The sequence below is a fragment of the Nostoc sp. genome, from assembly GCF_036917535.1.
Lineage (GTDB): Bacteria > Cyanobacteriota > Cyanobacteriia > Cyanobacteriales > Nostocaceae > Nostoc.
In genome coordinates, this window is sequence record NZ_JBALDA010000017.1 from 1 (window position 1) to 57,671 (window position 57,671).

A 57,671-nucleotide genomic window follows, 5' to 3' on the forward strand; every position below is an offset into this window, starting at 1 on the left:
AGGTGCAACTTTCGAGTTCAAAGGTTCAACGTTCAAGCAAAAAGGTGCAACTTTCGAGTTCAAAGGTTCAACGTTCAAGCAAAAAGGTGCAACTTTCGAGTTCAAAGGTTCAACGTTCAAGCAAAAAGGTGCAACTTCCGAGTTTTAAGCTTGAAACAATAATATTTCTTCCTAACTCCTAACTCCTAACTCTTAACTCAGCACTCCCCAATGCCCAATGCCCAATGCCCAATGACAAATATATATGATTCCTATCAGTGATAATATTCGTTGTCGAAGTAAGCCAATTATTAATTACTGGTTGATTGGCATTAACCTGGCTGTATTTTTATGGGAACTTAAACTAGAGTTTAGTGATGAATTAGGCTATTTTGTCAATACTTGGGGTGTGATACCAGCACAGATTAGTGGAGCAGTTACCAACGCTCTTTTTTTCAACTCTGCTGCTTGGATAGTTGTCATTTGGCGGGTATTTACCCTATTTTTTGGAATATTTCTGCACGGCAGTTTTAGTCAAATATTAGGAAATCTCCTGTTTTTGTGGGTTTTTGGGAGAACTGTAGAAAATCTTCTAGGACACAGACGCTATCTAGGATTTTATCTGGCTGCTGGTGCGATCGCAGGTATAATACAAATTTTGGCCGAACCGAGTTTGACGGTTCCATTGATTGGAGCAAATAGTGCGATCACAGCTATTTTAGGAGCTTATGTTATGAAGTTTCCTAAAGCTAAAATTGACACTGTTTTGCCGCTAATAATCTTGTATATTCCCATTCAACTTCCAGCCTTTTTCTATATATTTTGGTGGTTTGTGCAACAATTATTTTATGGTATAGGTAGTTTAAATATTCCTCCTGTCGGCGTAAATCAATCGGGTGTTGTCTTCTTAGGGCAGGTTGTGGGATTATTAGTAGGTGGAACTTTCATCCGATTGAAAAGATAAATTTTCTCTAGCCATTGAGTTATTTTGTAGACTGATGTCAAAAAGCTCAATTTTGATTTTCATATTTTTAGCAATACTCACCATACAGTCATTAAAACTCTTATATACCTTTTGGCTGAAATTCATAAATTGTTTATACATAATCAAGTAGACAAATAAGCAAAAGGATTACTGCGATATTTTTGGAATTTTATCTACCTTTTGATAGATTACATTTGATAGTTGAAAAATTCATAGATCAAACTAGGGATACCTACTCTTCAAGTCGATATTATTAAAGATTAGCGGTGTATAAGATGCAAAATGTTAATAAGATTAACTTTAAACTCACTGATGAATTAGCAGTTTTGCGGCAGCGTGTAGCTGAGTTAGAGCAATCAGAGATATTTTATCAACGAAGGCAAACAGCGCTTGAGAAACAATTAACAGAACTAAAAAGAAAGCTGCCAGTAGAAGCAGAAAACCCTCATGTTGTTGATTGGCAGATTGACAAGGATGCATCTGTATATCTCAATCTACCAACAGAGGTAGCAGTAATTTTACAACAACTCCAACAAGAAATTGCAGCGCGACAGCAGGTAGAAGTAGTTCTCAAAGAGAGTGAAGAACGGCTGAGACTAGCTCTAGATGTATCCCAAATGGGCTTGTGGGATTGGAATATTGTTACCAATCAAGTCATCTGGTCGGAAAACTACGAACAGCTTTTTGGTTTACTTCCAAGTAGTTTTGACAGCCCTTATGAGACGTTTAAAAAATGCGTTCATCCTGAAGATAGCCAATCTGTAATGCAAGCGATCGCCCACGCTTTGGCCCAAAAGACTGACTATAATGATGAATTTCGCATAGTTCGTTCAGACCAAAGCACGCATTGGATTTCTGCCAAGGGAAAATTTATCTATAACGCTCAAGGGCAAGCGGTGCGAATGATCGGCGTTTGTATTGAAACTACTGTGTGTAAGCAGGCAAAAGAAAGTACTCGCGAACTCACGACACAAGTCCAAGAACAGGCAAATATTTTAAATGCCATCCTAACCGCCTCAGTCGATCATATTTACATCTTTAATGGTCAAGGTTGCTATAAGTATGTCAGCCGGGATGGAGCAAGTATACTAGGTTTAAATCCCGAAGATATTATCGGCAAAACTTTGCCAGAACTGGATTTACCCGCAGACCTAATAACGCAGGTAGATAATCAACGACAAGCTGTGATGAGAAGTGGGCAGCCACTCAAGGATGAGTGTAAATATGTTACCGCTGATGGGTTGCATTATTATGAATACATCCTCACACCATTACGAAATTATCACCAAAGTATTGAAGGCGTAATCACTGTTGCTCGTGATATTACTGCACACAAACGGGCAGAAAAATCATTACGTGAAAGTGAAGCACGATTTCGGCGTTTGTTTGAATCTAACCTGATTGGAGTCGCTTTTTGGACTGTAGATGGTTTTATCATTGATGCCAATGATGCCTTTCTTCAACTAGCTGGCTACACTCGCGATGAGTTTGCTATTTTAGGTCCAATTGATTGGAGAGAACTTACTCCTGTTGAGTATCAACATTTAGACGATCGCGCCCTTTTGGAGGTGCAAACTAGTGGAGTTTCCAAAATTTACGAGAAAGAATACATCCACCGCAACGGCAAGCGAGTAGCAATTGTTTTGGGAATGGCCCTGCTGAATAACTCCCAAGACAACGGTGTTGCTTTTGTACTCGATATTACCGATCGCAAATTGGCTGAGAAAGAATGCGATCGCCTACTCGACTGCGAAAAGATAGCACGACAACAAGCAGAAATCGCCAACAAAATTAAAGATGAATTTCTGGCGGTTCTCTCCCATGAACTGCGAACCCCACTCAACTCCATTCTCGGATGGTCGAAAATGCTGCGGACTCGCAAGTTTGATGAAAAAACTACTCACCACGCCTTAGAAACCATTGAACGCAACGCTAAGTTACAAACTCAGCTAATTGAAGATTTGTTGGATGTGTCGCGCATCCTGCAAGGAAAATTAAACTTAAATATCTGTCCAGTCAGCTTGGTAATGGTAGTTGAAGCAGCACTAGAAACAGTAAAACTAGCGGCACAAGCCAAGTCAATTCAAATTCAAACCGTATTTGATGCCAATTTGGGACAAGTTATGGGCGACCCAAATCGGCTGCAACAAGTTGTGTGGAACTTGCTTTCTAATGCGGTAAAATTTACACCAACAGGAGGACGGGTAGAAATTCGACTCATGGAAGCTGGTAATCAGGTTCAAATTCAAGTTAGCGATACAGGTAAGGGAATTAGCCTAGACTTTTTGCCTTATGTGTTCGATTACTTTCGCCAAGCTGATGGTACAACTACACGGACATTTGGTGGACTAGGTTTAGGACTAGCGATCGTGCGTAAAGTTGTAGAAATGCATGGGGGAAATGTTCAAGCCGAAAGTCTTGGAGAAGGATTAGGTGCAACCTTCAGTGTCGAGTTACCACTTTTGCTTAGAAGCGAACAGTTTTGGGGTGAAGAAAATCAGTCTTCATATTCAGAGCCGGAATCTTTGCTGCTTGCGGACACTCAAGTTTTGGTAGTGGACGATGAACCAGATATTCGCGATTTACTTACCTTTATTTTGCAAGACTACGGCGTGCAAGTAACTGCCGTATCATCAGCACAAGAAGCACTACAAGCCCTGTCTGAGTCGATACCAGATGTTTTAATTAGCGATATTGGAATGCCAAAAACAGACGGTTATATGCTGATGCGTGAAGTGCGATCGCGATCGCCCCAACAAGGAGGAAACGTACCAGCGATCGCTCTGACAGCCTATGCAGGGGAAATGAACCAGCAGCAAGCATTAGCCGCAGGATTTCAAATGCATATTTCTAAACCAGTAGATCCAGATGCATTGGTACAAGCGATCGCTGATTTGATTGAACCAAGTTAATACTAGATTGGCGTCCGTCGGCTATCTATCACTTTAGTGTTGTACGATGTCTACTGCTTTCCTGCTAGACTCTGAATAGCCCTTATGCTTTCAGAAATTATGGCATCTTTTGAGCAGATTATGAAAGAAGCCTTAACTTTGCCCAGTGCAGCGAGAGCATTGTTGGCAGAAAAGCTGGTTGAAAGTCTTGAATTTGATGTAGACGAAACACTTCAAACACTATGGACAGATGAAGCCAAGAAGCGTAGAGATCAAGTTCGTAGCGGTGCAGTTTCACCCATTCCTGGAGAGGAAGCGTTAGCTAGAATAAGACAACTTTTGGAATAATGAAATATGTCTCCTAACAAACAAGGCAGGAGGCAGAAGGCAGAAGGAAAGAGGATTTGACTTGTTTCTTCTATCCATAACGGAAGCGAGCGCGTCCGTAAACAGCTTTCATCCAGCAGCATTAACTGAATACGGTGAAGCTAGTCAAGTTTGACGCAGAGCGCCGGGTTGAATTAGCACAAGCATTTATTATGCAATACAGTTCAGTTAAGCTTTTTTCTCTCCCCCTGCTTCCCCTGCCTCCCCTGCCTGCCTTAACAAATAAATTTCCTGGGAGACACGGTGAGTAACCAGTGTCTTCTTCTCAAGTTTATTTAGTAAGGTAATCAAAAAACGCGATCGCTCAGGAACACTACTAAAGGTACTAGTTATCCCTTTAAAAATCGCTATAAGATCACTAAGAGGGTCTTCTATGTTTGGATGCAAATGACTGAGCAACGTGATGCTGACTCACTGTCAACTGATTCTCAGCAATTGAATGAACCGACCGATAGAGCCACTACCAAGTCGGTCGATAATTCCTGGACAAACCGCATTGCTGGTGTCTGGAACAACGCAACAACCCGCTTAACACAACTCTTACCCGTAGAACAACTGGCACAGACAGTTGTTGAATGGTTTAGTGTGAGCGATACTCAGGTTGCAGAGATTTTAGAGAAAATCCGAGCCGAACTGCCAACCACAGAAGCCCTCTTAATTGGTAAACCCCAAGCTGGAAAAAGTTCCATTGTCCGAGGATTGACGGGAGTTTCTGCTGAAATTGTCGGTCAAGGATTTCGCCCACACACGCAACACACCCAGCGCTATGCCTATCCTTCCAATGACCTGCCGTTACTGATTTTTACTGATACAGTAGGACTGGGTGATGTCAAACAAGATACTCAAAAAATTATTCAAGAGTTAGTTGGCGATTTACAACAGGAAACTCGTTCCGCCAGAATCCTGCTTTTGACGGTCAAAATCAATGATTTTGCAACTGACACGCTACGACAAATTGCTCAACAGCTGCGCCAGAAGTATCCAGATATTCCCTGTCTGTTGGTAGTGACTTGCTTGCACGAAGTTTATCCTGGCGATACCGTCGATCATCCCACCTATCCGCCAGATTATCAGGAAGTCAACCGCGCATTTGCCGCCATGCAACAAGCCTTCGCAGGAATAACAGATCGCTCTGTACTAATTGACTTTACCCTAGAAGAAGATGGCTACACTCCGGTATTTTATGGCTTAGAAGCACTGCGAGATTCCTTAGCAGAACTACTCCCACAAGCAGAAGCCCAGGCGATTTATCAGCTATTGGATCGAGAAGAAGCTGGGAAGCAACTTGGCAATGTTTACCGAGATGCTGCCCGCCGTTATATTTTGCCATTTGCGATTATGTCTGCAACTCTAGCGGCTGTACCTCTGCCATTTACCACAATGCCGGTACTCACTGCCTTGCAAGTATCAATGGTGGGTCTATTGGGTAAATTATATGGGCAGACAGTTACGCCATCTCAGGCGGGAGGCGTTGTCAGTGCGATTGCAGGTGGTTTTTTAGCACAGGCCATTGCCCGAGAGTTAATTAAATTTATCCCAGGTTTTGGGAGTGCGATCGCCGCCTCTTGGGCAGCCGCCTACACCTGGGCGCTAGGGGAAGCAGCCTGCGTTTACTTTGGTGATTTAATGGGAGGTAAGAAACCCGATCAACAGAAAATTCAGTTGGTGATGCAAGAAGCATTTCAGACGGCGCAAGAACGCTTTAAGGGAATCAAACATTAAGACTCAAGAATCCCTTTCTCAAAGCAAACGCTTAGTTGTTGCCCACATAGTGCCCATAGAAACATATCTTTAATATAAGCTTATATGTCTGTGGAAAAGCAATAAAATCATGCAACACCAAACTTGGCAGCCACCAGAATTTCTTCAACTCAACGGTCAATTTGTCACACTCAGACCTCTGGTTACAGAAAGGGATATAGATGCTTTGTATGCAGCTTCACATGGCACTCCAGAAAAGGAAGCCGTATGGAATTATCTATTTTATGGCCCATTTGATCGCTCTTCTACGATGAAAGACTGGATGGAAAAAAATATAGTAAGTAAATCCGATCCTCTGACTTGGACAGTCTTTGAAAACTCAGCAAATACTCAGGTTGGCATTGTGGCATTACTTGCAATTGTTCCAAATCATGGTCGTGCTGAAATTGGTCATGTATGGTTTACTCCCGCAGTACATAAAAGTAAAATCAATACAGAATCACAGTTTTTGCTACTTCAGCATCTTTTTGATCGTCATTCTTATCGTCGAGTTGAGTGGAAATGTAATTCCCTCAACCATGCAAGTCGAACCACCGCTACAAGGATGGGATTTATTTATGAAGGTCGTTTTCGACAACACATGTTTGTTCGTGGAAAAAACAGAGATACTGATTGGTTTGCAATGACAGATAAAGAATGGTCGCGTTGTAAAAGCAATTTTGAAAAATGGCTTTATTCCCACGAAAATGTTTCATTAATGGAACTAAACAACAACTAGTTTTGCATTCTTTAACACAGCAGTTAGCAAAAATTATTCTACACTTTCTCTTTTGGTGCTGGCACAATGCCAAACTTATTTAAACCTGCATCGATTTCTCTAAGTGTTTTAAAATCCTCCTCTGGTAAAGCATAACTGCTACTACTTAATAAACCCCCACTAATAACAGGCTGCTTTTCCAAAAAAGAGAAAGCTTGGCGAAACTGATGCGCTTGAGCTTTAATCGGTGAATCAAAGTGGCAAGAAATAATCCACTCGAAGTCCCAACTTGCAACTTTATTAGCCCAGTCAATGGTTTCCTTCGGGGCGCGATTGAGAATCAACGTCTGTAAAATTGGTGCGACAAACAAACGCCCATCACCTCGTAAGGCATCAAACGATCGCTGCCAATCTGACTGCCATTTAAAGGGATACAATCCAAAATAAGCTTTTCTTGAGCGTTCTGGGGCTTTCAAGGAATCTTGCAATACCTGACTCCATTGGCGTATATCTAATGTGCTTGGTTGAAAGTACAAAGCAAACAGACAGATGCGCTGCCAACCCTTACGGCGATTTACCTGACTATCTGCAACAATATCAAAAGCATAATCCTTGGCATGGAATAATAAAGGATATGGATCTAAGAGAACGATCGCAGGTGGATCTTCTGGGATCGAAAGCACAGAATCTGTGACTAAAAGAGTATGCGATCGCTTGTGGAAAAAAGCAACTTCCGCAAACCTACCAGGGCCAAGACCGATGGGCCCTAGCATTGCATAATCAAACTCGTTAGCAAAGGGTGTTTTGCTGCTATCTTCTGGAAGTACTTGAGTTCTTTTTGGGGGTAAGCCAAGCCAGCTAAGGGGGAGATTTAGCGGGAAACTCCACTGATGGGGAGCCACAAACACCTGTGCAGTCGGAAAGTATCTGGCGAAGGGGCCAACGAAGACTTTGTGTTCTATACCAGAGATTGTTGGCAGGATGATGTACTTAATGTTGCCATGCTCTACCACTAATTCATTCACAAGTCTGATGCACTCTGGCGTTGGTGCAACAGGCGCATAGACGAGAAGACCCCCGGTTTCCAGCTTAATAACAGTCATGCGAATCGGTACAACAACGTAGAAAATGCCCTGAATCTGGTCAAAATTCCAGATTGTGTCCTTAAGCACTTCTTGACGAATTGTTTGCCGCCTACCAAAGGGGTAGAGTGGCACAACAGGCCATAGTCCCCAGGAAAAATCCTTTGGATAAATCTGTTGTGTATTGACTATGCGTTCATTAGCCACTCTGCAACCCCCTCCAAATTCCCAATACTCAAATTGTTTTTATTTGCTCTCCACGAAGCTGGAGTTTAGCAAATTGTTGAGATAATAATACCAATTTATAATTTGTAATACCCGCCAAAGGTAAGAAGTAAGCTACGTAATTAGTAATTCGTAATTAAGAGGGGTTAGATTTCATCGGGATTTTCAGCTTTGAATCTGTAGGTTTTTTTGCAAATTGTATAACCTAGCTTTTAACGAAACTAATAATAGACGTTGTAAAGGTGTACTACTAACTTCCCCAAATTTATTGCCTATACTGTTGACAAAATCCCTAATATAGAAGCAATATTTTATTTTTGAAATACACGTAGGGTATATTAGCGCATAAAGTACCGCACCATTCCAAGCTTTTGGTGGGTTACGCTCCACTAACACACCCTACAAGACTACTTAGATTTTTCAAAAATAATTTACGATTCCTATAGAAGCCGTTTGGGATCTTTAATCCCAAACAGCATAGATCCGAGTATTTATTCACCACAACAAATAGCTTTTCTTAGCTATTCGATAATGTAAATTACGTTTAATGTGAATTAAGTCTTGAAACCCTTGTCATTTCATAGATAGTTCTAAAACAATGATTTTGGGCGAATCTAGAAATCCTTATGGAATAAGAGGCGTTTTTAATTCACATCAGGCGTAAATTATCATTTAACTTCGACAACTACATTTGCATTATTCCCACTAATGTCACCGTATGATGCGGTGAATGGATTAGACGCATTTGCATCGAAACTGTTACTTCCAATATATGGATTATCCCAGGCAATGTGAAGAATACTTCCTAGTGCATTCTGGTAATCGACAAATCCCTGAGCGCCTGTTGCAAACCCATCTGATTCATTTCCAAAAGTAACAGGAGTATAACTAAGATGTCCAAACACATCAAAACTAGCACCAGGAATGTTTTCCGGTGGAACAGATCCCCCATTGTTCGACCACTCACCATGATCCAGTCCTAAACCTATTCGATGCCAAGGCAGACCTGTTAAATTGTCAATAGTTATAGTAAAAGAACGTGCAGCCATAAAATCACCTCAAACTATTTCAAAGTAAAAATTGGTAAACATCTAGTGAGAACAGAGGATGAAAGCCTTTTATAGCAAAGGCTGATCAGGATAAAATGATTAACTCTATCTCACTAACTTTTATTCGTGCACATCCTAACTTTTATGCAAATTACGAAATTATTTTTTTTGGCGTTCCTGAAACTGTAATGAACTAGACAATGTAAAGTAGTGCCACTTATTGCTTAATTTGTCAACTCACATCTTGCACTTGCAACAATTTCAAATTCTCACGAATGATTTAGGACTGCTATATATTATTTGGCTAAAAAATTAATTATAAATACAGTTAACAAAAAATACAGAAGTATTTACGTAAGGTGAATAACTGAAGTTGAGATTAGTTCTCTGACATCCTCTACCGAATCTTGTTGTAATGCTGATGCGACGATCGCTTCACTTTCAACTATACTTAACCGAGCGATCGCCTGCTTCACTCTAGCTATACTTTGGGGATTCACGCTCAACTCATCCAGTCCTAAACCCAATAAAATTGGTGTTGCTAAAGTATCTGCTGCCAATTCTCCACATAATCCCACCGAAATCCCCGCCCTATGGGCAGCTTGGATAGTTTGCTGCACCATTCGCAATACAGCTGGATGTAGCGCATCAACCAAATTTGCCACACGTGGATTAGTGCGATCGCTAGCCATGACGTACTGACTCAGATCGTTTGTCCCGATACTAAAGAAGTCTACTTCCGCAGCTAACCGATCGGCGATCGCTACTGCTGACGGAACCTCTACCATAATTCCTACTTTTATCGCCGCATCAAAGGAAATACCAGCTTGATTTAGTTCAGCCTGCACTTCACCCAAAATTACCTTCGCTGCACGTACCTCAGTTACCGTAGCAATCATCGGCAACATAATCTTAATTTGGTGTCCGACACTGGCTCTCAAAATTGCCCGTAACTGAGTTTTGAAGAGTTCTGGATGATCTAAACAAAAACGAATTCCCCGCCAACCTAAAAAAGGGTTGGCTTCTGGGAATCCTACTCTCAGGTAGGGAAGTGGCTTATCACCACCGACATCGAGAGTACGAATAATTAGCGGACGATTATCTAAAACTTGAGCGATCGCCTGATACACTGCTAATTGTTCTTCTTCAGTCGGGGCGCTTGTCCGGTCTAAATACAGAAACTCAGTACGGAGTAGTCCCACGCCTTCTGCACCGCTAGCCACAGCAACTTGCACATCATTTATACTACCAATATTGGCGAAGACGCTAACTTGCCGACCATCACGAGTAATCGCTGGCTGATGTGCCGTAGCTCGTGCTTCCTGTTGGGCAGTTTGCCAAGCTGACTGCTTTGCTGTCAGTAAATCCAGGATGTCTGATTCTGGTTCTACCCAAGCTTTGCCACTTTCACCATCAAGTGCCATTAATGTACCATCTGGCAAGTGCAACACCTGAGCATCCACTCCCAAAACTGCGGGAATACCCAACGTCCGGGCGATAATTGCACTGTGGGAAGTGGCGCTCCCAGAAGTAGTACAAATACCTAATACCTTTGTCTGATCTAGTCTAGCGGTATCTGAGGGGGTTAAATCAGTCGCCACTAAAATTGCAGGTGACTCAAGATGCAGGTTTGCAGGGGCATTCCCAGCCAGTAATCGCAGCACTCTTTGCCCGACATCCACAACATCGTCAACTCGCTCTTGCAGATAAGAATCCTCAAGTGCGCGGTAGGAAGTTACTACTTCATCAACTACAGCTTGCCAAGCTGCTTCAGCATTTATATGGTTGTCTAAAATGCGCTGATGAGCCGCTGACAACAGTACTGGATCTTCTAAAAATAGTAGTTGGGCATCGAAGATGGCGGCTTCAGTATCACCAATTTGCAGAGATGCTTGTGAGAAAACTGCTTGAATTTCTTGTCGGGCAGTGTGGATTGCTGTTTGTAATCGTTGCCACTCTACATCTGGTTCGTCTACGTGGTATTCTGTAATAGCAATGTGAGTGGGTTGATAATGAACAACAGGTGCGATCGCTACTCCAGCAGAAGCTGCAATTCCCGAAAGTTCGCCGTGAGTTACTGGAGTGACTTCATGGTGAAAAGCTGGTGGAGAATTCAAGGCAACATTATCTTCACCAAAGTTATTGGCAAATAATGCCTGTAATGCTGCCAGCGCTTCATCTGCATCAGAACCAGTGGCAGTAATCAGCATTTCGTGTCCTTGACGCACCCCTAAAGTTGTGACTTGGTTAATACTGTCACCCCTGACTAGATCGGTATTTCTCGTTAAATTCCGCACCAGAATTTTGGATTGAAACCGAGCTGCGGTTGCCACAAACTGGGCTGCGGGACGAGCGTGTAATCCTAAGCGATTGCTCACAATCAGCCGAATTTCTCGCGTTGGCGATTCTATATTGGTTGTTATTGGGCTGACAACTGACAACGAACTACTAACACCCAATTGAGTTGCTTTTGCTAGAAGTGCGCCACGTGCTTCCGCCAGAACTTGGTGAATATCTCTACCAGCCGCCGCCGCCACTACAGCAGCGATCGCGCCTTCTACTAGAGGTGCTTCACACAAATACACTTTCTCCTGCTGTGCTTCTGGCAGAAACTCGATTGCCATTTCCGCACTCAGCAAAGCACTACCCAAATCCATTAATACTAAGACACCATCATCAGAAAAAACAGAAGTGATCGCCTCATAAACCTGAATTGGATCGGTACCCAATGGATTTTCAGAATCTTCAATACCTGCTGCAACAGCAATGGTAACTTGGTCTTGAACCATCTGCGCGGCGAGTTCCCGCACACTTAAAGCTAGTTGTTTACTGTGAGAAACGATAACAATTGCGATCGCGGCCACACTCGTCAACCTTGTTGAGAGGTTTGCGTTTAGCTAGTTATCCATTCATTTTCCCATTTTGCACCGCTAAATAAGAGGAGGCAGAGGGCACGAGGTGAGGCAGCCCCCGTCTTGGACGCCACTTGCTTCAAGCCGGGCAACCCGTCCAACGCAGTGGCTCCGCTTCCCGTCGATAGCGCAGCGTTAGCGAGTCTTCTCCCAAGGGGAGACGCTAAGAGCGAACGAGCGTCTGGGGGACTGCCGAACCCGAAGGGCAGGAGGAAAGAATTATGAATCAAAAATTCAGTTTTGGATCTAGAGCCGTAGTTTAAAAAGAAGAATTGTATCTAGCGGAGAATGCCGATACATATAAAGCATCCTTGCTTCAATCCCACGCAGTTGCGCTTAGGATTATTCCTACCTCCTGCCTACTGCCTCCTGCCTCCTTCAATACAATTGCAACTGCCCGAAAATATTCCGGTCTTTCCAGCTAGAAATGCGAATAAAATAGCCTTCTTTTATGGAAATACGTGGTGTCCACTCATAAACTCCATCGCTAGCAGTACGGGAAGAAATGTTTTGGATAAGTTTGTTCCCATCGTACAACTTAATCGAGACATCACCATCAAAATTATCCTGCCACAATATTAAAAAAGGTTGATCCTTTTTTAGAAGTACTTTCCCAACTGGCTGACCGATCAAGATTTTTGGCGCAATCTGATTTTTGCTTTTCTTACGGAATCCTAGATAATGAGGTATATGTCGGAAAGTAGGATTTTCTTGCAGATTAGATACTTGGGGAACAATAATGTTTCCCTTAATGCGATCGCTGTACGCTTGTGCAAATAATTTCTTTGCTCCTGCTTGGTCAGATTCGGATACTAGTGTCACCAAAACAGTGCTGAGTGCTAAGTAACGAGTGCTGAGTAAAAAGTAAAATTCAACGGACTAGGCAAATAGGGTTTGAAGCCGAGTCGGAAGGGCGACCTTCCGGTTTATGTCAAAAATTATACTCAGTACTCAGTACTCAGCACTACTGAACATAACCATTAACACCAATCCAAGAGTGTCTACTAGGACTTACGCAAAAAACCTCTCTAACTCTTATTCCTCTGTGTTCTCTGCGTTCTCTGTGGTTTGATATTCCGTTACCTGTGCATAAGTCCTGTCTATAAAGAAATGGCGTTTATGTCCTTTTAACAACTTACCTGAATTCTAGATAAGACTTTTTGTGACTAAACAATACAAAACACTTGGAATTTAATTTCAAACACCTAACTATTGAAGTCTTTTTCATGCTGTGTTTCTTGAAAAAACAGCTTAATTTAAATTCATGGTTAAACAAAAGGTTCTGAGCACGGCAAGTACAAAATCAAACGGCTAAGGCTCTATTGAAAATAATAAAGAATATTTATTTTCATCAAATTCTAAGCCACCACATTCTAGTAAATGTCGATTTCAATCTGAATTTATATCTGTGCAAACCATAACTTAATCTGAACTTGACTAGTTCACAATCAACATCTAAAGGACAAAAAAATGACACTTTCCAATCTTGGTACACTCAGTAGCACTCCTGTTGTTAAAAATAACTCCAGTTTAACTACAACAGACCCAACGGATGTCTTTCAGTTCAAAATCACCAATGCCAGCAACATCAACCTGTCTTTGACAAATATCAGCGCTGGTGATGATGCCGACATCGCATTGTTTCGAGATGCTAACGATAACGGTGTACTAGATAGTTTTGATAGACAAGCTGGACTTTTTTCCACTCGGGCAAGCAACCAAGATGACGCAATTAACTTTAAAACTAGCTCAGGTACTTTTTTTGCCGAAGTATCTCGCTTTAGCACTAGTGTGGGCGATGTCAGTTACGATTTAGCCTTGTCTGCGACTAAACCCTCTGGAACTTTACCGATTTCAGCTAGTTCCAGCAACCTTCTACCTAAGGAGTTTGTAGAAGGTGACTTGTCAAATAACGTCACTCGTACAGGTAACGTCAGTAACACTAACACTACCGATGTTTATAGCTTCTCTTTGGGAATTCGTCAGAGGGTTGACATTATATTAGACGGATTAAGCAGCGATGCTGATATTCGGGTGATTCGAGACTCTAACAACAATCGCATCGTCGATGCAGGTGAGGTAATTGCCAGCTCTAATAATGCAGGTATTACTTCAGAACTGATTTCCAACATTGATGGACGTGGTGACTACTTCTTGCAGGTCACTGAATTCACTGGTAGCACTAACTACAATGTGACTTTTAGCCCGTTCTCTATCCCTGCTTAAGTTTAGGCATTGCTAGTAATCAGTAATACTTGAAAGTATTGTATAGCAGTGCTTTCAAGGGTATGCAAATGATGCAAGCGGCAGAGAATCATACCTGAACTTTGCTGCTTTTATTCCACACTTTAGGCAACATAATTACATCATACGAGCGATCGCCTAAAGACTGCTAAAAACATCAACTTAACCATCAGAAACCTCTGGTAACTCAGAGGTTTTTTTGTATTCAATTACAACAACTTTTTAAATGTTAGCAAAGTTTGCCAAAACTATTGCCTGACGCCAGCTTTCACCTACTTCTTCATACATTCTTTATTTGATTGAACTCATTCTCGATGACGCCAATGGTGAGTTATAAGACTTTTTACGACTAAACAATACAAAGCACCTGGAATTGAATTTCAAACACCTAACTATTGAGGTCTTTTTCATGCTGTGTTTCTTGAAAAAACAGTTTAATTTAGATTCATGGTTAAACAACAGGTTATGAACACGGCAAATACAAAAGGAAACAGCTAAAGGTTGAATGTAAACAATACAATTTATTCCCTTGTTTGCATAAAACCTTCAGTAATTCCAGTTTAATAAATGTCAGTTCAAGTTAAAGGTTTACATCTTTAAAGCCCACAACTTACCTGAATTTAATCGGAACACAATCAATTTATTAAGGAGAAAAAAATGAGTCTTATTCCTGTTGGAAAACTAGATAGCACCCCTGTTGTTGAAAAGAATCAGTCATTAAGTAAATTTGACCCAACTGATGTCTTCAAATTCTCAATTGACGGCACTAGAAACATCAACCTGTCTCTGACAAACATTAGTGCTGGTGATGATGCCGATTTAAAACTGTATCGTGATACTAACAACAACGGTATATTTGACGGCGGCGATCGCTTCGTTACCCAGTCTGCCCTCGCAAGTTTCCTTGCAGGCAACAAAGATGAAGCTATTAACTATAAAGCCGACGCAGGTACTTACTTTGCTCAAGTCTCTCGTTCTGCTCAGGATAGTGTAGGCGATGTAAGTTATAACTTAGCCTTATCTGCAACTACACCTGCTTCGACATCCGATTACAGTAACCTTCTACCTGTTGAATTTGAAGTAGGTCATGTGCCAGTTCATACAGTCCTTGCTGGTGCTATCAACATCAGCGATGGTAACACTGCTGAAGTTTACCACTTCTCTCTCAATGACTTTGAGGGTGTGAATATTAAGATGAACGTAGTTAGTGCTGATGCTGACATTCGGTTGATTCGGGATATTGACGGCGATCGCATTGTCGATCCTGGTGAAGAAGTTAAGCTCTCAGCTAAGGGTGGTACTACCTCAGAGTCTATTCCTAACATTACTGACTCTGGTGATTACTACTTACAGGTTAATCAATTCACTGGTAACACTAGCTATGCCGTGTTTCTTGACCGCTTCACTACCACCTTTGCTTAAGTTTAGGCTTCGGCAGTGATCAGCGGTACTTGAAAGTGTTGTATGGCAATGCTTTCAAGAGTATGCAAATGATGCAAGCGGCAGAGAATCATACCTAAACTTTGCTGCTTTTATTCCATACTTTAGGCAACATAATTATACCAATTCAAAATTCAAAATTCAAAATTAAGAATCCAGACACGACAAGGTTTTGGAGATGTGTATCTGTCGCATTCTTTTATCAAATTGGTATTAGATCGTACGAGCGATCGCCTAAAGCACTGCTAAAAACATCAAGTTAACCATAAGAAACCTCTGGTAATTCAGAGGTTTTTTTGTATCAATTGCAACAAGTTTTTGGTTATTACCAAGGTTTGCCAAAACTATCGCCTGACGCCAGCTTTTGCCTACTTCTTCATACATCCTTTATTTGACCAAACTCATTCTTGATGACGCTAATGGTGAGTTATGAGACTTTTTATGACTAAACAATACAAAGCACTTGGAATTTAATTTCAAACACCTAACTATTGAAGTCTTTTTCATGCTGTGTTTCTTGAAAAAACAGCTTAATTTAGATTCATGGTTAAACAAAAGGTTCTGAACACGCCAAGCACAAAACCAAACGGCTAAGGCTCTATTGAAAATAATAAAGAATATTTATTTTCATCAAATTCTAAGCCACCACATTCTAGTAAATGTCGATTTCAATTGAAATTTACATCTGTGCAAACCATAACTCAATCTGAACTTGACTTGATCACAATCAACACATAAAGGACAAAAAAATGGCACTTTCCGATCTTGGTATACTCGGTAGCACTCCTGTTGTTAAAAATAACTCCAGTTTAACTACAACAGATCCAACAGATGTCTTTGAGTTCAAAATCACTGATGCCAGCAACATCAACCTGTCTTTGACAAATATCAGCGCTGGTGATGATGCCGATATCGCATTGTTTCGAGATGCGAACAATAACGGTGTACTAGATAGTTTTGACCGAAATGTTGGACTTTTTTCCGCTCGGGCACTCAACCAAGATGACGCAATTAACTTTAAAACTAGCTCAGGTACTTTTTTTGCGGAAGTATCTCGCTTTGCTAGTAGTTCAGGCGATGTCAGTTACGATTTAGCCTTGTCTGCAACTAAACCTTCTGGAACTATTCCAGTTTCAGACAGTTCCAGCAACCTTCTACCTAAGGAATTTATAATTGATAACTTGTTAGCGGTAGGTAACGTCACTCGTACAGGTAACGTCAGTAACACTAACACTACCGATGTTTATAGCTTCTCTTTGGCAAGACTTGAGAGGGTTGACATTAGATTAGACGGATTAAGCAGCGATGCTGATATCCGAGTGATTCGAGACTCTAACAACAATCGTATCGTCGATGCAGGTGAGGTAATTGCCAGCTCTAGTAGGGGAGGTATTACTCCAGAACAGCTCGTCGTTGATGGACGTGGTGACTACTTCTTGCAGGTCACTGAATTCACTGGTAGCACTAACTACAATGTGAATTTTAACTCGACGATCATCCCTACTTAAGTTTAGGCATTGCCAGTAATCAGTAGTACTTGAAAGTATTGTATAGCAGTGCTTTCAAGGGTATGCAAATGATGCAAGCGGCAGAGAATCATACCTGAACTTTGCTGCTTTTATTCCACACTTTAGGCAACATAATTATACCAATTCAAAATTCAAAATTAAGAATCCAGACACGACAAGGTTTTGGAGATGTGTATCTGTCGCATTCTTTTTTCAAATTGGTATTAGATCGTACGAGCGATCGCCTAAAGACTGCTAAAAACATCAACTTAACCATCAGAAACCTCTGGTAACTCAGAGGTTTTTTGTATCAATTATAACAATTTTTTAAGTATGGCCAAAGTTTGTCAAAACTATCGCCTGACGCAAGCTTTCGCCTACTTCTTCATACATCTTCTATTTGATTAAACTCATTCTCGATGATGCAAATGGTGAGTTATAAGACTTTTTATGACTAAACAATACAAAGCACCTGGAATTTACTTTAACAAACACCTAACTATTGAAGTCTTTTTCATGCTGTGTTTCTTAAAAAAACAGTTTAATTTAGATTCATGGTTAAACAACAGGTTCTGAACACGGCAAGCACCAAACCAAACAGCTAAGGCTGTGTTGAAAATTTCTAAATTTTATGGTTGCACGGCTCAAATATTTGCACAAGTAAATATGAATAAAACATTACAACTAGGCGATAGCGGTCTCTTACCGCCAGAAATAATCCCCTTCTTAGCTAGTTACAACTTAATCCCGCAATTGTTATCTCAGAGCATTATCGAATCTGCGATCGCACCCATCACCTGCACAGAAGCCGAAACATCCCATGCTCTAGAGCAATTTTATCAGCAGTGGGATTTGACAACCAAGCAAAAAATCCAAGATTGGTGTTTGCGTTACGGTTTGACTCAAGAACAATTAGAACTTTTTACCACCCGCAAGCTCAGAGTCGAAAAATTCAAACAACAAACTTGGAGACATCAACTAGAATCTTACTTCCTCAAATACAAAAGGCATTTTGATCAAGTCATTTATTCTTTAATTCGGATTGAAAACAGAGGAACTGCCAACGAACTATTCTTCCGAATTACAGAAGGAGAACAGTCATTTGCTGAACTAGCGCGTGAATATTCTCAAGGGCCGGAAGCTGATACAAATGGCATCATCGGCCCAGTAGAACTTGGTGCGATCGCTCCTAATTTTGCTCAGTTACTCTGTACAAATCAAGTAGGTATAGTTCAAGCACCCATACCCTTTGGAGAATCATGGGTGATTATACGTGTGGAAAAGTTTATAACTGCCCAGTTGGACGATTTTATGCGCCAACGATTGCTACAAGAAAATTTTGAAAATTGGTTTAAACAACAACTGAATCAACTTTCTCCAGAAGAAAAAACTTGGATGGGAATCAATACTAAACCAGCACAGCTTCAAGAAGCCATCACAGCCTAAAACTCATGAAAATAGGATGTCCAAGATGATGACAAATACAATCGTTGATATTCAAAAATTTCTTGCCAATCTATTTCCTTTCAATTATCTGCCACAAAGTTCTTTAGAAAATTTGCTCGACAAGGTACAATTTTGTCGTTATCGCATCGGGCAAGTAATAGTAACCAGGGAAGCTATGCCCAATTGGATTAGCATTATCTACCAAGGACAAGCGCGTTTATTAGGTTACAATTCCCAAGCGCAAAATCCGGCGACATTGAAGTTACTCTCACCAGGAGAGGTTTTGGGTTGGGTAAGTCATGTGCGGGGTGTTGCTTGTGAAACTGCGATCGCTTCTACTGAAGTAATTGCTATTAATCTACCTATTGCTGGTTTTCTAACCTTACTCAAGCAGGAAGAGGCTTTTGTCCAAGCGTTGCAAAATGAAATCACTCTTCTAGAAGTGCATGAACTACTTACCGAAGAACTCAGCCGTCGCGCAGATGGTAGCAGAAATTTAGTTAAACTTGCCCAGGTTGCAACTGAAGTTGCGATCGTCCAAACAATTCCTGCACGCAAATTTCATCAGCAGTTAGACTCAGAATTTTTGTGGTTAGTCAGCAGTAATTTTGATGCTGAGTTCCCCGTGGGTAGTCGCCTAGAGTTAGATGAACTTAACCCCAAGCTGAAATTTAATTTAAATATGCGTCTGGTGGGATTGCCTAAGTCAATAATTGGAGAAAATCTCGCCCCCGCACCAAAAACATTTTTACCCGCAGAAATTCCTTACGCCTCAGAAATTACTGTCATAGAAGAACCGACAGCGAAGGGGAAACCAAAAAAGTATCCTTATATCAAGGGTAGAGGCCCGTTGGATGCTTCCCTAGCTTGCTTCCAAATGTTGAGCCAATACTTTAATATTCCCTTGCGTCGAGATACACTGCACCGGGTGTTGACAAAGCAGCATGAACAAAAAGGTAGTATATCTCTACAATTTTGCGCCGCCGCCGCCGAGTTAATGGGGTTGACAACACAGATGGTGAAAGTTCCCGCCGCCGCAGTCAGCCGCTTGCAACTACCAGTAATGATTTGTTGGCAAGATAGTTTTGCGATCGTTTATAAAAATAGCAATCAAGAGTTACTCATTGCTGTTCCAGAAATGGGACTACTGCGCTACAAATTGCGAGACTTTGCGGAAAATTGGGGGGCTGAAGGTGAAGTACTGCTGCTACAAACTAACAAAAACACTCCCAAGTCACGGTTTAATTTAAGCTGGTTTGTACCTTCACTGCGACGCTATCGCAAAGTATTAGTTGAAGTACTCATCGCTTCTATTGTTATTCAAGTGTTTGGGCTAGTAAATCCCCTCGCCACCCAGGTGATTATTGACAAAGTATTGGTTGGTAACAGTCCTGATACCCTAGAAGTTTTTGGCATCTTTTTACTAGTAGTTGCAGTCATCGAAGCAATACTTACCAGCGTCCGCACTCATTTATTTACAGATACCACTAACCGAATTGACCTCACCCTTGGTTCTGAGGTGATTAATCACCTGTTACGTCTGCCATTATCTTACTTTGAACGCCGTCCTGTAGGGGAATTGGCAACGCGCATTCACGAATTGGAAAACATTCGCTCTTTCCTAACTGGTACAGCTTTAACTGTGGTGATGGATGCAGTATTTTCTGTAGTTTATATCGTGGTAATGGCGGTTTACAGCCCAGTACTGACCTTAGTTGCTTTAGCAACAGTGCCGTTGTTTGGTTTGCTCAACTTACTGGTATCACCTCTGATGCGGCGACAATTGCAACACAAAGCCGAATGCAATGCCGAGACGCAATCTTATTTAGTGGAAGTGATGGGGGGAATGCAGACAGTCAAGGCGCAAAATTTAGAAATGCGATCGCGTTGGCAATGGCAAGAACGCTATGCTCGTTACATTAGCGCTGGTTTCAAAACAGTCTCTACCCAAACTACCGCCAGTTCTGTTAGCAGCTTCCTCAACAAGTTTTCTAGTATGTTAGTGCTGTGGGTGGGAGCTTTTCTCGTCCTCAATCAGCAACTTACTTTAGGACAACTCATCGCCTTTCGCATTCTGGCTGGTTATGTCACCAGTCCCCTGTTACGCTTGATGCAACTTTGGCAGAACTTTCAAGAAACCGCTTTATCTCTGCAACGCCTTGCTGATATTTTAGACACTCCTCAAGAAGTAGAAATCGGTGACTGTCAAAATATTCTCATGCCCAGTGTTCAAGGTAATGTCCGCTTTGAAAATCTCAGCTTCAGTTTCCGTGAACACGGGCCATTGCAACTGTGCAATATTAACTTAGATTTTCCTGCTGGCTCCTTTGTGGGAATTGTTGGTCAAAGTGGTTCCGGTAAAAGCACACTGCTAAAATTATTACCCCGACTTTACGAACCCAAGTCCGGCAAAATCTTGATTGATGGCTACGATATCAGTAAAGTAGAACTCTATTCCTTACGCCGTCAAATTGGTATGGTGTTACAAGATACCCTATTATTCGATGGTACAGTCCGCGAAAACATTGCCTTGGGATATCCTGATGCTAGCGATGAAGAAATTATTACTGCTGCCAAGATAGCTTATGCCCACGACTTTATTATGTCTCTGCCCAGTGGCTATAATACCCGTGTCGGCGAGCGAGGTTCGGGATTGTCAGGAGGACAACGCCAACGAGTAGCGATCGCTCGTACTGTTCTGCAAAATCCGCAATTGCTTATCCTTGATGAAGCTACCAGCGCCTTAGATTACAATGCTGAAGCCCAAGTTTGCCGTAACTTAGCGACAGCCTTCCGAAATAAAACAGTATTTTTCATTACTCATCGCCTCAGCACAATTCGCAACGCCGATGTCATTCTCATGATGGATAAAGGTGCTGTGGTAGAACAGGGAACTCATGAAGAATTGATGGCGCTCAAAGGTTATTACTACTGTCTGTATCAGCAACAGGAAGCGAAAGTGTAGGCAGGAGGCAGGAGGCAAGGGGCAGGAGGCAGGAGGCAGGAGAAAATATTGTTGGATTTGACCTCTGAACTCGGAACTTTGACCTCTGAACTCGGAACTTCAACCTTTGAACTCGGAAGTTGAGCCTTTTTGCTGGAACGTTGAGCCTTTGAACTCGGAAGTTGCACCTTTTTGCTGGAACGTTGAGCCTTTGAACTCGGAAGTTGCACCTTTTTGCTGGAACGTTGAGCCTTTGAACTCGGAAGCTGCACCTTTTTGCTGGAACGTTGAGCCTTTGAACTCGAAACTTTAACCTTAGTACTCCTAATTCAGCACTCAATAGGGTTCGGTTAAGAATATTTGTAGGTTGGGTTTCACTAAAGTTCAACCCAACCAACCCCGCAAAATGTTGGGTTTCGTTCCTCAAACGCCACTTGCTTCAAGCCGATGGCACTTCCTTCAAGTCGGCAAAGCCGCCCAACGGAGTGCCTTGGGAACCCGTCCAACGCAGTGGCTCCCCAACCTACACATTTTTATTTTTTGGGCTTAACCGAACCATATTGATTCAGCACTCCCCAATGCCCAATGCCCAATGCCCAATGCCCCATTCCCCATTCCCCATTTATTATGAATATTCAATATAAATTCGATCAACCAGTACTTTTACAACAAACTCCTACTTGGTCACGAGCGATCGCCTGGACTATTGTTGGAGTTAGTACCTTCGCAGTAATTTGGGCCTCGGTGTTCCAAATTGATGAATCAATTCATGCGACTGGCAAGTTAGAACCACAGGGTGCAGTCAAAGAAATTCAGGCTCCGGTTAATGGTGTTGTCAAAGAGATTCTAGTCAAAGATGGTCAGCGAGTCAAAAAAGGTGAAACACTCGTTAGCCTAGAAAAAACTACTTCTGAGGCTGAGTTAATTTCGTTAAAGCAAAGTCGTGCTGCTCAATTGCTTGCTAAACAGGCGCTAGAGCAAGAAAATGATTTCTATCGCCGTCAGCTTCAAGAGAACATATCACTACAAGAAGTAGCACAGCAAACCGCTCTGTTGAAAATTAAACCAGAACTAGCCTTTTTAACCAAAAGCCGAGCCGCAATTATTGCTGAAAACCAGTTGTACCGCACACAGTTAAATGGTGCGACTGCTGGAAATACTCTCACAAAAGAGCAACAGTTACGCTTGCGAAATCGCCAAATAGAATTAGAATCGCGTTTAGCCACAGCTAATTTAGAAACGGGACAGACGCAACAGCAATTTTTTCAGACTCAAGCGGAATTAACTAGTGCTAAAGAGTTGCTGACAATTAATCAACAAATTCTTCACAAATTTGAACCTTTAGCGCAACAGGGGGCTATCTCCCAGGTGCAATACTTGAAACAGCAGCAGGATGTCAGCAGTAAACAATCTGAAGTGATCCGATTGAATCGGGAACAGCAGCGATTACAATTAGCGATCGCTCAATCAAATCAAAAATTTCGTAACACTGCGGCTGTGTCTCAAGAAGACTTACTCGCCAAAATTACAGATAATGACAAGAACATTGCCGAAATAGACAGCCAATTAACCAAGATAATTGTAGATAATCAAAAACGCATCTATGAAATTAATGGTCAAATTGGTGAAATTGATAGTAAATGGGTTCAGGCACAACAAACCCTGAAATATCAAAAAATTACTGCACCCGTAGATGGAACCATCTTTGAACTCAAAGCCAAAACAGCAGGGTTTGTAGTTAATTCCAGCGAACCGCTTTTAAAACTCGTTCCTAGCGATAACTTAATTGCTAACGTATACATCACCAACCGCGACATTGGCTTTGTCCAAGAAGGGCAACAAGTTGATGTGAGAATTGATTCCTTTCCTTTCCAAGAGTATGGTGATATCAAAGGCGAATTAGTTGAAATTGGCTCTGACGCTCTACCTCCAGACCAAGTTTATAATTTCTGGCGTTTTTCTGCAAAAGTCCGCCTACATGGGCAGAAGTTACTGATTAATCAGCGTCAAATTCCATTGCAATCAGGGATGTCCATTAATGCGAATGTGAAATTACGTCAGCGCACGATTATGAGTATCTTCACTGATTTCTTAGTGCAAAAAACTGAAAGTTTAAAGTCTCTCCGCTGAACAAAATAGTTTTTCACAGCAGTTTTCAACGCCCCTCCTTGGACGCCAAGGAGAATTTCTGACTTTTTACAAAATCTGGAAAACTTCTCTCCAAACCTCTCTCCTATAAAGCTATCCATTATTCCTCTTTTGTCAGAGTGGGAAAACCCAATTGCTGATATCAAATTCGGTTGATTGCACATATAGGAATCCGATTTGATTCCTGAACTACTCGTAGAGACAGGGAACAGGGAACAGGTAAAAAGGAATAAAAGTGTACTGATGTTTTTTTAGAAATCAAATATGAGTCCATAATCGTCTATTAGATAACGAAGTATATGCCAAGACGCATTTGTATAGAACCTCACCTAAGTATTGAGGAACTAGAAAATCGTTATCGCCAATCAAAAGACGTGATCGCGCTTCGTGTCCTTTGATTCTTTAGATCACTTAGAAGAGGCTTTATTTCAACGTTGCAAAGTGATATCTGATGACCAAGACCTAATCCGTGGTCTAACTTATTACCATTGGTGGCTAGCCTTTTTTTGCCCGTCGTGCGAAGGCAAGCTAAATTAATACGCTTTCCTTACAATTTTTGTCTCAAGTTAAATAAGTAATATCACCAGAAGATATAGGTTTTATATGACTTTATCTACTGTAGTCTCTGACTAGTAGGATCAGCAGATTTGATATAAGAGATAAAAACTGATAAACAAGATTAATTATTCGTTTGATTCGGGTCTACGATTATATCATATTATTTAATTACAGCAATAGTACAGCATTGTCACGCTGGCCTATTGTTACGGTGTAACCGATTTACAGAGGAAAATCAGAAAATCATATGAAACGATTTAGCAAGTTTGTGAATTTGACAATTCTGGCTGTTCTGGCCCTGGCTTTAAGTCTGGCCATGACTTTGAGTCTGAGACCTACAGTGGTACTAGCTGGGAGCGGCCCGACCTACTGCTGGAACGAGGCCAACAACCCTGGCGGACCAAACAGGTGCTCCAACAACGAGCAGTGTGATGGGGCGCGGACCTGCAGCAGCGCCGGTTTTTGCCAGGGGACGGCGCGAGAGCCAAATCCTGGTCCCAAGGGACCGACCTACTGCTGGGACGAGGCCACCAACCCTGGCGGACCGAACAGATGCTCCAACGACACGCAGTGTGATGGGGCGCGAACCTGTAGCAGTTCCGGTTTTTGCCAGGGCACAGCTGGTCATGCTCCTAGCTAGCGCTTTTTTAGAACTCTCTGAGGATTCTTACAGAATTTAAACTCTAACTCTCTTGTAGAGTAGGCATTTGATTGATTGCGTGCCTAACATAAACTACAATCATACCAATTTAGTATGAAGTTGCATAGGATAAGAGCCATAAAATGCACTATTTGGACACCCCTCTATTCTATGCAACTTCAGATAAAATTGACATTGCACCGAGATGCCTGTAAAAACCTGTAATATGCCCTCAAAAGGCTAGATTTTACGTTGTAAATAACGACTTTTTGACTCTAATATAGCAATTTTTCAAACCCAGACAGGATAAACTTACCAAGAAGCAGTCATCAATAACTCCAGAAAAAAACTCTTGCTTTAAGTTTTGAGCTTGTTCTTCAGCCCGAAGCAAATATGATTTCTTAGAAGAGATATAGATCGGTGCTCAAAAAATTTAGAAATTGACCACTGGTATCGTATTTTACGGCAATTTTTAGGTAAAGGAATCACATTGTTTTTATTTAACGCAGATGTGTAAAAGCGCAAAGGATGAAACAAAATTGTGGTTTAAATACATAAAAATTGTTGTAAATCACTTAAATTAAACGTTTTACCATTATTCAGTGTTCCAAATTGATGAATATGATAAATATGCAGTGCAAGTTAATAAACTTCCAAATAAAAAAATATCCAAATTATTTCTTGTGGGATGGGCTTCCAGCCCGTCTTTATATAGTGCGGGCTGGAAACCGATTCCACAGAATTGGAGAATTTTTTTCTTGGAAGTCTCTAATTGCTTGCTTGAGGCGCTCAGTCCAGTTAGCAGGAGTTTTATTTATTTGCGTTACATTAGTTATTTGGTCAACGCCTGTGCAAGCCGATACCATTGTCAATCAAGCAGACAATAGTAATCTGATTAATCCAAAGTTAGAAACTGAAGTTTTGCAGATTATTCGCAATCATCCAGAAGTAGTTAGGGAAGCTTTACAAGCTGAATCTCTGCAAAAACAACAGCAGCAGCAACAAGCTCAATACTACATCAAGCAGCAAATTAGAGAAAATCCCAGCAGTGTAATTGGTGAATCTCCTGTGACTGGTGCAACACAACAAAAGATTGTGTTGATCGAGTTCTCAGATTTTCAATGCCCTTACTGTGCCAAGGCTCATCAAACATTGAAGCAGTTCATGGCTCGTCATCAAGATGAAGTTACATTAGTGTACAAGCATTATCCCTTGACCTCAATTCATCCTGAAGCCATACCTGCTGCCAAAGCTGCTTGGGCTGCTAATAAACAAGGAAAGTTTTGGCAATATCAAGATGCTTTATTTGCCCAGCAAAATAAATTGGGTGAGAAACTATATGTTGCACTTGCTAAAAAACTCAAACTAGATTTGTCAGAGTTTAATCAACAACGTAATTCACAGGAAGTAAGTGCTGTGATTGAAAAAGATCAACAGATAGCTGAAAAGTTAGGAATTAAAGGTACTCCTTTCTTTTTCATTAATGGTGAGACTTTTGCTGGTGCAGTGACGTTATCAGAAATGGAAAGTATACTGTCTCGTGTCAAAGTCGATTATAAAACAGTGTTAGACAATCCGAAAGATTTTGATCGTTCGGATTAAATGCTCAATGTAGATCCGCTTTTGTTGAAAAGTATTTTTGATAACATCAAAGCCTCCCAAACTAACCCCCCTAGCACCCCTTCCCTACTACTTGTTTTGTCTTCATATTTCTAGCTTCCGGCCAACCATATACCACAAACCCACGGCATAGCGGATGTAATTGAGTTCTGTAAAACCTGCTTTCGCAAACTCGTACTCGAAGTTGAAATGGATAAAGTCATCCAACCACGGTTCTTGAAAAGAAGCGTTCAGGGCGTATTCACCCCGATAGGTGTCAGCGTATAGTACCCAACCACCGGGTTTGGTAATCCGGTACATTTCTTTAAGAATCTTAGGCGTCCATTCTTTAGGTGTCTCGTGGAAGAGTAGTGATGACGTGACAAGATCGAAGGAGTTGTTAGGGTAGCCAGTGTTACGAGCGTCCACCTGCTCGAAGTCAGCTCGCTCGCTCAATCCAGCCTTGTTAAACTTGTGCTGACTAATCACCAGCATATAAGGTGAAACATCAGTAATGCGAAAAGTGGCCTGGGGAAACCGCCGTGCCAAAGTCAGCGCTCCACCCGCCGTACCTGCACCAAGCTCTAGCACCGTCTCAATTTGAGCGTCTTGAGGAATTAGTTCAGCCATTTTCTCGCGCAACTGCTGGCAACTAACATTGTGGCTAAGGGGAATAATCGCATCCATAGCAGCATCCCAACTTAAGCACGATTGAGGGTTGGTGTAGGAATCAGTTGCCCCATGAATGGGAGCGTGGATGTAGTTAGGGTAATATTCATGCTCAGTATGGTAGCCTTTGAGTTCCTCCGCCCAATTAATTGAGGCATATTCCTGCATTACTGAAGGCATCGCTGCGGTGATGCGTTGAATTACCTCCGTTCGATACGCTTGTTTTTTCTCTGCGTTCCATCTCGGCATAAATCATCTCCTACTTACACTTGTTACTGGCGTTCTTATACTCCAACTTGGGAACGAAAAATAAACTGCAAATACAATATAGTCTAGTCTCTTTTTTATATAAGATGCATAGGATGCTAGGCAGATTGTTAGTCGTGAAGATGATGCCACGTATAAGTTGCCTGTTGTTTTGTTCAGCTTGGAAATGTCAAAATTTCAAGTTGCTGTGCGATCGCTTTCATCGGAAGCAGGAATAGAAAGCGGGTATTTGAAAACAGGTCGCAGCCAATGGCAACTTCTAAATTGAGGCATGGGCGTTGTACAACAGTGGAATGAATTCGGGCAAGCTTGAAGCAGGGGGGTATTTTAGGGAACTCCAAAAAATAAATTATTCCGTTTAAAGCGTTGATTGTTGAGAGCAATAGCAATGGAATATTTTTTTACAATATTTGAGCCAAATCTGGAATGCCACAGATTAATATTGTAGCCCTATACAGCTAAACTCACTAAACCAAAAAGTTTTCTACCAAAAGAGATGCCTACGGAGGGCTACGCCTACGTTAGGATACTTTGTATTCTGTGAAACTTTTACTTGAGCAAATCTTGAACCAAAAAAATTCTTAGACAAAAAGGCTCTAGAAAAGTTATAGCAAATCTTCTGTTCTAATAAAGACAAAATGAAACAACAACGACATATATTGACGGTTTTCAGTCTGGCTACCGCATTGGGCATGGCAACGCTGCCGCCTGCATTAGCTATTACCGATGACTATCTGATTATTCCAGGTCAAAGCATTGGGCAGACACACCTCGGTAGGAATGGCGCTTTCTACCTAAACAAACTACCCGAAGCTGCTGCTAGTGATACATCAATGCAACAAACCAAACTCGTCTGGGTTTCAAAAAAGAAAGGCCAGCGAAGCGATACGCTTTACATTCATACAGTTGCCAACGCAGCACGGCTAAATGCACCGACTCATGGTGTTTTCATTAATCAAATTGAAATTACGTCTCCCTCGTTTCATACGTCTGACGGGATCTCCACTGGAAGTACCAAAGCGCAAATCCTCCGTCACTTCCCCAACGCGCGCCCGTTAAAAGGCAGTAAAACAATGTATTCTGACAAGGGCATCGCTTTTGAATTCACTAACAGCGCAGCCGATTCGCCCTGCATCTCGATTGCAGTTTATCCTCCTAGTTTCGATCCGAGGATAGAGGGACGGGAGCAAGTCAACAACTACTTGCACAGCTACTGCATAAAAGATGACAAGTGCTGATAAAACTAACAAGACCATGGTAGAGTTTCTCGAACTAATGGAATGATACTTAAAACCCAAATGCAAGTTGTGTAGTCATTGAAATTCTATATACAGCATAATTGGTGAATTTAGAGAATAGGCTCTGTGCATAGCTTTGAAACCTAGATAGTGTACTTAACGCTTCTTGAAATCTGCTGTATCTATATGCAACAGTTAGATTCGTAAACTTCAAGCTTTAACCAATCTTCAGGTTACAGTTCTTGAGGTAGTTGAATTTATAACCCTCTTGAGTAACTCTGGGGTAAAACCTTAATTTTTCCTTAGCTGAAACGTCGAAAATGCGTTAATTTTTTCAAGACTGATAAAAGAGGGATAAGCAAGGATATTATGACTCGATATGACTATATAGTGATTGGTGCGGGTTCGGCAGGCTGCGTTGTTGCCAACCGGATGACAGAAGACGGTGAAACAACCGTGTTATTACTAGAAGCTGGCAAAGAAGATACTAAACCAGAGATTCAAATCCCGTTGTCATATCCCAAGCTATACGGCTCGGAGGTAGACTGGGGATATTTCTCCGAACCAGAACCGTACCTGAATAACCGCAAAATCTTTTGTCCCCGTGGCAAAGTCTTGGGTGGTAGCAGTTCGATTAATTCCATGATTTATATCCGGGGGAATCATCACGATTATGACCACTGGCAGTCATTAGGGAATCCTGGTTGGTCGTACCAAGATGTATTGCCCTATTTCAAGAAATCTGAGAACCAGCAACACGGTGCCGACGCATACCACGGGGTTGATGGTGAGTTGAGCGTGACCGATATTCAAGACCCTGCTGTAGATTTACAGTTTTTCTTCGGTTCAATTCTATGGGGAGTTCCTACCTATACCGATTATGGTGTGGGATTCACGGTGACGGTGAGTTTGACTCATCCTCAAAACATTGGTAGTGTCAGCTTGCCCTCACCTGATCCCAAAGACCCACCGATTATTCGGATGAACTTTCTCCAAAGTCAATCCGATGTGCAAAAGGTCATTGAAGGAGTTAAAATAATGCGCCAATTATTTGATACAAGTGCCTTTGATGAATTTCGAGGTGAGGAAGTCGGTCCCGGTGCAGAGGTGACTAGCGATGAAGCACTCATCGATTACATCCGCTCAGTTTGCATTACGGGGTATCATCCTGTCGGCACCTGCAAAATGGGAACTGACCCAATGGCGGTTGTAGATCCCGAACTCCGAGTACATGGGGTTGAGGGGTTGCGGATTGTTGATGCATCAATTATGCCAACTTTAATTACGGGAAATACTAACGCGCCGACAATTATGATCGGCGAAAAAGCCGCCGATTTAATAAAAGCCGAAGGTGGCGTTTCACAGCAAGTACGCAAAGCAATTCTGTAGAAAACGGTCGAGGGTTAGTTCATGAGTATCAGAATATAGCTTTCTTTTGTCACTCTCGGAAAATAATAATGTCAGCTTGATACTGAAACTTTGATTTAGTTGAGCTTTGAGCCTTTATTTTCTAACAGTAACTAAAGTTTGTAGCCAAAACTGGAAAACTAAAGCTCTGAACATTGTTGACAGGTTAAGGTAAATGCACTTTTGTCAAGAAGGTGCAGGAAAAAGCGATAAATCTAGCTTTAAGACTGGCTTTCGGAGATATTTAACTACGCCTAAGTCTTGATTCTCTCTTCTACCAGATCTGTCAGGCTAAGACCACACTCACAAGAGTTAAACTCTGTTCTGTAGAGGATGCAGACAGACCTACTTCAGCATTGTTGACGAGAAAATTAAATTGCTTGATCAGCCAGAGGTCTTGCCGCGATCGCGTTGAGATCAACCACCGTTTGCTGTGGAAGTTGCAGTGACGCAGCTTTGATATTCTCACGCAGATGCTCAACTGATGACGTGCCGGGAATCAGCAAGATATTGAGGGAGCGCTGAAGCAACCATGCCAGCGCTACTTGCATCGGTGTTGCGTCTAAAGACTTGGCGGCGCTTTCAAGTACCGAGGATTGTAGCGGCGTGAACCCACCCAGCGGGAAGAACCGCACATAAGCTTGTCGGATAATCTGATTTGTGATGTGAGGTCCGTAGAAGTCGCTCGTTGTGATTCATGCCAAGTGCGATCGCTGCGCGCAAAACAGCAACGGCTGCATCTACATCTCGCGGCGCACCCATTACATTCGGACCCGCAAGTTGCATGGCACCATAGCCGATGCGCTTCAGCGTGATTGAGGTGTTCGGCAGCGTAAAACTGCCGCCAAGGTTCGTTTGCTTAGACCTCACATTCCGCACCCTAAGGTGTCACACAGCATAATCACTTAATTTTTTCTAGGTTGTCAGCTATAAATTATGCTAATAAAACTTTTTATCTCCGTTAAAACAAGGAAATTAAGTATATAAACTAGCTCTGTCTTGTTCTAAAAAACAGTAAAAACCGATTGTGACAGTTGAGGGTGCGGAATGTAGGTTAGACATGTTGCTACTTTCTCCAAGAGTTTTTGAGTGATTTAACGAAAGCAATTCCGAGAGTCCATTTCTCATTAATGTCGCTGCGTGCAATCAAAGACCTCTCCTACTGAGCGATAGATTCCCAGCGTCGATTATTGTTCGTTGCGGCTCGCGAACATTTGCTCATAATCACCGTTCCTTTCGGCAAATCGATAGGCTTTGGAACGATTAACAAGGATTTCGCCGTGGGGCGGGTTTGGAGTGCTGAGAATCTGCATCACTTCAGCAATAAAGTCAGCAAGTGGCATTGCAGCAGGATCAGTCGCCTGTCTAGGACCGCCAAGTTCCGTTTGCACGTATGTTGGGGCGAGTTCAAGAACCTCCACAGAGGTTTCTTGAAGCTGAACGCGGAGCGACTGCAACCAGGAGTGCAGAAAAGCCTTGGTCGCACAATAGGTTGGGTATCCACTCAGGGGAACGAAAGCTAAGTCGGAGGTGGTGGTGATAATCGTTGAATGCGGCTGCTGTTTGAGCGTCGGAAGGAGTAACGCCGTGAGGTGAAGTACACCAATAATATTAGTCTGAATCACAGACTGCACCACCGAGAAATCGATCGAGTCTGAGGTGAGGTCTTCCGGCTTAGAAATTCCGGCATTGTTGATCAGAACATTGAGTTTAGGGAACTGTTCTCGAATGCGGGACGCAAAGGCTTCGATATCCGCCGGGTCTTGAACGTCAAGTTGAATCCCGTGCATCCCGGAGTGAGCAGCGGTGATTTCGTCGAGGAGAGGTTGACGGCGACCCGCGATAATGACTTGATTACCGCGTTGATAGAACGCCTCGGCAAGCGCACGACCGATGCCGCTTGTGCTGCCAGTAATGAGGATGGTGTTGTCTGTGAGATTCATCGGTATTTTTCCTGCAAAGATATCGAAATGAAGGATGTCAGAGTTTGTTGAGAGTAACGTTGTTGCAAAAGCTGGAAATTCAATCGGCGCTTATTCGCCGCTGACGCGTAGCATGATCCTGCCCAGATAGTGCTGTTTCATCGCTGACTGCACCTGTGCTGCGTCTTCAAGCCCAAATGTTTGGGCGATGTGAACTTGAAACTCACCCCTGTAAAATTGAACCAAGTGAGATCGCACAAATTAACGCTCGTTTTTAACTGGAATGAAATTGTGTATAGCGATGATTCTTGATCGCTTTGAATTGCCCACCAAAAGTGAACGACTGTGGCGTTTCCTGATTGAGGAAATCGTGCGGAAAGCCGAGTTCAATCTGACTCACCTGATCGAGTTGAGCCAACTGCTGATCTGACAGCTTCACATTCACGCAGTCGAGATTGTCTTGCACTTGGCTTGCTTTGCGCGCACCCACAATCGGAATCGTGTTTTGATGGAGCAACCAAGCTAAAGCTACCTGAGCGGAACTACAGCCCATTTGAGTCGCAACCGCATCGACAGCACGGGCGATCGCATGATTCTGATCGTTCTGCTGCACAAAGGCGGACATCCCCTCGCTATCCAGTCGCTTTGATTCCTGGCTGCCACTGTCTTTGGTGTACTTTCCAGTCAGCCAACCGCTTGCCAAGGGTGACCAAGCAGTAACGCCAATATCGAGCGTCCATGCCATTGGCAACAGTTCTCGCTCGACGGTGCGCTGAATCAGACTGTACTCAATTTGCAGCCCGATGAAGGGTGTCCAGCCGCGCAGATCAGCGATCGTATTACAAACTCCGACCACCCAAGCTGGAGCATCTGAGATGCCAATGTATAACACTTTGCCTTGCTACACCAAATCATCGAACGATCGCATCACTTCTTCGGGTGGCGTCGTAAAGTCCCAGGAATGCAATCAGAGCAGATCGATGTAGTCGGTATTCAACCGCTTGAGACTGGCTTCGACGGATTGCACCATGCGTTTGCGATGATTGCCTGCACCGTTGGGATCAGAACTGGATATTCCGTTGGAATATTTCGTGGCAAGGACGATCGCGTCTCGTTCTGAGGTGATCAGTTCGCCCACATATTTCTCGCTTGTCCCATTAGTGTAGATATTAGCGGTATCGATGAAGTTACCCCCTGCCTCTCGAAAGGCTTCGTAGATAGTTTTACATTCATCAAATGGTGCGCCCCACCCCCAATCTTCACCAAAGGTCATGGTTCCTAAGCAAAGCTCAGAAACTCGTAAACCACTATTGCCTAATAATTTGTAGCGCATGATGAATTCTCCTGAATGAATTTGAGACATGTACAAGTCTGTTTCAGTGAAAGCCAAGAATCGAAATCTTACTCAATGTGCGGTGAATCCTCCATCAATGACGATTGTCTGTCCCGTGATGTAGCTGGCAGCATCAGAACACAGAAAAATGACTGATTGAGCAATTTCGTCTGCCTGACCCAGACGACCCATTGAAACCATAGCCGTAGAGTCATTAGACTGATCACCCGTTAAGCGATCCAGCATCGCAGTCGCAATCAGTCCAGGATTGACCGCATTAATCCGAATGCCCTGTTGAGCGTAGTCGAGCGCAGCAGAGCGCGTCAGTCCCATGACTGCGTGCTTACTGGCAATATAGGGAGACATTCCTGGAAATGCAATTAAACCACCGATGGATGAATTGTTCACAATCACGCCTGCTCCTTGGTTTAGCATCTGTTGAATTTCGGACTTCATGCACAGGAAGAGTCCCCGGACATTGATCGACATCAGCTTGTCAAAATCCTCAATGGGTTGTTTGTGTAAGGGAACCTGAGTAGGAGGCTCGATGCCAGCATTATTGAATGCACAATCGAGCTTGCCGTAGGTGAAAACCGCTTTTTGCACCAAAGCTTGCACATCCGCTTCGCTCGATACATCCGATTGCACAAATAAGCATTCCGCTCCAGCATCGCGAATCAGCTTAGCAGTTTCTTCGCCTTCGGCTTCGCGTCTACCTGAAAAGACCACTTTTGCACCCGCCGCACCCATTGCGTAGACGCAAAGCGGCTTGTCGAAGACATCGCGGTTGCTTGACTAATTCCCGATGTGCCTCCTGTGACCAAGGCGACTTTATTCTCAAGCATCATGATGGTTTCTTCTTGTTCGTACCGTGCTATTTGTTTAGCAGACAATCACTTCGTTGACATCAACGCCCTTGCCCTCTCAAGGGTTCTTGGTGAGATTATGGGGATGATCGATCAAGTCATACATGCCGTTAAATGAGTTGCCACGGATTATGTCTCTATTCAGAAAATCATGGGGAAAGCCCAATTCGATCTGACTGACTTGATTGAGCTTTTGCAAATGTTCATTTGAGAGTGTCAGCTCCAAACACTTGAGGTTATCTTGCAATTGCTCCAGCTTGCGTGCCCCCAAAATTAGAATGATCTGCGGACTCTGGGCACGAATCCAGGCAAGTGCTACTTGAGATGATGATCGCCCTAATTCTTGAGCAATCTCTCCCACCAGATGAGCAATCTGCAAACTGCGCTCTGGAATGTCCATGCCGCGCGAGGTTGCCTGACCGTCACCATTCGCCTGACTATACTTCCCCGATAGCACACCTCCAGCCAGAGGCGACCACGGGGTGACTGCCAGATCAAATGCATTTGCCATCGGCAACAAATCGCGTTCTGGCGTGCGCTCGACCAGACTATACTCAATTTGCAGCGCGACAAATTGCGTCCAGCCATTGCATCGAGCAAGGGTATTTGCTTCCGACACAATCCAGGCAGGCGTATCGGAAATGCCAATGTACAGCACCTTGCCTTGCCGCACCATGTCATCAAAGGTTCGCATTACTTCTTCCACTGGAGTCGTGAAATCCCAAGCGTGCAGCCAGAGGACATCAACATAGTCTGTGTTCAATCGTTTCAAACTGCCTTCGAGCGATCGCATCAGGTTCTTGCGATGGTTGCCGCTACCATTCGGATTCTTACCAGTCGGGGGCAACTGGTCTGCCAACGAATACTTCGTTGCCACCACAAAACGTTCTCGATCAGATGCAATCAGTTCACCGACGATCTTCTCACTGCTGCCATTGGTATATGGATTTGCCGTATCGATAAAGTTGCCGCCTGCTTCGACAAAGGCATCAAACATCTGGTGGCTGGTGTCTTTGGGTGCGCCCCAACCCCAATCATCGCCAAAGGTCATGGTGCCGAGGCACAGTTCAGAAACCCGAAGTCCACTTTCACCCAACAATTTGTATCGCATGTTGATATCCTTTTTCACTAAAGTTGCTAATTGAATACTTCTGCTTGCCTTTAATGCTTGCTTACACGAGATTGGTTAGACTGCGAAACTAGCGGTTTGAGAAAAAGCTGTATTTACACTGGTGGCTTCCCATCGATCCAACTCCTCAGCAACCGAGCGGAGTTCGCCTCGAATCCGTTCTAGTGCGTCAGCACCAAGTACGAGGCGCAGGGGTGGCTGCGAGGAATTAACCACTTCAATCATGGCGGTAGCGGCTCGTGCAGGATCACCCACTTGATTGCCATCTTCTCGATCCATCCAGTTTCGAGTCTGACCACTCAATTCGGCATAATCCTCAATTTCGCAAGCAGAGCGTACCATCGAACGTCCTGCCCAGTCAGTACGGAATCCTCCTGGCTCGACAATGGTGACATGAATGCCAAAGGGTGCAACTTCTTGTGCCAGCGCCTCAGAAGCGCCTTCCAAAGCAAATTTTGTCGCGTTGTAAATCCCAAATCCTGTGAAGCCACTGAATCCCCCCACAGAGGAAATGTTGAGAATGTGCCCAGAATGATGGCTCCGCATATGTGTTAGAACGGCTTGGGTCACATTTAGCGCTCCAAAGAAATTAGTCTCGAATTGGGCACGAACTTCTGAATCGCTAACTTCTTCGATCGCTCCTAACAATCCGTAGCCTGCGTTGTTGACCAAGACATCAATTTGACCAAAGGTACTTAACGCCGTGTTTACTGCCTCGTCAACTTCTTGGCGATTTGTTACATCCAAACGAACAGCCTTTGCTGTATCTGGAAAGGAGTTTACCAATTCACTCAATTGCTCAGGCTTGCGGGCAGTGGCGATAAGGCGATCGCCTTGCTTGAGCACAACTTCCGCTAACGCTCTGCCAAATCCGGTCGAACAGCCAGTAATAAACCAAACTTTTGCATTGTGGTTAGTCATCATAGAATTCCTCATTTCAATTTGCTAGTTTGCAGAGATGTACTAAACAGTCCGATCAAAGGACAAAAAAGGGGTGAAGTTGGAAAAACTAGCTTCAACGTTTTCTCTCAAATGGACTAAATTGTTCAATTCAGCGAAACTCATTCCTTGCTTTTTGCTTTTAGATTTTGTGAATGGCAAGCAAGCTACTGAACTAAATAGTACAATTAGCAGATAGGAAGGTTATCTCTCTTAAGACGTAGGTTTAGCACCAATCATTGCCATCATGGTTGGCTCTAACCGCTTTAGTAGGTCAGGCTCGTTGCGAACCTTAGCTTGAAGTTGAAGACCGAGCGCAAAAGCATAAAGGTCTTCAGCCATCATCTGAGGATTGATTGCTTGGTCGATGAGTCCCTCATATTTGGCATCACGCAATGCTTGTTCCATGTAATGAACGATGTGACTAAATAAAAGCTGAATTTGTCTACGCATATCTTCATCAATCAAGCTCAATTCCGCGCCAGCAAGCATGTATGGACATCCAAAAACTTTACCTGTCTTATCAGACAGTAGGCGCGTTCTTTCTTCTAGATAGGTGCAGAAATTTGCCAAGCGTTTGAGAGGCGGAATTAGGGCTGAGAACATGCGATCATACTCTGGCACAATCTTCTCCCAATGCGCTTGGTAAGCAGCTACTGCAAGTTCGCTTTTACCTTTGAAGAAGTGATAAAAGCTACTTTTGCTAATCTTCCCCGCCTTGCAGATATCATCGATGGTCACATTTCCATAGCTACTTGCCCAAATGAGTTCGAGGGCTGTATCAAGGAGTTTTTGGCGCGTAGTGTGTTGTTTAGACATACTATTAGTCTAACGCAGTCTAATGGACAATTTAGTACAATTGCCATATTTTAAGTATTTTAACTGGTTGACAAAAGTGCAGTTACCTTAGCCTCTCACGGATGGGTGGAAATGAAGTTAACTGTTTAAATTTAAATAAATACTGAAAAAAGTATGAATAATTCCGCTAAAGTCTTATTTAAAACAAACTTTATTCTCTTTACAAATGAATATAGAAGAAGCAATAGTAATTTTAGATACATTTCTTGAACATGGCTTAAGTGATGTTCAGGAAATAATATTTCGTAAAGCTTGGGAAGGACAAACTTATCCAGATATCGCAGAAAGCTGTGGTTACGATGCCAATTATATAAAAGATGTTGGTTCTAAGTTATGGAAGCTACTTTCACAAGCTTTCGGGGAAGAGGTGACAAAAAGTAATTTTCGGTCAGTATTGAGACGGCGAAGCCTCCGGCAGGCTTTGCCTACGCAAAATAGCGTTTTGTCAGAAAAACTACAAACTGTGCCACCAGTCTTGAGACAGTCTCAGGCAACAAGCAGAGTCAAAGATCAGATATCAGGGTCTTCTTTAGCGATCAAAAAGCAAGACGAGAGAAAAACCCCAGACCTTAATCCCGACTTCTTAGAAATTCCTGGTGGCTCAGTGCCCCTAAATTCCTTTTTTTACATAGAACGTCCGCCAATTGAAGAACGCACATATGCAGAAATCAATAAACCTGGAAGCCTAATCAGAATCAAAGCCCCCAGCAAAATGGGAAAAACTTCCCTAATGCACAGAATTCTTACTCAGGCCAAACAGACTGGGGTACACACCGTACAAATCGGTTTACAGAGGGCAGATAGTCAAGTTTTCACTAGCTTAGAAAAATTCTTACGCTGGTTTTGTGCTAACGTCAGTCGGCAGTTGAACCTAGAAATCAGACTGGATGATTATTGGGATGAAGATATTGGTAGCAAAGTTAGCTGCACATTGTATTTACAGGAGTATTTACTAGAGAAAATCGACGCTCCAGTAGTCTTAGCTTTGGATGAAGTGAATCGAGTTTTTGAGTATCCAGAAATTTCTAGAGATTTTCTCCCACTACTGCGTTCTTGGTATGAGGATGCTTCCGAATTAGAAATCTGGCAAAAACTCCGACTAATAGTAGTTCATGCCACTGAAGCTTATATCCCGTTAGATATTAATCAATCTCCTTTCAATGTGGGACTACCAATTAAGTTACCAGAATTTAGTTTAGAGCAGATGCAAGAATTGGCAGTGCGTCATGGACTCGATTGGGCCAAAAGTGAGAAAGGATTGGAAAAGCTGGCTCCTCTACGAGCAATGATTGGTGGTCATCCTTATCTAGCTCGTCTGGCTCTTTATAACCTGGGACATCAAGCAGTTACCCTAGAACAGCTACTAAAAGAGGCTTCCACAATTGCCGGCATCTATAGCAACTATTTGCGGCATCATCTAGCAAATCTCCAAGAACATCCAGAACTCGCGATCGCACTTAAACGGGTAGTTACCTCTTCAACAAGTGTGCAATTAGAAGCGATCGCTGCCTATAAATTAGAAAGTATGGGTCTGATAAAACTTGAAGGAAATCAGGCAATGCCTAGCTGTGAGTTATATCAGCTGTATTTCCAAGAGCAATTAGCTTAAACGCTATGAATAAATACGAATATCAAATTGGTGGCAGTCTCAAAGTCGATGCTCCTAGTTATGTAGAACGGCAGGCTGACTTTGAACTTTATAATGCTTTAATTCAAGGTGAATTTTGTTATGTATTTAGTTCTCGGCAAATGGGTAAATCTAGCTTGCGGTTACAAACAAGGCATCGATTAGAACAAGCAGGCTACAGTTGTGCTTCTATCGATATGACTCGCATCGGCAACGGCAATATTACTCCTGCTCAATGGTATAAGGGTATAGTAGTTGACTTGTTAAGAAGCTTTAATCTTTTTAGCAAAGTTAATATAAAATATTGGTGGTCGGAGCGTGAAGATTTACCCGCATTACAGCGATTGAGCCAATTTGTTGAAGACATTTTGTTAGTTGAACTCAAAACTGAAAAAATATTTATTTTTATTGATGAAATTGATAGTGTTTTAGGTTTAAATTTCCCTGTTGTCGATTTTTTTACTTTAATTCGCTCATGCTACAATCAACGGGCAGAAAATCCAGAATATAATCGCCTAACTTGGGCACTGTTTGGAGTAGCAACCCCTTCAAATTTGATTGCCGATCGCAATTGTACCCCATTTAATATTGGTAAATCTATTGAATTGCATGGCTTTAATTTATCGGAAGTTCAACCATTAGTAGCAGGGTTAGAAAGTAAAGTAGCTAATCCGATGGCGGTTCTCAAAGAAATTTTAGCTTGGACAAATGGTCAGCCATTTCTGACTCAAAAGCTCTGTCAGATAGTAGTGCAAGAAAGAAACTCTGGAAGCAAGGATGTTGAAGAGCAGAGAAGTTTAGAAGTTGTTGAGCGTTATAAATTAGATAACCATTTACCGATTATTAATCAACATTTAATAAATTTTTATTACCAATTTCCCTTGTTAATTTTAGAAAAACTAGTGCAAACCCATATTATTGAGAAATGGGAAGCAAAAGACGATCCAGAGCATTTGAAAACAATCCGCGATCGCCTACTGATAAATGAGCAGCGTGCTGGAGGTTTGCTGGGACTGTACCAGCAAATTTTACAAGGAATTCAGGTAGCTTGTGATGATGGAGAAGAACAAATAGAACTGCTGTTGTCGGGTTTAGTAACCAAGCAGGAAGGGCAACTAATAGTAAAGAACCGGATTTATGAAGAGGTTTTTAACCAAACTTGGGTAGAAAAACAATTAGCAAAATTACGACCCTACTCCCAAGCATTCAACGCTTGGGTAGCCTCAGATCGCTGTGATAATTCCCGACTATTACGCGGGACAGCTTTATATGAAGCTCTAGCTTGGTCACAAGGCAAAAGCTTGAGTGATTTGGATTATCAGTTTTTAGCAGCTAGCCAAGAATGCGATCGGCGAGAAGTTGAGACATGGTTAGAAGCAGAACGAACTAAAGAAGTTAAAGCTAGACTAGTTCAAGAGCAAAAAGCAGCTAGATTTCAAAGATTATTTTTTCTAGGCGCATTCGGTTGGGCATTGATAGTTGTTTTAGGATTGGGAATGGTCACTTTCGAGTATAAAAAACACTGTTCAGCGACCTCAAAGCAATTACTACATTAGCCGTAATACCAATTCGCAATTTGCAAGAAATGCTGCTTCGCTACCAGTGTCTAGAATTTTATGAGGAACCGCAAGGGCGCACTGGCTCTCCTACAATAATTTTATTTTTACTTTATAAATAGCCTCTTAAGAGTTAATTTTATTTTGAATTAATTCAAAAAAGTCTAAAATCTCTTTAGTTGAGCGAATATGATAAACACTTTTGCTGTTTTGAGCTTGTTTGATATATTCACGATACTTTGGAGTCAAAAATTTGTGGCATAACCAAAGCGCACGGTAGCTTTTAAGCGAACTTTTCAATATAGGACTATTTTGTGGCCAGCCTTCAGGCGGTTGAAAGTAACCTGTGATGAATCGCTTAGTTACCCACCAAACATGGACATATAGTGGTAAATCGACAAAAACCAGAGTATCCGCTTCATCAAGTCTTGGCCAGAGTGTTTCCATGCAACCAAAACCGTCAATAATCCATCTTTGAGTTTGTAAAATTTCCTGATGGATATGTTTGTAGTCTTCATGAGTAACTTCAGCACCTCCAGCGAGATACTTTATCTTGTCCAAAACGTGAAGTGGTAAACCAGTAGTTTCTGATAATTTCTTGCTCAGAGTTGATTTACCACCTCCAGCATTGCCAAATACTGCTACTTTTTTCATAACCATTTTCGTTTTAGGGCAATTTAGTTCAACAGGCAACAAGGGTTGTCAAGAAAGAATTTCTTTTATAATACTTAAATAATACATAAAGTAGTGTAAAATGTACTATAGCGTTTCTTAAGCAACTGAGGTACATTCAAATCTTGTTTAACAAGCTTAGTAGCTTTGAAAACGTACCTCACCAGGTTGGGAACCGCTATATCCCTCTTCTGTCACTTTCCGGGTATTCTAAATAAAAGGATTAGAAGAAAAAACTCTGGAAGGTAGGTAGAGCAATGGATGTAGAATTACAAATCCTGAAACATTTGGCAAGAGACGCCCACCCAACAGTTGCGATCGTAGACGAATATTGTACAGAGTATAAAGACTTATTTAAAGAAGTAAGGAATTATGAGTGCTTGAAATATTTACACATGGGGATAATATCAACGATAAAACGATTATTTTTTGTGTTTACACGATGATTAGTTTAAATTCTCCAGCCTTCTTAGGTTTAAATCAATCTTGTCAACTTGAGATTGAGACACAAGAAAATAATGATGTTGATTTTTCTAACCATCCACAATGGAACCATGAATTTGGATGGAAGAATACTTTAAATAATCTACGTCTCATTATCCAACCACTTTTACTATTTTGGTTGATTTATCCCTGGTTAAGTATTTTCCCTAATTCACATTTATTATTGGGATTCAATCATTTAATTGCTGCAATGAATCAATTTAAACCCTCTTATGCTTCTGGATGATTTAGCTCCTGAACTACTTGCTTATCTCGGAAAGTGACAGAAGAGGGATATTTTATTTTTGGCATCATCTACGCTATATCTATTACTGCTAAAGAAAACTCAGACAATTGCATCCAATTAACTAACAATCCTAAGAATAGTTATATTTGCGATCGCCTGTTCAATGATTTGTGCTAAGATGGCTGTCTCTATTGCTTTGAATATCTCGTACTTTGTATCTTGAAAGACAGCAGTAAGAATTCTTTAAGATACGTGACACTTTCTTTCGATCTTTGGGAATTATAGCTCGATTACATGGATTTGAGCCTTAACTGAATTGTATTGGTCATAACAAACCCTCTATCTCAGCAAATTTCCGCAACCGTGGTAGACACTGGCGTTGGTAGAAACTGCTTAATGTCGCAATTGATAGCCCAAAGTCTTCAGATAATTCTTTCCAGCTAACTTCTGCGGGTAAGCGTTTGAGAATTAATACCTGACAATTTACGTCCGGACGTCCTTTAATGTGAGTACTACGTAGTTCCATATCCGAGTCTGTCTTCACCCATATCTCTAGGTTTTCCAAAATGGGAGGCGTTTGGGGGGTAGCTGGTATATTATCTATCGGGTCAATAGTTTCACCAATCTCACCCGATTTCAACTGACGAACCCCAAAGGAGACTGTTGTGGCTTTTTCCCGGTTTTGGTTGAGATAAAAGTCTTGTAGTCTGCGTTTTAGGTAAGCATCTAGCCAACTAATCACACTACCTTGAGTAGAGTCATAGGCTTGACCTGTCAGACCATCACAAACGTTGCGGCAGAAATACAACCAAGTTTGTTGCAGTGCGTCTTGATAGTAGGGAGTATTTTCCTTCCATAGTTTACCTTGTGTCAAACGAATGATTTGCGTGAGCAACTTCTGACGTTGACGACTTCCAGGTGAATATCTACAGGCTTGGGCAACTAAGGATGTTAGCTGTTCATTTAGATCCTCTTTAACTGAGGTGCTAAACAACAGATGCCTGACTTTCTGGTTTACTGGTAATGAATGACTCTGAATATCTAAATCAGTAGTAACATCTTCTACAGTCAAAGAGTTGTTGCTCACATCATCAGTTTTAACAGCAATGCTATCCATATTTCCTTGCTCAGATACCTGAATATAGCGATGAATTGCTTTTTCAGACGGGATAAAATCTTGGTTTATACTATTTTTTCGCATCTTATTTTCTTTCCTGAAGTTTCTTTTTTCTATATACTTTGCAGGCTTGATGCAGTAGCCAAGCATCTCTTTGCTTGATTTTTGATGCTGTCATTATCTGTCAAATACTAGAGGTAATACACAGCATGATTGCAATGGACAATACACTTTTACTCACCGACTCAATTCAATCCACATAATCAACTCAGTAAGAATAATTAAATGTAAAATGCAAATCAGAAGAACCTGTTACTGTTGGGGTTTTCCCTTCTGCTTCTACTTATTAGACGTTCTTGAGGTTTTGGATTGAAGTTTACTTTGACCATACTTTTAATTTAAGTGGATCACTCACTTTTTAACAGTATGAAAAAGTCATAATTTGTCAGGAATTTTGCCGTCAAAGTTTTATTAATTTATGTAAAGAATGTCAGTAACGTCAGAAAAAATCTTTTTTTCTCCTGTGTTAGCAGTTTTAGATTAGAAATCTTGACTAAAGGTATTTTCCAGCAATCTCAGACTACTTATTCATTTACAGAACTTTTGATATAAAATATTTTACAGCTTGCTGAAATGCTGTTAGTAGGAGGTGATATCGCGGACATTCGCACAATGGTATTCCTGTCCGTTTAACTCCAGATAATTGACAGTTATTTCCACGGCTATGTCCTGACCATCTTGGGTTCGTTGAGTAGACTCAAAAGTGAGAGAGCCTTTTTGTCTAACTTCCTCCCAGTGTGATCGCCAAGCAACTGTCGAAAAATTTGGATTTATATCGTAAACAGTCATGGTCAACAATTGGGTGCGGGAGTAGCCAAGATGACAACAGGCGGCTTCATTCACGTAAACTAGCTGGGCATCCGAATTTACAAAAAAGATAGAATCCTTAAATTTATCTAGATAAAACTGACTAAGGCGCAGTGCTGACTCGGCTTTTTGGCGATCGCTAATTTCCTGTTGCAAAAGTATATTTTGCTCGGTCAGTTGTTTTTGCAACCTTCGGATAGTCAAGTTATTTTCTACACGGGCAAAAACTTCTTCTTCACTAAAAGGTTTGGTAATATAATCCACTCCCCCGACAGCAAAAGCTTTAACTTTGTCAAAAACTTCATCCAAGGCGCTAATAAAAATCACTGGAATGTCGCGGGTTTTCTCCGAGGCTTTCAAGTGTTGACAAACTTCATAGCCATTCATTTCTGGCATCATGATATCAAGCAAAATTAAATCGGGCGGTGCAGCTTGTGCTGTTTTTAAAGCTGTTTGTCCGTTAATGACTCTGCGAATTTCATAGCCAACCTGAGTTAGCATAGCGGATAAAAGTCGCAGATTGTCGGGTGTATCATCAACAACAAGAATATTTGCTTTTGGTAGTTGAACTTGATGGTTATCCATATTTATTAGAACTAATTTATTAAAAAAGAATTCAGGAGTCATAAATCAGAATGGGTTAAACGCCCCGCTACCGCTAACAGAATTTAATTGGAGTCCGACTGGTGAATGGGTTTAAGATCCCCACCAAATCTTCTGGTGCATTCGTTCGCTACACAAAGATTTAGCGATCTTTAATTACTGGCGGGTCTCAATCCTCCACTTTCTTGTTCTGACTCCTGAATTCTGACTTCTGAATTCTGATTCAAAAATCATTTCTTACAGTTGTGTTAAATCAATAACTTTATCAATACGAAAGTTATTAACCCAATCAGATAGAGTGTTTGTCAAAAGAGCAGATTCTTCAGGAATTTGCTCAAGCAAGCTAAAAATCAGCTTTTCATCAGTACACAGTGCCGCTTGATGTAGCTGTGCTACCCACTCAGTGGGCATCTGAGCCAGCATCTCTTCTAATGATAAAAGTTTAAGGTCGGAATTTTCAGTAAATTCGTCTTTTTGAAGGGGTTTCTCTGCATATACATAACGCACCCCTAAATATTTAGACATCATATTCAAGATTACTTCTTCTCGGAACGGCTTACGTACAAAATCGTTGCAGCCAGCCGATAAAACCACGAACCGTTCCTCATCAAAAGCACTAGCAGTTAAGGCAATAATGACAGTAGCTTGACCCTTTAAAGTAGCTCTAATTTGTTTAGTAGCTTCATACCCATCCATCACAGGCATCCGCATATCCATCCAAATCAGTTGTGGTTCCCAAGTTTCCCAAAGAGTCACCCCTTCTTGACCATTTTCAGCATGACGAACTTCGAAGCCAAGGGATACTAGCATCTTGACTAGGAGTTCGCGATTTTCCCATTTATCTTCAACTACTAAGATTCGGTATTTCGGTTGATTAGGCTCTAAACCAATTACTCGTCGTTTTACCTGTTGAATTGGAGCTTCAGCTACTTCTGCTAGACTAATTTGGAGATCAAAAGAAAAAATTGTTCCTTGACCCAAAGTACTGCTAACAATAATACTTCCCCCCATGAGATGCACAAATTGTTGGCTAATAGTTAAACCCAAACCTGTTCCTTGTTGAGATTTTCGACCTGCTTCTGTTTGCACAAAAGGCTTAAATAACTTTTCAATTTCAGCAGATGCAATCCCTGGGCCAGTGTCTTCGACTTCAAAATAAAGCCAGAAGAATGAGGGATGGGAGTTTTTTCTTGCTTGTGATTCTTCTTGTTGCTGTAGTTTACTTTTTTCCTCAATTCTAACTCGCAAACTCACGCCACCTTCTTCAGTAAATTTGATAGCATTACCAAGGAGATTAATCAAGATTTGACGTAATTTGCTTTCATCTGTCTGCACATATCTAGGAACTTCAGGTCTACGTTCAAACATCAACTGTAAACCTTTGGATTCCGCTTTAATTTGAAACATCTCTTCAAGTGAATCAAGTAGAGTATATAAGTCAAAGCTATTGTTATTCAGTGTCGTTAAACCCGCTTCAATTTTGGACATTGACAACACATCATTAATCAAGGTAAGCAAATGCTCGCCACTGCGACTGATAATTTCTAAATGTTCCAACTGAGAAGCATTGATAGAAGAATCGCGGGACAGTAGCTGAGTAAAGCCAAGGATGCTGTTAAGAGGAGTACGAAGTTCGTGACTCATGTTTGCGAGAAATTCGCTTTTAGCAAGGTTGGCAGTTTCGGCTTCTTTGGCTTTTACTTCTAATCTATGGCTGTAATTCTCTAATTGTTCGCCAGAGATTTTTAACTGTCGCGTTAGCCAAGACACTCCAATCAATAGAAATCCCATTGATAAGAATCCCACTAGCATCATTGTCCCTGCTAATCGCCGAGCCGGCGCGAAGGCTTCTTCCTGGTTCATCTCCACCATTAAGGCTAGGTCTTGGTCATTGAGCCAGTGATATACCCCAATTACTAACACTCCAGCATAGTTTGGATAAAGCCCTTGACTGCTAATTCCACTCATTGCGGCATCAATACCTTGGCTGCTAACTCCTTGAGAAAAGTCTGGTGTTTGTGTTTTATCTTTATCTTTAGAAATAAAAGCGTTTTTAGTTACTAAAGAACCAACTAAATAAGTTTCGCCACTCTTACCCAAGCCTGTACGTTCCCGGACAATCTGATCTATTTTGTCTAAATTCAAATCAGCTAAAAGAACACCTTGGCGTACCTTAGCTGCATTACGTATGGGCGTTGCAAAAGTAACTGATGGCTTCCCAGTAATAGGTGAGGCATAGAAGATGGGGGCAAAAGAGTCTCCTGGCTGAATCTGTTCAATATAGGTGATGTTAGCTGAAATTTCATATTCACCTTCACGCTGTTTGTTAGTAGATAAAATAATCCGATTACTCCGGTCAAGAATGGAAATTTCTCCAAGACTTGGCTTGATTTCCGCCATGTTTGCGAGATAATCTGAAAGAATTTTGTAAGCTTGACGATGATTTGCGTCACCTGCTTGAGAATTTAAAAGTATTTGAAAATTATTTTGTACGTCTGGAAACTGAGTTACTAGGAGAAAGTCTCGTTCTTGATCTTCAAACCAACGGGTAATTTCTTCTTCTTTGAGAGTGGCAGCAGCACTGAGTCGTTCAAAAGCAGCTTGCTTCAGAGCTTCCTTGGCATTGAGAAAAGCAAATCCTCCTACTACACCTACAGTCACCAAGGATAGGAATAAGAAGGAACTGGCAACTTTAACAGTTAGGTGCTGATTCCATAACTTCATATATTTACAAGTTGTTTCTTCTTTTAAAGATATTTATCTTTTTTATTATTCATGCAGATAAGCTATTCCTTTAGTTAATATAAATAATTATTGATTACCATTGAGCAAAAATTTGTTTTATCTGCTTAATTGCCTCATCGGTTGCTTGCTCTGAAGAAATTTTATCTACAATTATTCGATTAAGAGCTTTTCCCCAAATATTCTCCTCTAACACTACGCTGTATGCTGGGTTTTGGACATAATAAAACAACCGCGTTGAACCTTCCGTCACCGTCTTGACCGCAGTTGAAATGTGTGTGTCAGCTGGGTTTTTCCAAAATGGGTCTTGCCAAAGTGTCTTGATGACTGGTAAATTACAGCCTCCAGCAGCTTTTAGATACTTACCTATCACCTGTGATTGAGTGAGATATGCAAGAAAATTCAAAGCTTTTTTCTGTTGTTGGGAATCAGCGAATAAAACTGCTTGCCTAAGTGTGAGTAGATAACGCATTGGCTTGCCGTTGGGTTTGTTGGGAAATTTTAAGATGCCAAGCTTATTGCGATAGGTGTCGGCATCTTGACGAACAGAGCAAGGAATTGAGAGCGTGTTATTAGGAGTCATCACCACCATCCGGTTGAGCAAGTTGCGATTATTATCTGGATTTAACCAATTGAGTGCATCTGGTGGCACATAACCTTGTTGGTAAAATTTGGTATACCAATCTAATGCCTGGACAATTTTTTGTCTCACCTTTGGATCATCGATCAGGAGTTTACCTTTGGAGTCGAGAATTTGCACATCGTATGCTTCTAAAATATGCTCAAAAAAGATGTAGGTATCTGAAGCTCCGGTAGAGAAAGGAAAACCTAGCCCATAAATATGCTGTTTTTGCTGTTTTGCCCGCAGATCATTCTGTACTTTTTTCCAAAATTCCCAAAAACCATCCCAATCTTTGGGGATATCGCTTTTGCTGCGACCTATTTGCTCTAGCAAGTCTCGCCAGTAAAAAATGTGAACTGTTGCCTGATTGATTGGAACTGCATAGTAGCTTCGCTTTTTTGCAGCATTATTATAATAATTAACAGCTTGCAGAGCATATTCAGGATAAAGATTTTTGACTGGCTCAATTACATCCGTTACATCTGCCAATTTACCTTCCCAAGCCAAATGCGGATTCAAAGCTCTCTCAGCGCCGTAACTCATCATGATATCGGGTGGATTACCCGCGTAAATGGCCCTACGCGCTTTCTGCGGTAACTCATCGCCGATATAGAAGGAAAGCTTGACTTGATTACCAGTTTGTTTTTCCCAGTTGCTCACCAACTGCTGGATTGCTTCATCCTCATCGACAGTAAAACCTTTATCCCACCAAATCTTTAAAACTGTGTTATCAGTAGGCGAATGGGTGACTGAAGATTGTTTTAATTGAGAGGTATTAGTACAAGCAATAATTATCAAACTGAGTGTGAATACAATGAACACATATCTGCGATAATGGTGATATTGTGTCCAATTCTGAGAGCCTTTAGCAATTTGACTAGCTTTTCTTTTAAATGTCATCTTTGTAAAAGCTTACTGCCATTGGTCAAAAATTTGCTTAATCCGAGCGATCGCTTCATCAGCTGCTTGCTCTGAAGAAATTTTATCTACAACAATTCGATTGAGAGCCTTACCCCAAACATTATCTTTTAAAACTCGGCTATAAGCTGGGTTTTGGACAATATAAAATGGGCGCGTTGAACCTTCGATTAATGTCTTAGCAGCAGTTGAGATGTGTGGATCATTTGGGTTTGTCCAAAAAGGGTCTTTCCAATTTGGTTTCATCACTGGTAGATACCGACCTCCAGCAGCTTTAATGTAGTTTCCTATTGTTGATGGTTGAACTAAATACCTGAAAAACTCCTTGGCTGTCTTCTGGTTGTCAGACTCAGCAAACAAAATTGCGGCATTAACTGCGACTAAGTAACGCATAGGCTGTCCATTAGGTTTGTTGGGAAATGGTATAGTGCCAAGCTGATGACGATAAATCTCAGGGTTTTGACGCACAGCCGCCGGAATTGAAAGAGTGGTGTTGGGTGTCATCACTACAGCGTGGTTGAGCAAGCTGCGGTTATTATCTGGATTTAACCAATTGACTGCATCCGGTGGAACGTAGTTTTGCTGGTAAAATTTGGCATACCAATCTAAGCTTTTAACAATTGAGCCTCGCACGTTGGGGTCATCGAGGCAAAGCTGACCTTTAGAGTCTAAAATTTGGACATTGTATGCTTCTAAAATTTGCTCAAATATGTAATAAGTATCCGCAGAAGCAACGGAGTAAGGAAAACCTAACCCGTAAATTTTTGGATTTTGATTCTGTTTTGGCTGTGCTTGTAAATCATCTTGCACTTGTTTCCAAAATTCCCAAAAAGCATCCCAATCTTTAGGGATATCTTTTTGACTCCGACCAACTTGCTTTAATAAATCGTGCCAATAATGAATATGAATTGTTAACTGATTAATTGGGACTGCATAATAGCTACGATTTTTAGCAACATTGTTATAAAAATGAACAGCTTCTAGTACACTATCAGAATAAAGACTTTTGACCGGCTCAAGAACATCCGAAATATCTGCAAGTTTACCATCCCACGCCAGATGTGGTATCAGTTCCCTCTCAGCACTGCTACTCATCACAATGTCAGGCTGATTGTGCGCTTGAAGTGCCCTGTTAGTCTTCTCGGATAGTTCATCATTAGTGTAAAAAGTCAACTTAACTTTTTTACCACTTGCTTTTTCCCAGTTGCTAATCAGCAGCTTGAGCGCCTCATCCTCTTCTAAATTAGAACCCTTATCCCACCAAATCTTTAAATCTGTAGTTTTACTGGATAACTTATTAAGTGGGGAAGAGGAGGATTGATATGTGTTAGTGCAAGCAACAATTATCAAGCAGAGGATTAATGCTATAAGTGCGTAGCGACGGTTAGTTAGTCTTGGTACTACGTTAAAAGCTTCCTTAGCTCTGTGCTGATTCTTCAGGACTTGAGTAATTTGATTGGCTTTTTTTCTGGACACCACACTTCTAGAGCTTATATTTAAACTGAATAGATATACTCAATTTAAGGTTTTTTGTCGATCTCTCAATAATTTATCAGCGATCGCTCTTAAAAGAGATGGGCAATTGCTTGCTCTTGGCGGGGAACGAAGCACATGACATCGCCTCGCTATTTGCACTGATTGAAGTAATTATTCTACCGCGTGGTTTAATAATTCCATTAATGAATCGAATACGAGGTGCCCAATATAACACCTCGCATTCTGAAGATTTCTATTTGACTGTGGCGTAGAGGATTAAACAACTAAAAAGTTGTTTTGACTTAGTGACACTCCACCAGATAGTTGTGCAAATTTTACCTGAGTAAATCCACCCGCGCTGCCATCTTGGTCAAAATATAATGCGCCTGTAGTATTGTCATAGATAAATCGCTGATTGCTCGTTGTTGCAGATGCTCCAAGGGTAAAAGAGCTAGCTGAGAGTAAACCTGCTGATAACGCGCCACCAAAACCAGCAGCCGATATCTGAATCAGTTCATTAGTCGCGTTGAAGTTAAAAATGCTATCAACGCCTTCATTGAAACTATTGAAAACAAAGGTATCAGTACCAGCTCCTCCATAGAGGTTATCATTACCTTTGCCACCTTTGAAGGTATTTTTACCAGAGGCACCAGAGGCTGTGAGAGTATCATTGCCATCGCCTCCATCCAGTAGATTATTGCCTGATGAATAGTCAACAATCAAGCGATCATCATTAGCACCACCATTGAGCGTGTTATTCCCAGAGACAGTATAAGCTCTGTATGAGGAATATAAGGAGGCTGAACCAGCGGCTGTCAGAGTATCATTGCCATCGCCCCCAGAGAGTAGGTTATTGCCTGATGAATAGTTAGTAACTAAGTTATCGTCACCAGCGCCACCATTGAGGGTGTTTTTACCAGAAATAGCATCGAGATCAAAATCGCCTCGGTAGTCGTCATAGGAGCCAGAGACGTTAAGAGAATCATTATCATCACCACCAGAGAGCGAATTATTACCATTTGAATAGTCAGCAGTCAAGTAATCCTTACCTGCACCGCCGAGAATTGTGTTATTTCCATTTCCCCCAGCAAGGGTATCGTTGCCATTGCTCCCCACAATCAAATCATCGTAGTTTGTACCTGAGATATTTAATTGTTCGATATTCTTGTAGCTAACCTGATTCGGGCCTGCTGTAATCGAACCAGTGTTAGTAGCAGCATTGAATGTCGAAGTGATTCCCTGGCTGATAGAATAGTTATAGAAGGACAACAAATCGTCACCTTTGCCTCCATCTATGGTATCTTTGCCGCGATCGCCTCCGGTGAGTGTATCATTGCCATTGCCCCCCACAATCAAATCATTGTAGGCTGTACCTGAGATATTTAATCGTTCAATATTCTTGTAGCTAACCTGATTCGTGCCTGATGTAATTGAACCAGTGTTAGTAACAGCATTGAAAGTTGAAGTGATTCCCTTACCCCCGCTAGAATTACTGTAATAATAGGCTTCCAATAAATCATCACCTTTTCCCCCATCGATAGTATCATTGCCACTACTACTCCCGTAGAGCGAAAGGGTATCGTTGCCATTACTTCCCACAATCAAGTCATTGTAGACTGTACCTGAGATATGTAATCCTTCGATGTTCTTGTAGTTAATCAGATCCGTGCCCGCCCTAATCGAGCCAGTATTAGTAGCAGCATTGAATGTTGTTGTGATTCCCTCACTAGGATAGATATACGAAACGCTCAACAAATCCTTACCTGTCCCGCCATCTACTGTTTGAGTCGCTAAGGAAGGTGGGGAAGTATATAAAACGAAAGAGAAGGAATCATTACCATTTCCTCCATTGAAAATGTTATTACCAAACGTACCCTGGGCTTTTTTGTCGTCGTAGTAGCCAGAGGCAAAGAAAGAATCATTGCCATCTTCTCCATTAAGGATGTTATCGCCAGTTGAATAGTTAACACTCAATTGATCGTCACCAGCACCACCATTGAGAGTGTTATTCCCGGAGGTAAAAGAGGCGGAATAGTCATAGTCGCCAGAGGCACTAAGAGAATCATTGCCATCTCCTCCATTGAGGATGTTATCGCCTGTTGAATAGTTAGCATCTAATTGATCGTCACCAGCACCACCGTAGAGGGTGTTATTGCCATCCGTTTTAGACGCAGAGAGATTATCATTGCCATCGCCCCCAGAGAACAGGTTATCACCTGTTGAAGAGGTAGCACTGAATTGATCGTTACCAACACCACCGTTAAGGATGTTATCGCTTGTTGAATAATCAACATTTAAGCAATCGTTACCTTCACCACCAAAAATCGTATCATTGCCATAATTTGAATCATTGCCACTACTGCCTCCGAAGAGTAAATCGTTGCCATTGCTTCCAACAATAAAATCAGCGTAGGTTGTACCTCTAATTTCTAATTGTTCGATATTGTTGTAGTTAATCTGATTTGTGCCAGCCTTAATTGAACCAGTGTTAGTAGCAGCATCGAAACTCGAAGTGATTCCTTTAGTAGCACTGGTGTAATATATAGACAAGTAATCCTCACCAGTTTCTCCATTTACGCTTTGAGTCGTTAAAGAAGAAGGAGCAGTTTTTGAGGCGGACAAATAGAAGGTGTCATTACCAGCGCCTCCATTTAGAGTGTTTCTACCCTGGACTTCATCGGCGTAAAAAGAATCATCGCCGTCTTTGCCTAAAACCTTATTGTTGCCAACAGAATAGCTAATATCAAGGTAGTCATCCCCAGCATCTCCACTGAGGATGTTATTTCCAGAAGAATAGGCAGCATCAAGGGTATCATTTCCCTCATCACCCTGCACTATGTTATTACCAGTACCACCACGCAAGGAGTCGTTATCTGTACCACCACGGAGAGAGTCATTATCCGTACCACCAAGGAGAGTATCATTCCCTGCACCACCAATGAGGGTATCATTTCCGGCATCACCGCTCAAAAGGTCGTTACCATTTTTGCCATTGATGATATCATCACCCACTTTAGCGTTAATTGTATCTGCACCCTGACTACCCAGTAGAGTATCTTTACCGTTGGTTCCAATGATATTCACCATAACTTTTATCTTCCTAAATCGATTTTTTGAGTAACTTCAGTTATTAACTTGTTGTTAATGTTATTTATGAATACACAGAAATTGCCGAGAGTTAACGCTTTCGACATACTTTTATGTCACCCTTGAGGGCTAGCAATTTTCTCGAAGATTTACCCTATTGATAAGCTTGTAAGTAAAACTTATCTAACTGACTTGAAAAAGGCAGGAGGTTCAAAGTTAGTTTTTTTAGCTAATTCCCTATTTCCTTTTTCATTCGTTATTTGTGTACCCGTTAATGATGCTATTTACAACTATCTAAGTCTTAAGCATTGTCCATATTTATGAGCGTGTATTAGGAAAACAGATGCTTTCACACTTTTTCTATCATTCTTGATCAACAGATCAACCCAGCCATCACTGACAAAGTGTCGAAAAATCAAGCTTGAATGCCTAAAACCCACACTTCATATTTTTCATCAAAACGTAGCCCTACTGTTGTAAATATAGAGAATAATTCACTTTCGATAGGGAAAGAATTTTTATGCAGTTGTTGTGGGCTATCGCCCGTGGGTGTCTAGCTTAAAAATAGGGAACATCTAAATAACACTTTGATAACCATATCTGAATATTTACTGAGATGTCTACACTTGAGGACATATCTTTGCATACTCTTCACATTATTTGCCAATCAGTATAATGTCAGTACTTATCTTTATGTATTCTTCATGTATTCTTCATGTCTTTATAGCCAATAATCATTAAATACAGCAGCTAAACAGCAGCTAAATGGTTGTTTGATTTGCTTGTGTAGCGTGTTGTTCCCCTAGTAGACAAGCAAGCTGTAAGAGTTTTTGAAATCTGGGGTTATGCTGCTCTGGTTATGACGACGAATTACAGCAGTTGAAAGCGATCGCTGTAGAACATTGGCACGTTATTAAAAGCTACTTAGGGATAACTATCTCCACCAAACATACTCCTGTAGCGTAGGCGTAGCTGATCGTAGAAATCGCACAACTACTGAGGACGGTGGCTCAGAAACTGGACTATATTGGTAAATTTTGAACAAAAATAGATTTTTATAAAAAAATAGTCGCCACCATAATGAAGGCCTAAGTAGAGTGATATAAATAATTGTAATTAGGACAAGGCAGGAGGCAGAAGAAAAGAAGTTTTTAGCTATTTTGCCTTTGACTGATATAGTTAAGTTTATTTGTGTCTTCCTACTTATTAAATAATGGATTTCTTTAATCGTGCCAATTTGAAAAAAGAATGCAATATCAATATATAGATAAGACCCCTCCTCAAAATATCGGGGAGAACGCGCGTTATGTTTAGCAAAAATTTTTTAAATTGACATCAGTATAGTATTCATATAAGTGGTAGTAGAAGTCAAATAGTACTTGTATATATATAAATTTATTGCCTTTTACTTAATGAATTCTTCATACAATCAGTATGATATGCAGTTACGACCGTTTTCGTTTATGTATCGATTTAACGTAATACATGTTTCTTATTTAAGTAGGCAAAGAAAATAGTTATGTCATATTTAAAGCTCAGTCGGTGCTATTTTCTTTTGGCAACGCTAACTATAAGAGTACGATCGCGATCGCATCCTTCCTTATGATCTGGTCAAACCGATCCGTCGTTCACGGCTGGGTGCATTGCGAATCTTCATTGCCGAAGGTAATGGTGGATCTCTGCACGCGAGCTGTTCAAGATTGTTATTGGCGTAATGCACGAACTCTGATTATTTCAAAGCTCGTGCGAGTTTAAGAAGATTTTTTCCCATCTGAAACCATTTGCGAAAGAATATAGGCTGCGAAATCTAGTAACTGATCTAGCAAAAAACCAATGATACCAATGTATAAAATTACCTGGATTATGTAATCAGCATTGCCAGCCTTATAAGCATCCCAGAGGGTAAAGCCAAGTCCTCTTGGACCTGTTAACATTTCTGTGGCAATAACAATAAACCAGGCTACCCAAATGCTAACTTTCAAAGCATGAAATATATGAAATATAGCTACACGAAAGTTATTATTCTGTCTTTTAAAATGCTGCATACCTATTGCCGTATTAATAATCATCGTCCAGAGAGTTCCCACAAAAACTACTACAATAGCAGCTGAATCGCTCTCTTGAAACGTAATTAAGGCAATCGGTAGCAAAGCTATAGGAGGGATACTATGTGGTATCTGAAATATCAGCCGAAATAGCTGATAAATCATGCTATTTATCCCGATTAAATATCCAATGAAACTACCCAATACAGCGGCTGGAATATAACCAACAAATAACCGTTGCAGGCTAGCTAAAATGTCTAAAAACATATTATTTTCTCTGCCTCAGTTCTCATGGAAAACATTCGGTAAATACTGCGGCAACAACACAAAACAGGGCTGAGAAAAATGTATTGGATTACACATTCTATTTTATTGCTAAAAAATTTTTTATATCTTCTCCTTGTTAATTACTAATTAAAAAACTTAGGTATTATTACGATGTGATAGTAGTAGACAAAGAAGTGGTAAAATTTGACTTTACTAAACTTTATCAGAAAAGCAAATTTTAATTAGTAAATTAAATACAATTTCGATAATTTATTAAAGAAGGCAGTTATTGCTAAAGCTTACGTGCGATCGCTCCTTGATTATCTAAGCTGATGGAACGAGCCAGAAAAAGTTTTGAACAGGGTGTAGAGATCAATTGGATGGGGTATTCAAACCCCAACCAATTGTAGACACTTGTAAATAATGACACATATCGCTAGTTATCCCTAATAAAAGACGCGATCGCCTTTTTTATCGGAGAACCGGAATCGTCTCTGGTGTAGTACGTAAGACCGCGATCGATGAATGCAGAGGTAGTATCTATTAACTGCTGAAGAATCTCGGAATTAGTATTATCTATTTCTTCACTGACTTTTTCCCCTGTAAATTTATTTTTCCGCTCTTCTGGAGGTAATACAATGCGAGGATCTTTATAAGTCTCTTTTGGTTTGGGTTTAAATGTCTCATTTAAATCAAACTGAAGACGTAAGTAACGTTTAGAATCGTATCCACCCATGATTTGCCGGCAAATCGTACTATCAATCTCAGATGTAGGTTCCATAAAGATGTTAGTAAGATTTTTGATCCAGTCTAAGCCTCTCCATTTGCTGATTTGCTTATATTGATATGGTTCACCAGTTTGACCTGTGCCAATAGAAAGGATAGAAATATCTTCCAATCGCAGATTATTTAGTTTATATTGTTGCTTGATTTCTGGAGATACTGAAGACTGGCTAATCCTCATCGCTAAACTCAAAGCTGCAAGAGCAGGGTTATTAGCAGAAACTCCTCCATCAATGTGTGGGAATTCCCAGTCACCAAATTTTTGTTTATCTACAGGTTCTAATTTATATGGTGGAAAAAAAGTAGGTGCTGAGGCAGAAGCGGTACATATTTCCCATAAATAACAGTCATCGTACCATCTGTCTCCTAAATCGGGATGACAATTTGTAAAAAAGGTTGTGTTGCGATATAGCGTATCGTAAGCAAGAATCAAAAGAATGGGTTTTTCGATATCCTTGATTTTTGTGGATTTATAGGCATCTTTGAGTACGCTAGTGATTCCATCATGAGAATATTTAGATGGAGAAAATACATCAATAATTGATTTGATGATGGACGGAAAGTTTTCGTAGCGCTCTTTTATCTCCAAAGGGAATATATCTTTACCTCTATTTTTATACAGTTTAATGAGTTCATTACTCTCCTTTCCTATAGCAATCCCTCCTGCTAATATTGAACCAGTAGAAGTACCAGCAACCATGTCAAAATATTCGTGTAAAAACTCTCCTTTTCCCTGAGTTCTAATTTCTTGTTCTACTTGTTGAAGTATTCGTGCTGCAACAACTCCACGAATACCGCCACCGTCTAAAGCCAAAATTTTGAAGGACATAGCAATTCTCTTTGATTATTTCTGTGGACAAGCATCATGAGATGAATCACAATATGGTTCCATTAACTTGTTTACTCTTATCCGACTTATCCGATTTATCCGACTGGAAGAATACCTAAGTTTTTTTTAACGAATCGTCTTCTCTACGAGACACTACGTATAGCTTACTTCTCCATAAGGGCAGGGCTATTTCATTCTAAAATAAAGTGCAATATGGTAAAATGCAGCGCAAATTATACTTAAAGCATCTACTACTGTGTCTGAAATCGAAATTATAAAAGCTTTTGCAGATATAAAAGACCTTCGCCGTCGCGCCGGACAGCGACATAATCGAAGATTATGTCTGGCACTCTTCACACTGGCGATTGCCGCAGGAAATAAAGGATTTTTAGCAATTGGAGATTGGATTTCAAGCTAGCGCGAGCAGTTAATTGGCCTTTTTAAACCCTCAAAAAATAGGCTACCTTCTTACAAGACAGTGCGTCGTACTTGATTACACATAAATTATCAGGAATACTCAGTATGCCTTGCGAATTTCTTTGACATTAAATCAGTTCCTGGAGAAACTGTTGCTATGGATGGGAAAGTCCTCAAAGGCTCGTATCAA

At 41.4% G+C, this 57,671-nt stretch carries 41 protein-coding genes and 3 pseudogenes; 22 read left to right on the plus strand and 22 right to left on the minus strand.

Features of this window, described 5'->3' with window-relative positions; translation table 11 throughout:
• The first annotated feature begins 244 nt into the window (after positions 1 to 244).
• The 5 genes from V7K56_RS05670 (at position 245) to V7K56_RS05690 (ending at position 6,721) form a co-directional block, all read left to right on the plus strand.
• Positions 245 to 943 (plus strand): rhomboid family intramembrane serine protease, encoded by a 699-nt coding sequence (locus V7K56_RS05670; protein WP_334908429.1) that lies wholly within the window; start codon positions 245 to 247, stop codon positions 941 to 943.
• A gap of 296 nt (positions 944 to 1,239) precedes the next feature.
• The gene (locus V7K56_RS05675; protein ID WP_334908431.1) at positions 1,240 to 3,876 is read left to right on the plus strand and encodes a PAS domain-containing hybrid sensor histidine kinase/response regulator; all 2,637 of its coding nucleotides are present in this window, start codon (positions 1,240 to 1,242) and stop codon (positions 3,874 to 3,876) included.
• Positions 3,877 to 3,975: 99 nt separating this feature from the next.
• Positions 3,976 to 4,203, plus strand: coding sequence for an addiction module protein (locus V7K56_RS05680; protein ID WP_334908593.1), 228 nt, complete (start codon positions 3,976 to 3,978; stop codon positions 4,201 to 4,203).
• Between the two features lie 426 nt (positions 4,204 to 4,629).
• On the plus strand, positions 4,630 to 5,964 hold the full coding sequence (locus V7K56_RS05685) for a GTPase family protein (RefSeq protein WP_334908433.1): 1,335 nt from the start codon (positions 4,630 to 4,632) through the stop codon (positions 5,962 to 5,964).
• A gap of 109 nt (positions 5,965 to 6,073) precedes the next feature.
• Complete coding sequence (locus V7K56_RS05690) at positions 6,074 to 6,721, plus strand: GNAT family N-acetyltransferase (protein ID WP_334908435.1); 648 nt, start codon at positions 6,074 to 6,076, stop codon at positions 6,719 to 6,721.
• Positions 6,722 to 6,759: 38 nt separating this feature from the next.
• Here V7K56_RS05690 and V7K56_RS05695 read toward each other — a convergent pair whose 3' ends face one another.
• The 4 genes from V7K56_RS05695 to V7K56_RS05710 form a co-directional block, all read right to left on the minus strand.
• Positions 6,760 to 7,989: a DUF4336 domain-containing protein gene (locus tag V7K56_RS05695; protein WP_334908437.1), complete on the minus strand. Its 1,230-nt coding sequence runs from the start codon at positions 7,987 to 7,989 to the stop codon at positions 6,760 to 6,762.
• A gap of 686 nt (positions 7,990 to 8,675) precedes the next feature.
• Positions 8,676 to 9,056 (minus strand): aegerolysin family protein, encoded by a 381-nt coding sequence (locus tag V7K56_RS05700; protein WP_334908439.1) that lies wholly within the window; start codon positions 9,054 to 9,056, stop codon positions 8,676 to 8,678.
• A gap of 350 nt (positions 9,057 to 9,406) precedes the next feature.
• Positions 9,407 to 11,920 carry a phosphoenolpyruvate--protein phosphotransferase gene (ptsP, locus tag V7K56_RS05705; RefSeq protein ID WP_334908595.1) on the minus strand — a complete coding sequence of 838 codons (2,514 nt, stop codon included), beginning with the start codon at positions 11,918 to 11,920 and terminating at the stop codon, positions 9,407 to 9,409.
• A 426-nt stretch (positions 11,921 to 12,346) separates the two neighbouring features.
• Positions 12,347 to 12,790: a hypothetical protein gene (locus tag V7K56_RS05710; protein WP_334908441.1), complete on the minus strand. Its 444-nt coding sequence runs from the start codon at positions 12,788 to 12,790 to the stop codon at positions 12,347 to 12,349.
• 648 nt (positions 12,791 to 13,438) lie between these two features.
• Between V7K56_RS05710 and V7K56_RS05715 the strand changes: the two genes are divergently transcribed.
• The 9 genes from V7K56_RS05715 to V7K56_RS05750 all read left to right on the plus strand — a co-directional run bounded on the left by V7K56_RS05715 (position 13,439) and on the right by V7K56_RS05750 (position 26,498).
• Positions 13,439 to 14,194 carry a PPC domain-containing protein gene (locus V7K56_RS05715; RefSeq protein WP_334908443.1) on the plus strand — a complete coding sequence of 252 codons (756 nt, stop codon included), beginning with the start codon at positions 13,439 to 13,441 and terminating at the stop codon, positions 14,192 to 14,194.
• Positions 14,195 to 14,869: 675 nt separating this feature from the next.
• A complete protein-coding gene (locus V7K56_RS05720) occupies positions 14,870 to 15,634 on the plus strand; it encodes a PPC domain-containing protein (protein WP_334908445.1) in 765 nt (254 codons plus the stop codon).
• Positions 15,635 to 16,401: 767 nt separating this feature from the next.
• The gene (locus V7K56_RS05725; protein WP_334908447.1) at positions 16,402 to 17,160 is read left to right on the plus strand and encodes a pre-peptidase C-terminal domain-containing protein; all 759 of its coding nucleotides are present in this window, start codon (positions 16,402 to 16,404) and stop codon (positions 17,158 to 17,160) included.
• 666 nt (positions 17,161 to 17,826) lie between these two features.
• The gene (locus V7K56_RS05730) at positions 17,827 to 18,606 is read left to right on the plus strand and encodes a peptidylprolyl isomerase (RefSeq protein WP_334908449.1); all 780 of its coding nucleotides are present in this window, start codon (positions 17,827 to 17,829) and stop codon (positions 18,604 to 18,606) included.
• 25 nt (positions 18,607 to 18,631) lie between these two features.
• Positions 18,632 to 21,571: a peptidase domain-containing ABC transporter gene (locus V7K56_RS05735; protein WP_442939923.1), complete on the plus strand. Its 2,940-nt coding sequence runs from the start codon at positions 18,632 to 18,634 to the stop codon at positions 21,569 to 21,571.
• Between the two features lie 106 nt (positions 21,572 to 21,677).
• Complete coding sequence (locus tag V7K56_RS05740) at positions 21,678 to 21,863, plus strand: hypothetical protein (protein WP_334908451.1); 186 nt, start codon at positions 21,678 to 21,680, stop codon at positions 21,861 to 21,863.
• Between the two features lie 272 nt (positions 21,864 to 22,135).
• On the plus strand, positions 22,136 to 23,680 hold the full coding sequence (locus tag V7K56_RS05745; protein WP_334908453.1) for an HlyD family efflux transporter periplasmic adaptor subunit: 1,545 nt from the start codon (positions 22,136 to 22,138) through the stop codon (positions 23,678 to 23,680).
• Between the two features lie 892 nt (positions 23,681 to 24,572).
• The gene (locus V7K56_RS36945) at positions 24,573 to 24,896 is read left to right on the plus strand and encodes a hypothetical protein (RefSeq protein ID WP_442939925.1); all 324 of its coding nucleotides are present in this window, start codon (positions 24,573 to 24,575) and stop codon (positions 24,894 to 24,896) included.
• 630 nt (positions 24,897 to 25,526) lie between these two features.
• Positions 25,527 to 26,498, plus strand: a complete 972-nt coding sequence (locus V7K56_RS05750; RefSeq protein ID WP_334908454.1) for a DsbA family protein — start codon at positions 25,527 to 25,529, stop codon at positions 26,496 to 26,498.
• Positions 26,499 to 26,600: 102 nt separating this feature from the next.
• Here the strand turns inward: V7K56_RS05750 and V7K56_RS05755 are convergent, their stop codons facing one another.
• Positions 26,601 to 27,413 carry a class I SAM-dependent methyltransferase gene (locus tag V7K56_RS05755; RefSeq protein WP_334908456.1) on the minus strand — a complete coding sequence of 271 codons (813 nt, stop codon included), beginning with the start codon at positions 27,411 to 27,413 and terminating at the stop codon, positions 26,601 to 26,603.
• Positions 27,414 to 27,570: 157 nt separating this feature from the next.
• Between V7K56_RS05755 and V7K56_RS05760 the strand changes: the two genes are divergently transcribed.
• The 3 genes from V7K56_RS05760 to V7K56_RS05770 all read left to right on the plus strand — a co-directional run bounded on the left by V7K56_RS05760 (position 27,571) and on the right by V7K56_RS05770 (position 30,058).
• A complete protein-coding gene (locus V7K56_RS05760) occupies positions 27,571 to 27,699 on the plus strand; it encodes a DnaB-like helicase C-terminal domain-containing protein (RefSeq protein ID WP_334908458.1) in 129 nt (42 codons plus the stop codon).
• Between the two features lie 370 nt (positions 27,700 to 28,069).
• On the plus strand, positions 28,070 to 28,669 hold the full coding sequence (locus tag V7K56_RS05765; protein WP_334908460.1) for a hypothetical protein: 600 nt from the start codon (positions 28,070 to 28,072) through the stop codon (positions 28,667 to 28,669).
• A 369-nt stretch (positions 28,670 to 29,038) separates the two neighbouring features.
• A complete protein-coding gene (locus V7K56_RS05770; RefSeq protein ID WP_334908462.1) occupies positions 29,039 to 30,058 on the plus strand; it encodes a GMC family oxidoreductase in 1,020 nt (339 codons plus the stop codon).
• Positions 30,059 to 30,447: 389 nt separating this feature from the next.
• Here V7K56_RS05770 and V7K56_RS05775 read toward each other — a convergent pair whose 3' ends face one another.
• The 8 genes and pseudogenes from V7K56_RS05775 to V7K56_RS05810 form a co-directional block, all read right to left on the minus strand.
• Entirely contained in the window at positions 30,448 to 30,627 is a 180-nt protein-coding gene (locus V7K56_RS05775) for an aldo/keto reductase (RefSeq protein ID WP_334908464.1), read from the minus strand.
• A gap of 31 nt (positions 30,628 to 30,658) precedes the next feature.
• Positions 30,659 to 30,862: a hypothetical protein gene (locus V7K56_RS05780; protein WP_334908466.1), complete on the minus strand. Its 204-nt coding sequence runs from the start codon at positions 30,860 to 30,862 to the stop codon at positions 30,659 to 30,661.
• Positions 30,863 to 31,263: 401 nt separating this feature from the next.
• Positions 31,264 to 32,019 carry an SDR family oxidoreductase gene (locus V7K56_RS05785; RefSeq protein ID WP_334908468.1) on the minus strand — a complete coding sequence of 252 codons (756 nt, stop codon included), beginning with the start codon at positions 32,017 to 32,019 and terminating at the stop codon, positions 31,264 to 31,266.
• 253 nt (positions 32,020 to 32,272) lie between these two features.
• Positions 32,273 to 33,361 (minus strand): annotated as a pseudogene (locus V7K56_RS05790) (aldo/keto reductase).
• Positions 33,362 to 33,403: 42 nt separating this feature from the next.
• Positions 33,404 to 34,081 (minus strand): SDR family oxidoreductase, encoded by a 678-nt coding sequence (locus V7K56_RS05795; protein ID WP_334908470.1) that lies wholly within the window; start codon positions 34,079 to 34,081, stop codon positions 33,404 to 33,406.
• Between the two features lie 174 nt (positions 34,082 to 34,255).
• Positions 34,256 to 35,308, minus strand: coding sequence for an aldo/keto reductase (locus tag V7K56_RS05800; RefSeq protein WP_334908598.1), 1,053 nt, complete (start codon positions 35,306 to 35,308; stop codon positions 34,256 to 34,258).
• A gap of 75 nt (positions 35,309 to 35,383) precedes the next feature.
• Positions 35,384 to 36,250, minus strand: a complete 867-nt coding sequence (locus tag V7K56_RS05805) for an oxidoreductase (protein WP_334908472.1) — start codon at positions 36,248 to 36,250, stop codon at positions 35,384 to 35,386.
• Positions 36,251 to 36,478: 228 nt separating this feature from the next.
• The gene (locus tag V7K56_RS05810) at positions 36,479 to 37,084 is read right to left on the minus strand and encodes a TetR/AcrR family transcriptional regulator (RefSeq protein WP_334908474.1); all 606 of its coding nucleotides are present in this window, start codon (positions 37,082 to 37,084) and stop codon (positions 36,479 to 36,481) included.
• Positions 37,085 to 37,289: 205 nt separating this feature from the next.
• Between V7K56_RS05810 and V7K56_RS05815 the strand changes: the two genes are divergently transcribed.
• Positions 37,290 to 38,732 carry an AAA-like domain-containing protein gene (locus V7K56_RS05815; protein WP_334908476.1) on the plus strand — a complete coding sequence of 481 codons (1,443 nt, stop codon included), beginning with the start codon at positions 37,290 to 37,292 and terminating at the stop codon, positions 38,730 to 38,732.
• 5 nt (positions 38,733 to 38,737) lie between these two features.
• Positions 38,738 to 40,306 (plus strand): AAA-like domain-containing protein, encoded by a 1,569-nt coding sequence (locus V7K56_RS05820; protein ID WP_334908478.1) that lies wholly within the window; start codon positions 38,738 to 38,740, stop codon positions 40,304 to 40,306.
• Positions 40,307 to 40,432: 126 nt separating this feature from the next.
• Here the strand turns inward: V7K56_RS05820 and V7K56_RS05825 are convergent, their stop codons facing one another.
• Positions 40,433 to 40,960 (minus strand): adenylate kinase, encoded by a 528-nt coding sequence (locus tag V7K56_RS05825; RefSeq protein WP_334908480.1) that lies wholly within the window; start codon positions 40,958 to 40,960, stop codon positions 40,433 to 40,435.
• A 275-nt stretch (positions 40,961 to 41,235) separates the two neighbouring features.
• Between V7K56_RS05825 and V7K56_RS05830 the strand changes: the two are divergent.
• A pseudogene (locus tag V7K56_RS05830) lies at positions 41,236 to 41,400 on the plus strand (IS701 family transposase); the annotation flags it as partial.
• Positions 41,400 to 41,708: pseudogene (locus V7K56_RS36950) on the plus strand (IS701 family transposase); the annotation flags it as partial. The pseudogenes V7K56_RS05830 and V7K56_RS36950, both read left to right, overlap by 1 nt.
• Before the next feature lie 325 nt (positions 41,709 to 42,033).
• Here V7K56_RS36950 and V7K56_RS05840 read toward each other — a convergent pair.
• From V7K56_RS05840 to V7K56_RS05875, 8 genes are all read right to left on the minus strand, one after another.
• Positions 42,034 to 42,702, minus strand: a complete 669-nt coding sequence (locus V7K56_RS05840; protein WP_334908600.1) for a sigma-70 family RNA polymerase sigma factor — start codon at positions 42,700 to 42,702, stop codon at positions 42,034 to 42,036.
• A 762-nt stretch (positions 42,703 to 43,464) separates the two neighbouring features.
• The gene (locus V7K56_RS05845; protein WP_334908482.1) at positions 43,465 to 44,277 is read right to left on the minus strand and encodes a response regulator; all 813 of its coding nucleotides are present in this window, start codon (positions 44,275 to 44,277) and stop codon (positions 43,465 to 43,467) included.
• A 255-nt stretch (positions 44,278 to 44,532) separates the two neighbouring features.
• Positions 44,533 to 47,019: a hybrid sensor histidine kinase/response regulator gene (locus tag V7K56_RS05850; RefSeq protein WP_334908484.1), complete on the minus strand. Its 2,487-nt coding sequence runs from the start codon at positions 47,017 to 47,019 to the stop codon at positions 44,533 to 44,535.
• A 94-nt stretch (positions 47,020 to 47,113) separates the two neighbouring features.
• Entirely contained in the window at positions 47,114 to 48,559 is a 1,446-nt protein-coding gene (locus V7K56_RS05855; protein ID WP_334908486.1) for an ABC transporter substrate-binding protein, read from the minus strand.
• A 12-nt stretch (positions 48,560 to 48,571) separates the two neighbouring features.
• Positions 48,572 to 50,053, minus strand: coding sequence for an ABC transporter substrate-binding protein (locus V7K56_RS05860; protein ID WP_334908488.1), 1,482 nt, complete (start codon positions 50,051 to 50,053; stop codon positions 48,572 to 48,574).
• 276 nt (positions 50,054 to 50,329) lie between these two features.
• Positions 50,330 to 53,140 carry a beta strand repeat-containing protein gene (locus V7K56_RS05865; RefSeq protein ID WP_334908490.1) on the minus strand — a complete coding sequence of 937 codons (2,811 nt, stop codon included), beginning with the start codon at positions 53,138 to 53,140 and terminating at the stop codon, positions 50,330 to 50,332.
• 1,751 nt (positions 53,141 to 54,891) lie between these two features.
• Positions 54,892 to 55,452, minus strand: coding sequence for a nitrate transporter (locus V7K56_RS05870; RefSeq protein ID WP_334908491.1), 561 nt, complete (start codon positions 55,450 to 55,452; stop codon positions 54,892 to 54,894).
• A gap of 436 nt (positions 55,453 to 55,888) precedes the next feature.
• Positions 55,889 to 57,064: a patatin-like phospholipase family protein gene (locus V7K56_RS05875; RefSeq protein ID WP_334908493.1), complete on the minus strand. Its 1,176-nt coding sequence runs from the start codon at positions 57,062 to 57,064 to the stop codon at positions 55,889 to 55,891.
• Positions 57,065 to 57,320: 256 nt separating this feature from the next.
• On the opposite strand from V7K56_RS05875, the gene V7K56_RS05880 reads away from it, so the two are divergent.
• Entirely contained in the window at positions 57,321 to 57,482 is a 162-nt protein-coding gene (locus V7K56_RS05880) for a hypothetical protein (RefSeq protein ID WP_334908495.1), read from the plus strand.
• The last annotated feature ends 189 nt before the right edge of the window (positions 57,483 to 57,671 follow it).

What these genes read in the sequence shown, in the direction of transcription:
- V7K56_RS36945 (WP_442939925.1), top strand. Translation starts at nt 24,573, where the DNA reads ATGACTTTGAGTCTGAGACCTACAGTGGTACTAGCTGGGAGCGGCCCG.
- V7K56_RS05845 (WP_334908482.1), bottom strand. Translation starts at nt 44,277, where the DNA reads ATGGATAACCATCAAGTTCAACTACCAAAAGCAAATATTCTTGTTGTT.
- V7K56_RS05685 (WP_334908433.1), top strand. Translation starts at nt 4,630, where the DNA reads ATGACTGAGCAACGTGATGCTGACTCACTGTCAACTGATTCTCAGCAA.
- V7K56_RS05800 (WP_334908598.1), bottom strand. Translation starts at nt 35,308, where the DNA reads ATGCGATACAAATTGTTGGGTGAAAGTGGACTTCGGGTTTCTGAACTG.
- V7K56_RS05825 (WP_334908480.1), bottom strand. Translation starts at nt 40,960, where the DNA reads ATGAAAAAAGTAGCAGTATTTGGCAATGCTGGAGGTGGTAAATCAACT.
- V7K56_RS05720 (WP_334908445.1), top strand. Translation starts at nt 14,870, where the DNA reads ATGAGTCTTATTCCTGTTGGAAAACTAGATAGCACCCCTGTTGTTGAA.
- V7K56_RS05730 (WP_334908449.1), top strand. Translation starts at nt 17,827, where the DNA reads ATGAATAAAACATTACAACTAGGCGATAGCGGTCTCTTACCGCCAGAA.
- V7K56_RS05765 (WP_334908460.1), top strand. Translation starts at nt 28,070, where the DNA reads ATGAAACAACAACGACATATATTGACGGTTTTCAGTCTGGCTACCGCA.
- V7K56_RS05815 (WP_334908476.1), top strand. Translation starts at nt 37,290, where the DNA reads ATGAATATAGAAGAAGCAATAGTAATTTTAGATACATTTCTTGAACAT.
- V7K56_RS05690 (WP_334908435.1), top strand. Translation starts at nt 6,074, where the DNA reads ATGCAACACCAAACTTGGCAGCCACCAGAATTTCTTCAACTCAACGGT.
- V7K56_RS05670 (WP_334908429.1), top strand. Translation starts at nt 245, where the DNA reads ATGATTCCTATCAGTGATAATATTCGTTGTCGAAGTAAGCCAATTATT.
- V7K56_RS05820 (WP_334908478.1), top strand. Translation starts at nt 38,738, where the DNA reads ATGAATAAATACGAATATCAAATTGGTGGCAGTCTCAAAGTCGATGCT.
- V7K56_RS05675 (WP_334908431.1), top strand. Translation starts at nt 1,240, where the DNA reads ATGCAAAATGTTAATAAGATTAACTTTAAACTCACTGATGAATTAGCA.
- V7K56_RS05785 (WP_334908468.1), bottom strand. Translation starts at nt 32,019, where the DNA reads ATGAATCTCACAGACAACACCATCCTCATTACTGGCAGCACAAGCGGC.
- V7K56_RS05725 (WP_334908447.1), top strand. Translation starts at nt 16,402, where the DNA reads ATGGCACTTTCCGATCTTGGTATACTCGGTAGCACTCCTGTTGTTAAA.
- V7K56_RS05715 (WP_334908443.1), top strand. Translation starts at nt 13,439, where the DNA reads ATGACACTTTCCAATCTTGGTACACTCAGTAGCACTCCTGTTGTTAAA.
- V7K56_RS05680 (WP_334908593.1), top strand. Translation starts at nt 3,976, where the DNA reads ATGGCATCTTTTGAGCAGATTATGAAAGAAGCCTTAACTTTGCCCAGT.
- V7K56_RS05770 (WP_334908462.1), top strand. Translation starts at nt 29,039, where the DNA reads ATGACTCGATATGACTATATAGTGATTGGTGCGGGTTCGGCAGGCTGC.
- V7K56_RS05810 (WP_334908474.1), bottom strand. Translation starts at nt 37,084, where the DNA reads ATGTCTAAACAACACACTACGCGCCAAAAACTCCTTGATACAGCCCTC.
- V7K56_RS05875 (WP_334908493.1), bottom strand. Translation starts at nt 57,064, where the DNA reads ATGTCCTTCAAAATTTTGGCTTTAGACGGTGGCGGTATTCGTGGAGTT.
- V7K56_RS05745 (WP_334908453.1), top strand. Translation starts at nt 22,136, where the DNA reads ATGCCCAATGCCCAATGCCCCATTCCCCATTCCCCATTTATTATGAAT.
- V7K56_RS05865 (WP_334908490.1), bottom strand. Translation starts at nt 53,140, where the DNA reads ATGGTGAATATCATTGGAACCAACGGTAAAGATACTCTACTGGGTAGT.
- V7K56_RS05755 (WP_334908456.1), bottom strand. Translation starts at nt 27,413, where the DNA reads ATGCCGAGATGGAACGCAGAGAAAAAACAAGCGTATCGAACGGAGGTA.
- V7K56_RS05855 (WP_334908486.1), bottom strand. Translation starts at nt 48,559, where the DNA reads ATGACATTTAAAAGAAAAGCTAGTCAAATTGCTAAAGGCTCTCAGAAT.
- V7K56_RS05870 (WP_334908491.1), bottom strand. Translation starts at nt 55,452, where the DNA reads ATGTTTTTAGACATTTTAGCTAGCCTGCAACGGTTATTTGTTGGTTAT.
- V7K56_RS05850 (WP_334908484.1), bottom strand. Translation starts at nt 47,019, where the DNA reads ATGAAGTTATGGAATCAGCACCTAACTGTTAAAGTTGCCAGTTCCTTC.
- V7K56_RS05735 (WP_442939923.1), top strand. Translation starts at nt 18,632, where the DNA reads ATGATGACAAATACAATCGTTGATATTCAAAAATTTCTTGCCAATCTA.
- V7K56_RS05775 (WP_334908464.1), bottom strand. Translation starts at nt 30,627, where the DNA reads ATGCAAGTAGCGCTGGCATGGTTGCTTCAGCGCTCCCTCAATATCTTG.
- V7K56_RS05700 (WP_334908439.1), bottom strand. Translation starts at nt 9,056, where the DNA reads ATGGCTGCACGTTCTTTTACTATAACTATTGACAATTTAACAGGTCTG.
- V7K56_RS05750 (WP_334908454.1), top strand. Translation starts at nt 25,527, where the DNA reads ATGCAGTGCAAGTTAATAAACTTCCAAATAAAAAAATATCCAAATTAT.
- V7K56_RS05780 (WP_334908466.1), bottom strand. Translation starts at nt 30,862, where the DNA reads ATGCAACTTGCGGGTCCGAATGTAATGGGTGCGCCGCGAGATGTAGAT.
- V7K56_RS05795 (WP_334908470.1), bottom strand. Translation starts at nt 34,081, where the DNA reads ATGGGTGCGGCGGGTGCAAAAGTGGTCTTTTCAGGTAGACGCGAAGCC.
- V7K56_RS05805 (WP_334908472.1), bottom strand. Translation starts at nt 36,250, where the DNA reads ATGATGACTAACCACAATGCAAAAGTTTGGTTTATTACTGGCTGTTCG.